This is a genomic window from Lederbergia citri, from assembly GCF_018343625.1.
Taxonomy (GTDB): Bacteria; Bacillota; Bacilli; order Bacillales; family Bacillaceae_C; genus Lederbergia; species Lederbergia citri.
Genome location: NZ_JAGYPG010000003.1, coordinates 117,703 through 175,373 on the forward strand (window position 1 = coordinate 117,703; position 57,671 = coordinate 175,373).

At 36.8% G+C, this 57,671-nt stretch carries 63 protein-coding genes, 1 pseudogene and 3 riboswitches (2 of these 67 only partly in view); of the genes and pseudogenes, 48 read left to right on the forward strand and 16 right to left on the reverse strand.

All coding sequences use genetic code 11. From position 1 onward, the window contains the following. Both KHA97_RS16710 and pssA read right to left on the reverse strand, forming a co-directional pair. Positions 1–909 carry the start of a bifunctional metallophosphatase/5'-nucleotidase gene (locus KHA97_RS16710; protein ID WP_213125917.1) on the reverse strand. 1,227 nt of this gene lie to the left of the window's left edge, so 909 of the gene's 2,136 nt are visible here — the first part of the coding sequence; it begins with the start codon at positions 907–909; its stop codon lies off the left edge, out of view. Positions 910–1,204: 295 nt separating this feature from the next. Next, the gene (pssA, locus tag KHA97_RS16715) at positions 1,205–1,696 is read right to left on the reverse strand and encodes a CDP-diacylglycerol--serine O-phosphatidyltransferase (protein WP_213125918.1); all 492 of its coding nucleotides are present in this window, start codon (positions 1,694–1,696) and stop codon (positions 1,205–1,207) included. Between the two features lie 597 nt (positions 1,697–2,293). Here pssA and KHA97_RS16720 point away from each other — a divergent pair. Together KHA97_RS16720 and wrbA are read left to right on the forward strand one after the other, a co-directional pair. Continuing rightward, complete coding sequence (locus KHA97_RS16720; RefSeq protein WP_213125919.1) at positions 2,294–2,779, forward strand: GNAT family N-acetyltransferase; 486 nt, start codon at positions 2,294–2,296, stop codon at positions 2,777–2,779. A 118-nt stretch (positions 2,780–2,897) separates the two neighbouring features. Next, entirely contained in the window at positions 2,898–3,509 is a 612-nt protein-coding gene (wrbA, locus tag KHA97_RS16725; RefSeq protein WP_213125920.1) for an NAD(P)H:quinone oxidoreductase type IV, read from the forward strand. A 374-nt stretch (positions 3,510–3,883) separates the two neighbouring features. On the opposite strand, the gene KHA97_RS16730 is transcribed toward wrbA, so the two are convergent. After that, positions 3,884–5,002, reverse strand: a complete 1,119-nt coding sequence (locus tag KHA97_RS16730; protein WP_213125921.1) for a sensor histidine kinase — start codon at positions 5,000–5,002, stop codon at positions 3,884–3,886. After that, positions 4,999–5,685, reverse strand: a complete 687-nt coding sequence (locus KHA97_RS16735) for a response regulator transcription factor (protein WP_213125922.1) — start codon at positions 5,683–5,685, stop codon at positions 4,999–5,001. The genes KHA97_RS16730 and KHA97_RS16735 overlap by 4 nt, the downstream gene beginning before the upstream one ends. A gap of 522 nt (positions 5,686–6,207) precedes the next feature. Between KHA97_RS16735 and KHA97_RS16740 the strand changes: the two genes are divergently transcribed. The 4 genes from KHA97_RS16740 (at position 6,208) to KHA97_RS16755 (ending at position 10,035) form a co-directional block, all read left to right on the forward strand. Next, the gene (locus tag KHA97_RS16740; protein ID WP_213125923.1) at positions 6,208–6,684 is read left to right on the forward strand and encodes a DUF6220 domain-containing protein; all 477 of its coding nucleotides are present in this window, start codon (positions 6,208–6,210) and stop codon (positions 6,682–6,684) included. Positions 6,685–7,143: 459 nt separating this feature from the next. Further along, positions 7,144–7,551 (forward strand): DUF6223 family protein, encoded by a 408-nt coding sequence (locus KHA97_RS16745; RefSeq protein WP_213125924.1) that lies wholly within the window; start codon positions 7,144–7,146, stop codon positions 7,549–7,551. 318 nt (positions 7,552–7,869) lie between these two features. Further along, positions 7,870–9,411 (forward strand): serine hydrolase domain-containing protein, encoded by a 1,542-nt coding sequence (locus tag KHA97_RS16750; RefSeq protein ID WP_213125925.1) that lies wholly within the window; start codon positions 7,870–7,872, stop codon positions 9,409–9,411. 258 nt (positions 9,412–9,669) lie between these two features. After that, positions 9,670–10,035: a VOC family protein gene (locus KHA97_RS16755; RefSeq protein ID WP_213125926.1), complete on the forward strand. Its 366-nt coding sequence runs from the start codon at positions 9,670–9,672 to the stop codon at positions 10,033–10,035. A 124-nt stretch (positions 10,036–10,159) separates the two neighbouring features. Here the strand turns inward: KHA97_RS16755 and KHA97_RS16760 are convergent, their stop codons facing one another. Then, the gene (locus tag KHA97_RS16760) at positions 10,160–10,627 is read right to left on the reverse strand and encodes a hypothetical protein (RefSeq protein ID WP_213125927.1); all 468 of its coding nucleotides are present in this window, start codon (positions 10,625–10,627) and stop codon (positions 10,160–10,162) included. A 154-nt stretch (positions 10,628–10,781) separates the two neighbouring features. On the opposite strand from KHA97_RS16760, the gene aac(2')-IIb reads away from it, so the two are divergent. From aac(2')-IIb to KHA97_RS16785, 6 genes are all read left to right on the forward strand, one after another. Beyond that, complete coding sequence (aac(2')-IIb, locus tag KHA97_RS16765; protein ID WP_325167486.1) at positions 10,782–11,501, forward strand: kasugamycin N-acetyltransferase AAC(2')-IIb; 720 nt, start codon at positions 10,782–10,784, stop codon at positions 11,499–11,501. A gap of 134 nt (positions 11,502–11,635) precedes the next feature. Beyond that, positions 11,636–12,085 carry a MarR family winged helix-turn-helix transcriptional regulator gene (locus KHA97_RS16770; protein ID WP_213125928.1) on the forward strand — a complete coding sequence of 150 codons (450 nt, stop codon included), beginning with the start codon at positions 11,636–11,638 and terminating at the stop codon, positions 12,083–12,085. Between the two features lie 58 nt (positions 12,086–12,143). Further along, on the forward strand, positions 12,144–12,623 hold the full coding sequence (locus KHA97_RS16775; RefSeq protein WP_213125929.1) for a VOC family protein: 480 nt from the start codon (positions 12,144–12,146) through the stop codon (positions 12,621–12,623). Positions 12,624–12,886: 263 nt separating this feature from the next. After that, positions 12,887–13,003, forward strand: a complete 117-nt coding sequence (locus KHA97_RS24515; RefSeq protein ID WP_325167487.1) for an RAxF-45 family protein — start codon at positions 12,887–12,889, stop codon at positions 13,001–13,003. 206 nt (positions 13,004–13,209) lie between these two features. Beyond that, positions 13,210–15,057 carry a ribosomal protection-like ABC-F family protein gene (abc-f, locus tag KHA97_RS16780; RefSeq protein ID WP_407658050.1) on the forward strand — a complete coding sequence of 616 codons (1,848 nt, stop codon included), beginning with the start codon at positions 13,210–13,212 and terminating at the stop codon, positions 15,055–15,057. A 335-nt stretch (positions 15,058–15,392) separates the two neighbouring features. Continuing rightward, entirely contained in the window at positions 15,393–15,680 is a 288-nt protein-coding gene (locus tag KHA97_RS16785) for a CD3324 family protein (protein ID WP_213125931.1), read from the forward strand. Positions 15,681–15,805: 125 nt separating this feature from the next. Here the strand turns inward: KHA97_RS16785 and KHA97_RS16790 are convergent, their stop codons facing one another. Further along, on the reverse strand, positions 15,806–16,783 hold the full coding sequence (locus KHA97_RS16790) for a ribose-phosphate diphosphokinase (protein WP_213125932.1): 978 nt from the start codon (positions 16,781–16,783) through the stop codon (positions 15,806–15,808). A gap of 195 nt (positions 16,784–16,978) precedes the next feature. After that, positions 16,979–17,845, reverse strand: coding sequence for an aminoglycoside 6-adenylyltransferase (ant(6), locus tag KHA97_RS16795; protein ID WP_213125933.1), 867 nt, complete (start codon positions 17,843–17,845; stop codon positions 16,979–16,981). A gap of 201 nt (positions 17,846–18,046) precedes the next feature. Between ant(6) and KHA97_RS16800 the strand changes: the two genes are divergently transcribed. From KHA97_RS16800 to KHA97_RS16825, 6 genes are all read left to right on the forward strand, one after another. Continuing rightward, positions 18,047–19,771, forward strand: coding sequence for a methyl-accepting chemotaxis protein (locus KHA97_RS16800; RefSeq protein WP_213125934.1), 1,725 nt, complete (start codon positions 18,047–18,049; stop codon positions 19,769–19,771). 172 nt (positions 19,772–19,943) lie between these two features. After that, positions 19,944–21,386, forward strand: a complete 1,443-nt coding sequence (locus tag KHA97_RS16805) for a sensor histidine kinase (RefSeq protein ID WP_213125935.1) — start codon at positions 19,944–19,946, stop codon at positions 21,384–21,386. Then, positions 21,379–22,068 (forward strand): response regulator transcription factor, encoded by a 690-nt coding sequence (locus tag KHA97_RS16810; RefSeq protein ID WP_407658044.1) that lies wholly within the window; start codon positions 21,379–21,381, stop codon positions 22,066–22,068. Before KHA97_RS16805 ends, KHA97_RS16810 begins: the two co-directional genes overlap by 8 nt. A gap of 125 nt (positions 22,069–22,193) precedes the next feature. Further along, positions 22,194–22,697, forward strand: coding sequence for a hypothetical protein (locus KHA97_RS16815; RefSeq protein ID WP_213125937.1), 504 nt, complete (start codon positions 22,194–22,196; stop codon positions 22,695–22,697). A 16-nt stretch (positions 22,698–22,713) separates the two neighbouring features. Next, a complete protein-coding gene (locus KHA97_RS16820; RefSeq protein WP_213125938.1) occupies positions 22,714–23,112 on the forward strand; it encodes a DUF6220 domain-containing protein in 399 nt (132 codons plus the stop codon). Between the two features lie 5 nt (positions 23,113–23,117). Then, the gene (locus KHA97_RS16825) at positions 23,118–23,321 is read left to right on the forward strand and encodes an SHOCT domain-containing protein (RefSeq protein WP_213125939.1); all 204 of its coding nucleotides are present in this window, start codon (positions 23,118–23,120) and stop codon (positions 23,319–23,321) included. A 306-nt stretch (positions 23,322–23,627) separates the two neighbouring features. Here the strand turns inward: KHA97_RS16825 and KHA97_RS16830 are convergent, their stop codons facing one another. Together KHA97_RS16830 and KHA97_RS16835 are read right to left on the reverse strand one after the other, a co-directional pair. Beyond that, entirely contained in the window at positions 23,628–23,906 is a 279-nt protein-coding gene (locus tag KHA97_RS16830; RefSeq protein ID WP_213125940.1) for a DUF2277 domain-containing protein, read from the reverse strand. Positions 23,907–24,392: 486 nt separating this feature from the next. Beyond that, positions 24,393–25,568, reverse strand: coding sequence for an MFS transporter (locus KHA97_RS16835; protein WP_213125941.1), 1,176 nt, complete (start codon positions 25,566–25,568; stop codon positions 24,393–24,395). Positions 25,569–25,645: 77 nt separating this feature from the next. Continuing rightward, positions 25,646–25,746: riboswitch (purine riboswitch) on the reverse strand. A gap of 364 nt (positions 25,747–26,110) precedes the next feature. On the opposite strand from KHA97_RS16835, the gene KHA97_RS16840 reads away from it, so the two are divergent. Continuing rightward, the gene (locus KHA97_RS16840) at positions 26,111–26,635 is read left to right on the forward strand and encodes a DinB family protein (protein WP_213125942.1); all 525 of its coding nucleotides are present in this window, start codon (positions 26,111–26,113) and stop codon (positions 26,633–26,635) included. A gap of 29 nt (positions 26,636–26,664) precedes the next feature. On the opposite strand, the gene KHA97_RS16845 is transcribed toward KHA97_RS16840, so the two are convergent. Continuing rightward, positions 26,665–27,507: an aldo/keto reductase gene (locus KHA97_RS16845; protein ID WP_213125943.1), complete on the reverse strand. Its 843-nt coding sequence runs from the start codon at positions 27,505–27,507 to the stop codon at positions 26,665–26,667. 148 nt (positions 27,508–27,655) lie between these two features. Here KHA97_RS16845 and KHA97_RS16850 point away from each other — a divergent pair, with 148 nt between their 5' ends. Both KHA97_RS16850 and KHA97_RS16855 read left to right on the forward strand, forming a co-directional pair. After that, positions 27,656–28,756 (forward strand): AbrB family transcriptional regulator, encoded by a 1,101-nt coding sequence (locus KHA97_RS16850; RefSeq protein WP_213125944.1) that lies wholly within the window; start codon positions 27,656–27,658, stop codon positions 28,754–28,756. Between the two features lie 64 nt (positions 28,757–28,820). Next, positions 28,821–29,357 (forward strand): GrpB family protein, encoded by a 537-nt coding sequence (locus KHA97_RS16855; protein ID WP_325167488.1) that lies wholly within the window; start codon positions 28,821–28,823, stop codon positions 29,355–29,357. Between the two features lie 104 nt (positions 29,358–29,461). On the opposite strand, the gene hflX is transcribed toward KHA97_RS16855, so the two are convergent. Then, a complete protein-coding gene (gene hflX / locus KHA97_RS16860) occupies positions 29,462–30,715 on the reverse strand; it encodes a GTPase HflX (protein ID WP_213125945.1) in 1,254 nt (417 codons plus the stop codon). A 531-nt stretch (positions 30,716–31,246) separates the two neighbouring features. Between hflX and KHA97_RS16865 the strand changes: the two genes are divergently transcribed. Continuing rightward, a complete protein-coding gene (locus tag KHA97_RS16865; RefSeq protein ID WP_213125946.1) occupies positions 31,247–31,402 on the forward strand; it encodes a hypothetical protein in 156 nt (51 codons plus the stop codon). 47 nt (positions 31,403–31,449) lie between these two features. Continuing rightward, a complete protein-coding gene (locus tag KHA97_RS16870; protein ID WP_213125947.1) occupies positions 31,450–31,707 on the forward strand; it encodes a hypothetical protein in 258 nt (85 codons plus the stop codon). A 22-nt stretch (positions 31,708–31,729) separates the two neighbouring features. Here the strand turns inward: KHA97_RS16870 and KHA97_RS16875 are convergent, their stop codons facing one another. After that, positions 31,730–32,920: an MFS transporter gene (locus tag KHA97_RS16875; protein ID WP_213125948.1), complete on the reverse strand. Its 1,191-nt coding sequence runs from the start codon at positions 32,918–32,920 to the stop codon at positions 31,730–31,732. After that, positions 32,917–33,339: a MarR family winged helix-turn-helix transcriptional regulator gene (locus KHA97_RS16880; protein ID WP_213125949.1), complete on the reverse strand. Its 423-nt coding sequence runs from the start codon at positions 33,337–33,339 to the stop codon at positions 32,917–32,919. The genes KHA97_RS16875 and KHA97_RS16880 overlap by 4 nt, the downstream gene beginning before the upstream one ends. 149 nt (positions 33,340–33,488) lie before the next feature. Between KHA97_RS16880 and KHA97_RS16885 the strand changes: the two genes are divergently transcribed. From KHA97_RS16885 to KHA97_RS16925, 9 genes are all read left to right on the forward strand, one after another. After that, positions 33,489–33,881: a VOC family protein gene (locus KHA97_RS16885; RefSeq protein ID WP_213125950.1), complete on the forward strand. Its 393-nt coding sequence runs from the start codon at positions 33,489–33,491 to the stop codon at positions 33,879–33,881. A gap of 95 nt (positions 33,882–33,976) precedes the next feature. After that, a complete protein-coding gene (locus KHA97_RS16890) occupies positions 33,977–34,504 on the forward strand; it encodes a GrpB family protein (protein WP_213125951.1) in 528 nt (175 codons plus the stop codon). A gap of 1 nt (position 34,505) precedes the next feature. Then, positions 34,506–35,570: a nucleotidyltransferase domain-containing protein gene (locus KHA97_RS16895; protein ID WP_213125952.1), complete on the forward strand. Its 1,065-nt coding sequence runs from the start codon at positions 34,506–34,508 to the stop codon at positions 35,568–35,570. Between the two features lie 53 nt (positions 35,571–35,623). Next, positions 35,624–36,058, forward strand: coding sequence for a hypothetical protein (locus KHA97_RS16900; protein ID WP_213125953.1), 435 nt, complete (start codon positions 35,624–35,626; stop codon positions 36,056–36,058). A gap of 211 nt (positions 36,059–36,269) precedes the next feature. Then, the gene (gene rpiA, locus KHA97_RS16905; protein WP_213125954.1) at positions 36,270–36,938 is read left to right on the forward strand and encodes a ribose-5-phosphate isomerase RpiA; all 669 of its coding nucleotides are present in this window, start codon (positions 36,270–36,272) and stop codon (positions 36,936–36,938) included. Between the two features lie 25 nt (positions 36,939–36,963). Then, positions 36,964–37,422, forward strand: a complete 459-nt coding sequence (locus KHA97_RS16910) for a GNAT family N-acetyltransferase (protein WP_213125955.1) — start codon at positions 36,964–36,966, stop codon at positions 37,420–37,422. A gap of 429 nt (positions 37,423–37,851) precedes the next feature. Next, positions 37,852–38,709: a 23S ribosomal RNA methyltransferase Erm gene (gene erm / locus KHA97_RS16915; RefSeq protein WP_213125956.1), complete on the forward strand. Its 858-nt coding sequence runs from the start codon at positions 37,852–37,854 to the stop codon at positions 38,707–38,709. Between the two features lie 148 nt (positions 38,710–38,857). Beyond that, entirely contained in the window at positions 38,858–40,159 is a 1,302-nt protein-coding gene (locus tag KHA97_RS16920) for a WD40/YVTN/BNR-like repeat-containing protein (protein WP_213125957.1), read from the forward strand. Positions 40,160–40,173: 14 nt separating this feature from the next. Continuing rightward, entirely contained in the window at positions 40,174–40,575 is a 402-nt protein-coding gene (locus KHA97_RS16925; RefSeq protein ID WP_213125958.1) for a DUF6157 family protein, read from the forward strand. A gap of 159 nt (positions 40,576–40,734) precedes the next feature. Here KHA97_RS16925 and KHA97_RS16930 read toward each other — a convergent pair whose 3' ends face one another. Beyond that, positions 40,735–41,103 carry a YybH family protein gene (locus KHA97_RS16930; protein ID WP_213126446.1) on the reverse strand — a complete coding sequence of 123 codons (369 nt, stop codon included), beginning with the start codon at positions 41,101–41,103 and terminating at the stop codon, positions 40,735–40,737. A 334-nt stretch (positions 41,104–41,437) separates the two neighbouring features. On the opposite strand from KHA97_RS16930, the gene KHA97_RS16935 reads away from it, so the two are divergent. From KHA97_RS16935 to KHA97_RS16995, 14 genes and pseudogenes are all read left to right on the forward strand, one after another. Next, positions 41,438–42,430: a phosphotransferase gene (locus KHA97_RS16935; protein WP_213125959.1), complete on the forward strand. Its 993-nt coding sequence runs from the start codon at positions 41,438–41,440 to the stop codon at positions 42,428–42,430. A gap of 83 nt (positions 42,431–42,513) precedes the next feature. Further along, positions 42,514–43,254, forward strand: coding sequence for a class I SAM-dependent methyltransferase (locus tag KHA97_RS16940; RefSeq protein ID WP_213125960.1), 741 nt, complete (start codon positions 42,514–42,516; stop codon positions 43,252–43,254). Between the two features lie 148 nt (positions 43,255–43,402). Then, a pseudogene (locus KHA97_RS16945) lies at positions 43,403–43,810 on the forward strand (AAA family ATPase); the annotation flags it as partial. 428 nt (positions 43,811–44,238) lie between these two features. Continuing rightward, the gene (mutM, locus tag KHA97_RS16950; protein WP_213125961.1) at positions 44,239–45,048 is read left to right on the forward strand and encodes a bifunctional DNA-formamidopyrimidine glycosylase/DNA-(apurinic or apyrimidinic site) lyase; all 810 of its coding nucleotides are present in this window, start codon (positions 44,239–44,241) and stop codon (positions 45,046–45,048) included. 12 nt (positions 45,049–45,060) lie between these two features. Beyond that, positions 45,061–45,903: a deoxyribonuclease IV gene (locus KHA97_RS16955; RefSeq protein ID WP_213125962.1), complete on the forward strand. Its 843-nt coding sequence runs from the start codon at positions 45,061–45,063 to the stop codon at positions 45,901–45,903. A 400-nt stretch (positions 45,904–46,303) separates the two neighbouring features. Next, positions 46,304–47,281 carry a Gfo/Idh/MocA family protein gene (locus KHA97_RS16960; protein WP_213125963.1) on the forward strand — a complete coding sequence of 326 codons (978 nt, stop codon included), beginning with the start codon at positions 46,304–46,306 and terminating at the stop codon, positions 47,279–47,281. Positions 47,282–47,375: 94 nt separating this feature from the next. Continuing rightward, positions 47,376–47,945, forward strand: a complete 570-nt coding sequence (locus tag KHA97_RS16965) for a nucleoside/nucleotide kinase family protein (RefSeq protein WP_407658045.1) — start codon at positions 47,376–47,378, stop codon at positions 47,943–47,945. A gap of 13 nt (positions 47,946–47,958) precedes the next feature. Beyond that, positions 47,959–48,282 carry a carbon-nitrogen hydrolase family protein gene (locus tag KHA97_RS24125; RefSeq protein WP_233713608.1) on the forward strand — a complete coding sequence of 108 codons (324 nt, stop codon included), beginning with the start codon at positions 47,959–47,961 and terminating at the stop codon, positions 48,280–48,282. Beyond that, the gene (locus tag KHA97_RS24130) at positions 48,255–48,599 is read left to right on the forward strand and encodes a hypothetical protein (protein WP_233713609.1); all 345 of its coding nucleotides are present in this window, start codon (positions 48,255–48,257) and stop codon (positions 48,597–48,599) included. Before KHA97_RS24125 ends, KHA97_RS24130 begins: the two co-directional genes overlap by 28 nt. Positions 48,600–48,689: 90 nt before the next feature. Beyond that, a riboswitch (FMN riboswitch) is annotated at positions 48,690–48,819 on the forward strand. Positions 48,820–48,963: 144 nt separating this feature from the next. Then, positions 48,964–49,094, forward strand: a riboswitch (FMN riboswitch). A 142-nt stretch (positions 49,095–49,236) separates the two neighbouring features. Next, on the forward strand, positions 49,237–50,319 hold the full coding sequence (gene ribD / locus KHA97_RS16975; protein ID WP_213125964.1) for a bifunctional diaminohydroxyphosphoribosylaminopyrimidine deaminase/5-amino-6-(5-phosphoribosylamino)uracil reductase RibD: 1,083 nt from the start codon (positions 49,237–49,239) through the stop codon (positions 50,317–50,319). 9 nt (positions 50,320–50,328) lie between these two features. Further along, positions 50,329–50,967 carry a riboflavin synthase gene (ribE, locus tag KHA97_RS16980; protein WP_213125965.1) on the forward strand — a complete coding sequence of 213 codons (639 nt, stop codon included), beginning with the start codon at positions 50,329–50,331 and terminating at the stop codon, positions 50,965–50,967. A 19-nt stretch (positions 50,968–50,986) separates the two neighbouring features. Continuing rightward, positions 50,987–52,177 (forward strand): bifunctional 3,4-dihydroxy-2-butanone-4-phosphate synthase/GTP cyclohydrolase II, encoded by a 1,191-nt coding sequence (locus KHA97_RS16985; RefSeq protein ID WP_213125966.1) that lies wholly within the window; start codon positions 50,987–50,989, stop codon positions 52,175–52,177. Between the two features lie 12 nt (positions 52,178–52,189). Further along, entirely contained in the window at positions 52,190–52,654 is a 465-nt protein-coding gene (ribH, locus tag KHA97_RS16990; RefSeq protein WP_213125967.1) for a 6,7-dimethyl-8-ribityllumazine synthase, read from the forward strand. A 126-nt stretch (positions 52,655–52,780) separates the two neighbouring features. Continuing rightward, a complete protein-coding gene (locus KHA97_RS16995; RefSeq protein ID WP_325167507.1) occupies positions 52,781–53,761 on the forward strand; it encodes a ketoacyl-ACP synthase III in 981 nt (326 codons plus the stop codon). Between the two features lie 46 nt (positions 53,762–53,807). On the opposite strand, the gene KHA97_RS17000 is transcribed toward KHA97_RS16995, so the two are convergent. Then, a complete protein-coding gene (locus tag KHA97_RS17000) occupies positions 53,808–54,716 on the reverse strand; it encodes an EamA family transporter (RefSeq protein ID WP_213126449.1) in 909 nt (302 codons plus the stop codon). A 181-nt stretch (positions 54,717–54,897) separates the two neighbouring features. On the opposite strand from KHA97_RS17000, the gene KHA97_RS17005 reads away from it, so the two are divergent. Continuing rightward, positions 54,898–55,881 carry a zinc-dependent alcohol dehydrogenase family protein gene (locus KHA97_RS17005; protein WP_213125969.1) on the forward strand — a complete coding sequence of 328 codons (984 nt, stop codon included), beginning with the start codon at positions 54,898–54,900 and terminating at the stop codon, positions 55,879–55,881. 449 nt (positions 55,882–56,330) lie between these two features. Beyond that, positions 56,331–56,879 carry an NADPH-dependent FMN reductase gene (locus KHA97_RS17010; RefSeq protein ID WP_213125970.1) on the forward strand — a complete coding sequence of 183 codons (549 nt, stop codon included), beginning with the start codon at positions 56,331–56,333 and terminating at the stop codon, positions 56,877–56,879. Between the two features lie 50 nt (positions 56,880–56,929). On the opposite strand, the gene KHA97_RS17015 is transcribed toward KHA97_RS17010, so the two are convergent. Further along, positions 56,930–57,671: the 3' portion of a DUF3784 domain-containing protein gene (locus KHA97_RS17015; protein ID WP_213125971.1), read on the reverse strand. Its footprint extends 5 nt past the window's final position; 742 of the gene's 747 nt are visible here — the last part of the coding sequence; the start codon falls outside the window, past its right edge; its stop codon occupies positions 56,930–56,932.

Below are 57,671 nucleotides of genomic sequence, written 5' to 3' on the forward strand. Positions count from 1 at the left end.
ATCACCTGTAGCAAGATCAATTTTCAAATCAATGTCTGCAAAGGCTTTTCCATATTCCCAAGCTTGTACAATAAGCTTGTTGTCTACGATTGCATTGAGTTTAACATGGTTATGTGCAGCAATTATGATATCTACTTCTTCATCTGTTTTCTTCGCTAAGTTTGCAATTTGACCAGTCGCTGTTTCACCGCTTTGATTTCCAGGAACGTGAGCTAGAACAACAATTGCTTTAATCCCTTGTGCTTTTAGCTCCTCTGTATATTTATTGACAGCTGTTGCTTCGTCCGTGAAACGGATATCCTGAATACCAGAAGCCATCACCATATTAGGCGTTTCAAGCGTGGCTACACCAATAAATCCAATTTTTACTCCATCCACTTCTTTAATGGTATACGGATCAAATACGAGCTTTCCAGTATCTTTGTACTCCACATTAGCAGCAACAACCGGGAAGTTCATGCCCTTGTATCCTTTTGTACCGTTTGGATGGTCTCCGCCATGTATCATCCGAAGGAGTTCTTGTGTACCCTCATCAAATTCGTGGTTCCCCACAGTACCTACATCGAATCCAATCGAATGCATGATTTCAACAGTTGGTTCATCTTGAAGCAAGGCTGAAACTGGAGAGCTTCCTCCAATCATATCTCCAGAATGGATGATCAGCGTGTTATTTGGATTGGTTGCTTTACGGGCTTTTAAGTATGTAGCCAAATAATCAGCACGCCCATAATTCACATTATTAACTGTTCCAGTTACATCAATCTTGCCATGTAAATCGTTCACAGAAAGTAACTTAACAGAGACGGTGTCATCTGCATGTGCACGAATGGAAAGACTCGAGAAGATTGGTACAACTAGAAGGGTAATTACTAGTAAATTTAATAACCTCTTAAAAAATATTTTTCTCATTACTTCGCTCCCCTTACTTTATTTTGACGCCCCAATTATAAGCAGAGGATTTATTAAGATGGTTAATTTAATGTAAATTTTCAATAAAACAAATGCTTATGCCCTAAAAATAATTACTTTTTCCTAAGTGTAATCATTCACAAATAGTTCTATAGTTTCATTTTATAATCATCCGACATAAAGAAAAATAATAAAAAACCAATCATGTTAGTCGTTCAGTTTTTTCTCATGTGTTGTTTAATCTAACAAGTTAGGTTCTAAGCTTATGCTTAATAGCTTTTATAATGGATTAGATTTAAAATTTTTTTACCCTAATGGGACTTACCATTAAAAAGGCGAGGATTAAAGTGATCCACGCATTGCTATATAAAAATAATCCCATAGCTGCCAATGGCAATCCAGCAGCAGGAATAGGCAATCCTTGAAAATACCCTATGGTTGGTTTAACGCTAAATTTAGCTAATCTTAATGCCCCCATTGTTGGGAAAAGGAAGAATGCCAAAGACGTTAAAAAGGATGGAGCTGCGATTGAATGAAATAAAAGTGCAGGAGCAACGCCGAAACTCACAATATCAGCTAAGGAATCTAGTTCTACGCCAAATTCACTGTTCACTTTTAGTTTTCTAGCGATCCTTCCATCAAGAAGATCTAAAGCGGCTGATAAAAAAATAAAAATAGAGGCTAATTGCACATAACCACTCATATTAAAGGTAATTGAAAGAACACCGCATAATAAATTTCCGATTGTAAATAAATTGGGTACAATTTTTACTATGTGATTGAACAAGGACTGTTCCTCCTGACGTAAAAACAATGCTCCTTAACTTGATAGGATTTTCTATTTAATCTTCGGCTATTCTTAAAAGTAATCTAAAATTTGAATTAGAAAATATCTAATATAAGAAAAGAATTTTATGGAGATGGCGAGAATTCTTTTGTAGAAGGAAATAGACTATTACCGAATCAAGCTGTTTCTCACTAAAAAACGATCATTAAATGTTATTGGTACACCTTTTCCATTTTTTTAGCGTGTATGTGTAAATGTGGTTCAGATGTATTTCCAGAGTTTCCTACCTTTCCAAGTCCGCAGTCACTAATAAGTCCAATACCCATTTAAGTTTACTTTTAAAAGTGGCTTTTAATAACAATATAATAAAAGCAGCAGGTAATACGATTAGCATGCCGATTGAATAAAATGTTGAAAACAAGATTTCTCAACTTCTTAGACACACACTCGATTGCGCAATATTCGGTTTTACTAGGAAGAAAACCTCTAAAATTTTTATAAAGTTAGTGAATTAGAAATAACTTATCTATCAGAATAACCTGGCGGGATTCCAAATGTTGTAAAACAGATAATAGTATAAGGAAGTTGATTGATAAAATGCAAAGCATAATGATTGAAAAGTTTCAAAAGAAGGATTTTGATGATTACTTTAAATTGGTATCTGATGAACGAGTCATGGCTCAAATCACTGAAAGGGCGATTGCGCTTGAAGAGGCTAAGGTTAACTTTTATAAGATTTTAGAGCGAAACGAAAAATATGATTTTTACGGTTCCTTTAAAATCTACGATCAGATTACTAATCAATTTATAGGTCTGGGGCATCTGACGTTAAACGAAATAAAGGAAGATGAAGCTGAAATTGGTTACATGATACGGCCTGAATTTTGGGGGAAGGGATACGGCAGCACCGTTGCGAAACGTTTATTCAATATGGCTAAACAGACAGAAATAAAATTATTAAAGGCCATCATTGATCCGAATAATATCGCTTCTCGAAAAATTTTAATCAATCTTGGTTTCATTTCAATGGAAATATGTGAAATAGATGGACTGCCTGGAGAAATATTAAGCAAGGAATTATAAAGAACATAAAACGGTAAGCAAATAAAAGTTCCTCCTCACCTAACCTTTTTATGAATAGAAATTCAGCATTAAGAAAAAATACAAATGCTATGAAATTTTTCTTGAAAAGGAGAAAAAAATGACTAACGTAAAATTAGCGATTGTATTTTACAGTATGGGTGGGACAAACTTTCAATTAGCGAAATGGGCTGAAGAAGGAGCGAAAGAAGCAGGTGCAGAAGCAAAAGTATTTAAAGTTCAAGAATTGGCTCCGGATTCTATCATTCAAAGAAATGAAGTATGGAAAGCAACAGTTGAAGCAACGAAAGACGTTCCAATAGCAACATCCGACGATTTAGAATGGGCGGACGCCATAATTTTCAGCACACCAACACGATTTGGCAATATTGCTTCTCAAATGAAACAATTCCTTGATATTCAAGGAGGACTTTGGGCAACTGGAAAAACCGTTAACAAAGTTGTAAGTGCCATGACCTCTGCCCAAAATCCGCATGGCGGGCAAGAAGCAACGGTTTTAGCTTTATATACTTCCATGATGCATTGGGGAGCGATTATTGTACCTCCAGGTTACACAGACCAAGTGCTGTTTGGTGCAGGTGGGAATCCATATGGTACAAGTGTGACGGTAGGGCAAGATGGTAAAATGATTGATGATGTACAAGCCGCTGTTAAGCATCAAGCGAAACGAACAGTTACGGTGGCAGAGTGGGTTAAAAAAGGAACTCAATAACTACCTATTCGTTCTCAAATATATAAATAAAATAATGTACGATAGAAATAACCTCTTAGGATAATTCCTGTTGAGGTTATTTTACTTTTTTGGGAAGTGGTGGATGCAATGCGTTAGAGTTTAATCGTAATCTCGATAGGCAATTGTTCTCTAGATTCAAGTTTTTACAGTTCGTCAAAGGAAATAGATTTTCTAGGAGAATAAACAAATCGACTTCACTTCCTCTGCATGTTTTCCGGTTCGGTCACTGAAAACTTCTACAAGTCGGGGTGAAGTCCCTTTTATACTCGAAAATCCTTGCTGCTAAAGGACTCAGAATGATGCAAAATGTTCATTTAAATACACATATTTGAAGCAACAATATTTTAGAAATATTATCTACTTAAAGGCAAATAAACAGTAAATGTCGTACCCTTATCAGGCTCACTCTCGACACGGATGAACCCCCCGTGGGTTCTGATCAAATGATGAGCTATTGATAATCCGAGCCCTGTTCCGCCTGTATGCCGCGAACGGGCTTTTTCTACACGATAAAAACGATCGAATAGGTGGGTAAGCTCTTCAGCTGGAATGCCGATTCCGGTGTCTTTCACTGAGACACATGTATAGATCGTATCTCGATCCAGGACCTTGTCTTCAATTACAACCGAAATCCTTCCTCTTTCTGGTGTGTAGCGGATTGCATTAGTCAACAAATTGATGAACACCTGCGTGATCCGTCTCGCGTCAGCCATCACAGTTACCGGCCTCGTCTTCGAATAGAAGCTCATTTCCAGTCCGTTCTCCTCAGCCTCCATTTTCACATCATCAACGATTTGTTCAAGTCTTGCCGACAGATCCAGCGGTTTCAAGTCCAATGCCAACCTGCCTGCCTCAGCCAACGACAAGACATGAAGATCTTCCACAAGCATGCTTAAGCGGATCACTTCGTCATGGAGTCTAAGCAACATTTCCGGAGGGACGTATTGACCGGCCTGTTGAGCATTTTCTAATTTTAGCTGCATGATAGACAGCGGAGTTCGAAGCTCATGAGCGACATCAGCTACCAACCTTCTGCGGGCATCCTCAGCTTCCCTCAGGCGAAGTGTCATATCGTTGAACGTCTGGATTACCTTACCATATTCGTCTTTTGATTGTACAGGAACGTTTACGTTTAGATCCCCTTGTGCAACACGTTCGATAGCGGCAACGAGCCTTCTAAGTGGGATCGTCAGCACCCCAGATATCCATAAACTGAACAACAGCCCAGTTGCTATGAAAAACACCCAATTTCCAAGCCAAAATTTCTTCATCTTACCTGAAACGTAAGTCTTCAAAATCTCAATTTGTTCTCCGGGCAGTGAGTTTAAATAAGATGCATCAATTTCTTCCTTACGAAATTGATCGAACAAAGACTCCATGTAAGCTTGTTTTGTTACTGCATGAGTGCCTCCGATAATAAGAACGAGTAGTCCCATGGAGACAAATATTTTTTGGCGCACCGTCAATGTCATGATTGTTCACCGAATCGGTAACCGAAACCGTATACAGTTTGAATATAACGAGGATTGGCTGGATCGTCTCCCAGCTTGCGGCGAAGGTTCCGAATATGGGAATCCATCGTTCTTTCATATCCCATATATTCGTCCGCAAGTGCAGTTTTTAATAATTGCAGGCGGCTGAAAACCATACCGGGACGTGCAGCCAACGTGTACAAGATTTTGAATTCCGTTGGTGTCAGTTGGATCTCCTGGCCGTCTTTGAATACCTGACATTTGGCCTCAGAAATGATTAGGTTATCTCTTTCCAAGAACATCGTCCTGTCTTCAGGACCGCGTAAGCGGCGTAGTAAAGCTCGGATGCGAGAAGTGAGCTCGCGCAAACTGAATGGCTTCGTCAAATAATCGTCCGCACCGATTTCCAGACCGACGATTTTATCTGATTCCTCCGATCGGGCCGTGACCATAATAATACCGCATTGAGAAGTTTGCCTTATTTCACGGCAAACGTCGATGCCGCTTTTCTCCGGGAGCATCCAATCAAGCACAACGATATCAGGCCGCTCAGACTGGGCAATCGTGAGCGCTTCCTTGCCAGTACAGGCGGTCAATACCCTAAACCCTTCACGTTGCAGATAGGTGTGCATTTCCTCAAGCATGTCTGGTTCGTCCTCCACAAGCAACAATTTCGTTTCCAATTTAATCACATCTTTCCAGTTTAGTCTGCGAGAATACACCACTTACCGAAAATTATACCTTGATTTTACATGTTCTTGAATAACTCCATACAAAAAGAGGAAGTTCTGCATAAGTTCTCGACATTTATTATTTAAACTGACTGTGAACAAGAGAAATAGCCATAAAGAACAAGAAAAGATAAGTGAGTGGGAGGATCGTTTTCATGGAAAACGTAATAAGTGGAAGAAATGAGCTGAATTGTGTGCGATGTCGATTGAGAGAGGGTGGTTGAACTCAGCACTGAACGGGTGGTGGATTTATCCAGCAATTCCGTAGAGTATGAAGGAAACATGATTAACAGATTGAGCCTGGACATGAGCAGGTTGTGCCACCTGAAAACGATGAGATCATTTCGTTAGCAAAACGGCTTTAAGGAGTTACAGAGCCTATTTAACGACAAGAATCCTAAAGTAGAGCAAACGATTGAACGATTTTACATGGAATATCCTACCGATCTTAATTTACGAAAGAGAGGATTTTAGATGAGCAATCTATCCGTAAACCGTAGTGAACCTGAAGTCGGGCATCAAGCTGAAGAAATAACCAATGTTTCACCGCTAGTAGTTAGAGCTCGTTTAGTTTTTAATGCAATGTTAAGGATATTTGCGATTTGTATTTTAATCCAGGTTTTTCTCGCCGGTCTCGCACTGTTTTGGGATCCAGCTCAATGGGCTAGCCATACAGGCTTTGCCAGAACACTGATCATTTTTTCAATCCTGATACTTGTGATTTCTTTTATCGCACGGCTGCCGCGTTCTCTACGACTCCGTAGTGCAGGTTTGTTAGGGATCATCATTTTGATAGCAGTCAGCGTCAAATTACCATCAGGGATTGGATATTTATCTGCTCTTCATCCGGTACTCGCTCTGATGTTGTTTTTTGGAACTGTGTCCCTCGCACGGAGGACCGATGCCCTTAAAAAAGAAAAAAAGCAAGAATCTGCGGAGCAAAGCAGATAAATTGAGTTTTGATTACAATTTTCAAAATGGATGGATAGAAGAGATGCCACCCTAATATATCCGAATATCTATTGGTCATTCTATTCCTTATCGTGTCTGGAGTATCGCAGTATCTAGTTGTGCATGATTATGGGAATAGAACTCATTGGTTTCGAAGCATTGTAATTGTTCTATATGGAATGTCCGGTATCCTTGTTCTCTTTATTATTTTTCCAAGACAATGACTAAAAACAGCAAATAACTATTGAATAAGTTGAGCTCCACACAGTTATTGCTTACGGATCAGTGTTCTGATCATTAGAACGTCTACGCCAGAAAAGCGAATTAAGGAGGAGAAAGAATGGGTCCTATTAGAGTAGGTTAAATTGTCCGTGTTTTTTCGACTTTTCCCAACAATATTTCCCAAGAAATAATGGTATGCGACTGATTGCAAAAACAACAAATAGGAGGAATTAACAAATGAAAATGAAGCTAGTTTCATTCGTATTACTTTGTGCATTTCTACTTGTGCCAACTCTGGCCTCTGCTGAAGTGACCAACGGTAATATTGGATACAAATTAACCACTGGGCGACTCTGGGTCACGATGGATGCGGTTGTGGGGTTGGTCAGTGTGATCCTCGCTGGGATGTATCTGGCCCGTTCTTCTGGTCGTTTCGGTACGGGCAGTGGGCGGCGTGGTGCCATCGTGTCTATGGTGGTGGGACTACTCGTTATAGCCTACGCCGGGGTGCATGTGATTATATTCCCTGGTGGGCCTGGCACCGGTGACGGGCGAGTCGGGGCTTACTTTGCAATAGTGTTTGGGTTGACCAGCATGGTCCTCGCTGGGCTAACTCTGCGCCGCTCCCGCCAAAGGGTTGGCTGACCAGATCATGGGTGGCTCCTGTCCTTGGGTGTGTCCGGTTGAGGACAAGGGCAGATTATGATTTTGAGAGTTAGGAAATGAAAGTGAAAAAACGAATTTTATCAAGCTTCAAGAGCGAAACTCTGGCTTAGGTACTGATAGATCATATAACGAAAAGCAGTTCGAGGCCGATTGGTTGATTTTTCAAAGGATATAAACATGACTAATGAATGAGTTTAACATAATTCATTCATGGGTTTATGTACTACATTTGATAAATCAATTGAAACAATCTTTGGATAATTTACAGAAAAAAACTGTGAATAGGGTGGAATGAAAATGAGTATGAGAATTATAGCAATCATCCTGTGCAGTCTGTTCATCTTCCACCTATTCAGTTCAGCACGAAGTAATGGAAGCATGCAAGAAGAGCAATTTGAGACTTCAGTCTTCTCCGAAGTGGATGCGTATATTGCTCGTGAAATGAAACGACAACGTCTCCCGGGGCTGGCTCTCGGGATTGTAAAGGGTGATCGCATTCTTTACCTTAAGGGATATGGTGAAGCCGACTCATCGGGTCGTCCTGTAACACCTGAAACACCTTTCGGATTAGGTTCAATCGGCAAGTCGATTACTGCTACTGCCGTTCTACAGCTTGCCGAAAAAGGAAAAATTGATTTAGACGCTCCTATACAGCGTTATTTCCCTACCAAGTATAGAGGTGCAGAGTTCATTACTGTACGTCAGTTACTAAACCAAACAAGCGGTTTCTCCCAAATCTCAACTTTTGACAACACGCTGACAAGTATCAACGATCAATATCAAGATGCTATAGAGAAAAACGCCTTGTCTTATGCGGAAAAGTTTTTAACTCGAACCCAGCAAACTGAACATACTTACAGGTATTCGAACGCAAACTATGTACTGCTAGGCTATATCGTGCAACAAGTGTCCGGCCAGTCCTATGGCGACTATGTGAAAGAGCATATTTTCAGCCCTCTATCTATGCATAACAGTTTCGTTACACTCGATGAAGCATCTGAACACGGTCTGGCTACACCTCACCGTCGGATCTTTGGATATAACGTTGCTTACGATGGCCCCTATGTTTATATTCCAGGGGATGCGCCAGCGGGCTACCACTACACCAATGTGAAGGACATGAGCCATTACTTGATTGCTCAAATGAACGGCGGCCGATTTGAAGATAATTCCGTGCTCTCTTCGGAAAGTATACGACTAATGCAGACCGAACCTGTTCCGGGAACGTACGGCATGGGTTGGTCGACAGATTCTATTAACGGTTTACGGGTTATCGGTTCGCCGGGTGGGTCGTTAGGCTTCCAAGCTCAAACTTTTATGGTTCTAGAACAACAACTGGGAGTTATCGTGTTCGCAAACGTACTTGACGCAATCGATGCCGAATGGCCCGATACACACATCATTACGACTACCCACATCGCCTCCGGGGTTATAAACTTACTGAATGAGAAACCGATTGGAGGATCTGGTCTAAGCATTTCGCAGAAATACTGGCTTGTAAATGGATTAATATTCACACTCAGCGCATGGTTAATTTATACTACAGTCCGAACTGCGAAACGCTGCCTTGGGCCATTGAGTCCTGACAATTCTGGACACACTGAAATATCTATTAAAGTTATATCAAGAATTGTTCTGTATTTTGCAGGTCTGTTTATTATCCTGCTGTTGAATATGACTCAAATTGTACCGTTATGGCATATAGCAACAATTTTTCAGCCGGACGTATACGTTTGGCTGATGATGATGGCTGTACTTATGGCACTGAAGGGAACCATGGAAATTATTCTGTTGGTTCGGTCAATTAGGCATGAAAAAACATCAAAGTTGAGCGGATAAGTAGGAAGAGGAGCTTTTCATGCTCTTCTTTTTTATGCCTATTATATTGCCTTTATGGATAATATTTTGTCCTAAGAGATTTTTCTTTTCCATCCATTCTAATACCATCCCCTCACTTAAACTAATATAAAATAAAATGTATTTCTTATATTCAAATTGTTTTATTATAAAACTATAATTACGTTGTTAAGGAGCTAGAAGTTTATCTAATGTTTTATATCAATAGCAAATAAATCCAGAAGGGGAATGAATTTCGTAATGGAAACTAAGCATAATGTTACTCCAATTGTGGGTTCAATATTTGTACATGTTATAGATATGAATCGTGCGGTTAATTGGTATGCAAAATTGTTAGGCATATCTGTATCGCCTGGACCATATGATAAGGTTTTTTCAATAGAATTAAGCAATCTTATACTTTTGCTTGACGCTCATCGTTCCGATCATTTCCAACCATCAGAACTCCCACTTTTTTCATTTGCAACAAAAGATATTGACGAGACATACGAGTTCTTAACTAGCAATAATGTAGAAATTTTAGGCGATATTGAGCGTTTTCCTGACATTACATTTTTAACAATAAAGGACTCAGAGGGAAATTTAATCATGTTTGTACAAGAATAATAGGATCATCTTCTTTCTCAAATCCAATAGTAAAGGAATTTAATTATGAGCATTAATAATATTTAGTAGTAATCTAAGACCACCTATTCAGAAATAGGTGGTCTTGGGGTAATGCTTATTTTTACTATTCCTTTTTTAATGGAAGTTCAGCAATTACATTTGTTCCATCCAAAATAATTAATTTTCCATCCAATGCATGTTTTTTTAATTTATCCAATTCTTTGAGGTCTTTAAAAAAATATTCAGTATGATATTCAGCAGTTGCATAGGGATTAATCATACCATTTCCACCAAACCCTGAATGTTGCATCTTTTTATATTTTGAATGGTCAATCATACTCATCAATTTTTCTAACTTTTTCCCTGGAACTACGACAACCTCTAATCCCCAATAATGATATCCTGGATAATCGAATTCGTTACCAATAACTTTATTGCTTGTATTTTTTATTTTAATATCATAGCGAATTGTTTTTTGAAATTGATTAATAGTTGTATGAACTTCTTTTATTTTTATATGTTTTTGGTGGGAGAATCCTGATAAAAGAAGAAATAATGATAATACCGAAATCAATAATAAGGATTTTTTCATAATTCTCACATCCTTTTTTATTGCTTTATCATTCCATATATTGCAGAATTTATGGTCATAGCACTTTGGTAAAATATAGAATCAGTTTTTCTCTTTTAACTGATTTGCTAGATAATGTACAAAAATTTATGTTAATGGATTGGAGGTATGAGGCGTGAGTGATTGGAAAAAAATCAAACCAACTTCTCGTGAGCTAATGGAGTCGCATGTCGAGGCATTGTTTTCGCATGACCGGAACAAGCGACTTCATTCAATAAACGAACCTTGGCCAGAAAAGAAAGCTGCTCCTAAGTTCTTTTTGGGACGAACTATTGAAGGAACTAATCTATGTCGGTTTCGATATGACGTCCCTGTTATGCTTATCGAACAGTTGGAAAGATTGTCCGTTAATGAATCAGTCGTGAGAGATTTCCATACGAAACCAAAGCATTTTCAGGAATATATAAAACTTCTCGAAGGGGAACGGTTCACGATGGGTCCTTGTTATCTAATTCCTGATGAAGTAACTCCAGAAATGAATGTGGTAAGAATCACCCCGGAAAATATTTCAAAATATTTGCTAGACGGTTTCGAATGGCTAACTTCCGAAATAGACTATGTGCAACCATGTATAGCGCTATTAGACGAAGGACGAGTTGTTTCTATCTGTCGTAGCGTTCGCATTACATCGAAGGCGCATGAAGCAGGTCTAGAAACGTTGACCGCGTTTCGTGGAAGAGGATATGCTGCTGCAGTTGTTGCCGGGTGGGCAGTAGCTGTTCGAGAGCTGGGAAAAATCCCGTTATACAGTACTTTCTGGGACAATCTCGCATCTCAAAGTGTGGCAAGAAAATTAGGCTTGTTATTCTATGGAGTAAATTTCACAGTTGATTAGCATATTGTTAAACTGAAGAGGGTAAATTGGCAAAATAGAGACATTAAAGCGGGATTTTACGATTTATTCTAGATTTCAAAACACAATTGTCATACCATATAGTTAGAATTCTAACTATGGTAAAGGGGATAAACATGCATCCAAACACATCAAACTGGGAGTGGGATCAAGGGCCAATCGGACGAATGGTTAAAGCAGCCAATATTACCTTAAGACGCGAAATTGAAGAACAACTAAAAGGAACTGGGCTTACACATACTCAGTGGAGCGCATTAGGTATTCTTCATTATTTTCCTGGTATTACTTCATCGGAGTTAGAGCTAATCCTCATGATTGAACGACCAAGTGTAACTAGTCTTATGAATGGTTTAGAAAAGAAAAAATTGATTATACGCAAAAGCCATCCAGAGGATGCGCGCTATAAGCAAATCTTTTTGACGGAAGAAGGCGAGAAGGTTGCAATAGAGACAAAGCAGATATCGTATATCGTTGAGAATCAGATATTAGAAGGGTTTTCGGCAGAAGAATTTGAAATATTCAAAAAGCTTCTCATCAAATTGGTTAACTTGTTTGAAAAGAGGTAAGCAAATTTTTTTGTGTCATTAGTTAGAATTCTAACTATATTCAAGGGAGAGGTCTTTCATGAATAACGGGAAATACTCACTGTGGAAAGGATTTCATCACATAGCTTTGGTTACTCGGAATTTGGATGAGACAATTCGCTTCTATAAAAATTTGCTAGGTATGCAAGTTGGTACTGTTTATCCAGCATTTAAACAGCGGGGTAGACATTGCTTTATTAGACCCGGTGACGTGGAAACATGGGGTATTCATTTCTTCGAGTATCCAGACGCTCAGATTTTTCAAAGCGATAAGGAATTGAAGCGTTTATCCGAAAATTCGACTGCATCAGATTTGTATAGCTTTTTGCCAGGTGCCCTTCAGCATATTGCATTTGCGGTACGATCCGAAGAGGAGGGGTTAAATTTAAGAGCAAAACTAACAAATGAAGGAATTGTCATGACGGACATTTACGATCAGGGTAAGATACGAAACTTTATATTCGTAGATAATAACGGAATTCAATTGGAGGTGGCATGGAAGAAATCAATTACGAATTGAGATGTTTAAAGGATGACTTTTACGTATCATCTAAATGAAAAATGAAACTAAAAACCTAGGTGAAAAATATGACACCTAGGTTTATTTTAATAACACTCATAGGATGTCTGCAAAGTTATTAAGCAGTGATTCCTCCTAGACTCATCAGAAGCGAGGAACAAAACGAGATTAGTCAACAGTGTCTTATTAATTGAAAGTGCTTGCAATATGTCGTTGTAATGAATAAAATAAAGTAAATATCATTGAGACGGAGGTGGGTAAGGATGTTGAATCAAGCTGTTTTAGTGCACGGATATTGGACGGAATTCTTATATTATTGCCGTGCAAAATTTGCTGTTTTAGTTGTTGACGGGATACGTATGCCCATTTTTAACAACTGAATAGTAAATCTAAAACAGTGAAAACATCTCTACACCCACAATTTATAAGGACGGTTGAAGAGGAGCTTTCCATGCTCTTCTTTTTTATGCCTAAAATTCATCATTTAAAAGCTATGGGGAAGTGTGTGGTTCCTATGGCTTTTTGCGTTTTTAACAAGAGGGAGGTAATATGCATGATTGCATGCAGTGTTAATCAAGTCTCAAAGATGTACGGCGGCAACACTATTTTTGAAAATATCACATTTGAAATTCAGGAAAAGGACCGCATAGGCTTAGTTGGGCGGAATGGGAGCGGGAAAACGACTTTATTAAAATTATTGGCTAGCTTGGAAATACCCGACTCTGGTCAAATCCATTGGAAAAAAGGGTCACAAATTGGTTATCTAGCACAAATTCCGAACTATCCTCATGAAATAACGAGTAAAGAAGTATTGATGACGGCTTTCGCGGAACTTTTAGCAACAGAAAATAGAATGAAGAAACTTGAAGTTATGATGAGTAATGAAACTAATAATTTGAAATTGGAAAAGTTAATTGCGGACTATGGTACTTTACAAGAAGAGTTTTCGATAAGAGGCGGTTATGAAATAGACGCCAATATTGAAAAAATCGTTAATGGATTAAATATTTCGGATTTAATGGATAAATCGTTTTCCTCCCTGAGTGGTGGTGAAAAAACGAAAGTGGGCTTAGCCCTTAGTCTCCTCAAAAATCCAGATTTCTTATTATTGGATGAACCGACCAATCATTTAGATTTACCGGCCGTTGAGTGGCTTGGAAGCTTCTTGGGAGATTATTTTGGAACGGTACTTGTCATCTCTCATGATCGATATTTCTTAGATGAGGTCGTAACTAAGATTTTGGATTTGGATAATGGCGAAATCGAGTGTTATCACACAAACTTTTCAGGTTTTATAAAGGAAAAAGAAGAACGTTTACTTAGGGAATTTCAAGCGTATCAAGAGCAGCAAAAGAAAATAAAGAAAATGAAAGAAGCGATTAAGCGTCTTCGCGAATGGGCCAATAGAGCTAATCCCCCTAATGAAGGTCTTCATAAAAGAGCGAGAAATATGGAGAGAGCAATAGAACGAATGGAAAAATTGGATCGGCCCATTTTAAATCGAAAAAAAATGAATCTTGAAATGGAGTCATCTGCTCGTAGTGGAAAAGATGTAATGATTTTGCGGAATATATCCAAGGGATTTGAGGAAAAGATTCTTTTCCAAAATGTAAATATGCATATTGCCTACAGGGAGAGAGTAGCAATTGTAGGTGAGAATGGGACGGGAAAATCAACTCTCATTAAAATGATGATTCAACAATTGGATCCTGATGTAGGGGAAGTTCGAATAGGAAGTAATGTGAAAATCGGTTACCTGTCGCAGCATATTTTTGCTGATGTAAAAGAAGAGACGATCATGGAAGTGTTTCGGAATGAAGTCAGTGTAACAGAAGGTGAAGCAAGGCACATTTTATCGAGATTTTTATTTTACGGTCATACTGTCTTTAGAAGAGTTTCTCAGCTGAGTGGAGGAGAAAGAATGAGACTCCGATTGGCGCAATTGATGCATCAAGATACAAATTTTCTAATCTTGGATGAACCAACTAACCATCTAGACATCGATTCGCTGGAAGTAATGGAGGAAGCGCTTGAACATTATAATGGGACCATTCTTGCTGTTTCTCATGATCGCTACTTTTTAAATAAGTTGTTTGAGAAGATGTACTGGATTGTGGATAAGGAATTACATTGCTTTGGGGGGAATTATCAATATGCCAGGGATAAAATGGCTGAAAAGGTGCAGTATAGGAATGAAGATATTGTAGGAAAGAAAAGGAATGCGCCTCCTCCTAGAAAAAAGGAAATTGAGACGATTGCTAAACACGATGTGGAGAAAGAGTTAGAAATGCTGGAGCATAAAATCAGGGAATTGGATTCTGAGCTAAGTGAGATACGTGATTTAGAACAACTTCAACAGTTATACAGGGAAAAAGAGGAACTTAATAGGCGGTGGGAAACACTTTTTGAGCAATTAGAAAAAGCACCAGGGTAAAGATTAATTATAATTGTTCTCTCACTTGTTCCTATACCGGCATGTATGAGTTAATAAAGGTGTCGGGCCGATAGTTTTTTTGAAAGGAGGCTGATTAATTTGATCAAGCATAACGAGGTGATTTCCGCTTAAAGCGGAAATCGCTAATGAGGGGTCGCACGTATTGCGGCCTCTTTTACTATTTCAATAAGCAGAAAATCCGTTATACTATTATTAACAGGCAAACAACTGCAATTTTGTAAGGGTTTTCCTAATTATGAAACGAAAGGGGTTATTAAATTGATGAAAACAAAACGTCTTCTATATGTACATCATAATAAGGAGGATGTAAATTTTTGCAATACAAAAATGGAAAAGAGGTGCTTCCCCCACATTTGCTGAAGGAGCTCCAGAAATATATTCAGGGAGAACTGATTTATATCCCAAAGAAAACGAATGAGCGAGCGGGATGGGGAGAAGTGAATGGTTCTCGTCGGTTAATTAAGCAAAGGAACGAAGAGATTTATCGGTTATATCAGGATGGCCGGTCTTTTGAGGAGTTGGAACGGATTTACAACTTGTCCTCAGACAGCATCCGAAAAATCGTCTATAAAACCCGTGAATTATATAATGAATCGAAGTAGCTTTCAAAAAATAACCAGAATCTTATTAATCAAAGAGAACACATTTTTATGACAAAATCTGTGTTCTCTTTATTTATTTTTAAGAAACTGTTGGGATCAAATGAATATACCCTCAAAAAAATATATCAATTAAGGGGTTTATTGATTATGGAATGAGGCACAGTGTCAAATAAAGAACTAACCGACTCTCTATTATGGATTCTTAGAACAGCTTCTGCAAATAAAGGGGCCACAGAAACAATCTTCGTTTTATTGGATATTACGGAATTGTTTCCGACGGTGTCAGTGCTAATAAGTAATTCGATAGGACTGTTTTCTATTTTTTCAGCTCCAGAACTACTGAGCATGAGATGGGAAACTAAAGCGAATATTCTTTGTGCTCCTCTTTCCTTCAAACCCATTGCTATATCTACTAATGTTCCACCGGAAATACTAAAATCATCAACTACAAGGGCATTTTTTCCTTTTACGTTCCCTATAATCTCTAGTACCTTGGCCTTTTCATCATGGGATTTTCTTGTTTTATCCCCAATTGCGACCGGCACTTGGAGAGTAGACGCAAAATTTCTAGCCTGTTTTGCAAATCCAACATCTGGAGAAACAACAACCAAATCATCTATATTCAAGCGTTTTACATAATCACATAGAATAGGGAGAGCAAATAAGTGATCTACAGGTTTTTTGAAAAAACCTTGGATTTGTGGGCTATGTAGGTCCATTGTTATGATCCTATCAGCACCTGCAAGTTCAATACACTCGGCACAAACTCTTGCCCTTATTGAAACCCTAGGCTCATCCTTTTTATCGCCTTTCGCATATCCAAAATAGGGAATAATAGCTGTAACCGAAGTAGCACTAGCTCGCTTAAACGCGTCCATCCAAAAAAGAAGCTCAGTAAATTCATCATTAGGATTTAACCCTATTGGCTGTACGAGATAAACATCTTTATCCCTTACAGTCTCGCAAATCTTCACAAAAATATTACCATCAGAGAATTTAAATACTTCCGATTTCCCCAAGTCAATTCCAATATAGTCACACATTTTTTGAGCAAAGGACTTTCCCGTACTACCACCAAAAATTTTAATTTCTTCTTTCGGCAAAAGAATGACCTCCTGGTTTGTTTTTTATACCAAGTGCAGATAGAGTAATGTAGCAAATAAAAATAGATTACAATAATTACTTCTCTAAACTACAAAAAAACCCTTTAAAACTTGGATGTTAAACAATCTAAGTACCTTTTGCCTTGAAAGACGGACGGTCATACGGGGCTATTATCAAATGATCCGACATGAAGTTCATTTCCCAGTGACAAAGTATTTTTGACGAATCCCCTCTATATAACTACTCACTTTCTCATCATAATCCGGATAAGAAAATCCTAATGTTTCCGCTATATGGAGAGAAGTCTCTCTAAATAATTCAAAACTTGTATAAAGGGCATCCCACATTTTTTCATAGGAACCCATATCGTAAGTTGACAGTAATGTATCCCATGTTGCATTGGAGACATACTTTTTCAAAAATTTATCAGACTTTCCAATGCTAAAGGAAAAATTTGTTTCGATTCCTACTTTCCAACGTAACATCGTAAGTAGATTGGGGCGGAAGGGGCCATTCATTATATCAATCGCAAAGAGAATTTCTTTTCTAGCAAGTCCTTTCACCACATATGTAGCAGTGAACCAAAATTCATTGCAGCAGTCATCGAAGGACTGATTGCTTGGTTTTTGAATATGATACTTTCGGTCTGAAGCAATAACCGGTTCTTTAATTAAGTTATCCTTGTCCAATAACACCTCGACAAGACCATCGCTATTTTTAAAATAATGCATGTATTCGTCGAGCGGAATGAGGGTAAGGTCCATTTTCGTACCATCTTCAAAAATCATAAGATACGAGAACCAGTTTCCTAATTCGTTAGGGAATAACTCCATTGCCTCCGGCTTTTGCATCATTATCCTCTTGCCAAAATAGTCTAGCCAATCATCACTTTGTTTGAAAAAATCCATGTCCGTTACGAAATAACTAATATCATAATCTTGAAATTCGTCTCTCGGGATGTTTCGGTTTGTGAGTGAACCTTCAAGCGTGTAAAGTCTTATTTTTTCATTTTGTAGAGCAAAATTCATTCCTAAATCCATCATTTCTTGCTTGCTTCTCAATACACTCACCTCGGAATAATTAATTTATTCCATTATAAATTATTATAAGGAATTTTTAAAAATCTTTAAAAAATACACAAAAAGTCCTATTTCAAATCCAAATTGCGTAGACAATGTTCTTATAAGTTAAGTATAATTTTTAGTATTGAATGGGCTTTAAGTCATATTATGGAAATAAACATCGAATATGGGAGAATCATAATGAAAAACAGTCTGAAGTTGAAAATGGTCATTGTTTTTTCTGTATTACTTTTAACGTCCTGCTTGTTAATTAGTGCTATTGTGTACAATTCTACTATGGATTTTGTAAAAGAATCAGTTGGTGAACAAGCCTCTAAAATTGTTGAAAAGGCAACTACTGTCATTGATATTGATCGATATAAGGAATTAAGTATCGATTCGCCGGAAACTAGTTATTATGGTGAACTACGAGAAGAATTAAATAAAATTAGAGAATTAAATCAGCTGGAGTATTTGTATACGATGACTCGTGTACAAAACGGATCTAATTATGATTATTATTATTTGGTTGACGGCCAGCCGATAGGATCTGAAGATGCTTCAGTATTAGGTGAAAAAGAAGAAGGTGCTTCTTCATTCCCGGCTCTTAGGCGTGCTTTTGAAACAGGAAATGTGGAATACGAAATATCGAAAGATCCAGAGTATGGTCCATTAATATCTGTGTATGTCCCGATTAAGACTGAAACGGGGGATATTTTAGGAATAATGGGAGCGGATTTGGATGCTGCCCAAGTGTATGATGGTATGGCTTCCAATCAAATAAAGCTCATGATTATTACCTTCATTATATTGGCATTAGGATTATTGATCGCTTACTTTTTTGCCGATTATTTAACAAAACCGATCAAAAGATTAACAGAACAGGTGGAACATGTAGGTAAAGGTGATTTGTCTGTCGATATCGAAACAAATCGTAAAGACGAAATTGGCATGTTAACAAAAGCATTTCAAGAAATGGTAGCCGATTTAAAAGGAGTTATTAATGGGATTAATACCAATTCGATTCAATTGATTAATACGTCCAACCAATTATTAACCAACAGTGAAAAAGTAAGTGAAGCGAGTCATCAAATTTCAACATCTATACAAGAGGTTTCTGAAAGTGTGTACACGCAATATAAATCCTCAGAAGAAAGCTCAACAACATTGGAACAGATGTCAAATGGAATTCAAAAAATTGCTTCCGCCTCAGCCAATGTTTTCGATCTGTCATCGACAAGTCTAGATCATGCAAATGGTGGAAAAAGTAAAATTCATGATGTAATCAATCAAATGAACATTATTAATCAATCTGTATCAGATTCATCTATTGCGATTAAAATGTTGGAAGGACAGTCCGAAGACATTTCATCTATCATTAAAATGATTCGCGATATATCTGCCCAAACCAATTTGTTAGCATTGAATGCAGCGATTGAAGCTGCTAGAGCAGGAGAATCTGGAAAAGGGTTTGCAGTAGTTGCTGACGAAGTGAGAAAACTTGCAGAACAGTCAGAGCAATCGACAAACAGCATAGCTGCTTTAATTGAGAAAATGAATGAAAATACGAGCCGAACGGTCGAAGCGATGACCATCGTCACACGTAATGTAGAAGCGGGTATTCAGATTGTTGAAGAGACTGGTAATTCCTTCGAAAACATAGTTGAATCCATTCACAGAGTGTCTTCACAAATAAAAGAAGTATCAGAGACCTCTACGGAGATGTCTGCTTTTTCGGAGGAAGTGGCTGCAGCAGTTGAAGAAACTACGATGTCTGCAAGTCAAGCTGCAGATAACACGAAAACTGTTGTTGACCGCACGGTAGAGCAAGAAAGCCATATAAATGATATAACAGCAGCGATTACAAACTTAACGAAAATGGCTAAGGATTTGGATGAATTAGTTAAAAAGTTCGTGTTAAAATGATCTATACACGCTGTAAATTCAAAACCTGTAGGGGGATTTCCACTACAGGTTTTTGTGTATTAGTTTGTTCTACTCGTCAAGTTTATAAAATTTTTATACTTTATACAGGGATTGTTAACTTTTTCGAAGTATGATTTAGTATAAAGAAATCATCATTCTAAAGGGGAATTTCATGTCTATTCGCAAGCGCCTTTTTATCTCAAATGCTGCCATGATTGTGATGCCTATCATTATTATTATGTTCATTATATTTTTACTAAGCGTAGTTTATACTGATGGTGCTTTCATTGGAAAGCATTTTAGACAACAGTGGCAAAACACGGATGAACGGACAGCAGAACTTTTTAAAGGGCTTCAGAAAACAGCATCACTAGAGCAAGAAAAGTTTCTTAATAAGGATTTCCTGGATTCCTTATCGGAACAATTAAAAAGTGAAAATGTTGATGTTGTCATTCGAAAAGATAATGATTTATTGTTTACATCTAATCCTCAAATATCAAAAGACGACTTACCTTCTTTCGGTAATGAAGGGTATAACCCAGCTGGAGCAACAGTTGGGGATGGACATTATTCGATTAGGCAACATGATTTTTATTTTAAAGATGGGTCTGAAGGTTCGATAATCCTTTTAGACGATTCAGCGTCTTTTGTGAAGTTTGCGAGAACCTTTTTTCCGATTCTTTTTGGCAGTTTAATTCTTTCATTCGTACTTACGAATGTATTTTTGTCATATATCGTATCACGAAGTATTTTGCGACCAGTTCGCCAACTGTCTAATGCATCGGAAAAAATAAGTAGAGGAGATCTGAATTTTTCAATCAAGTCGAAAAACAATGATGAATTAGGACAGCTAATTCGTACGTTTGATTCAATGAGAGAGCAACTAAAGGAATCCTTAGAACTACGCGATAAATACGAAAATAATCGCAAAGAAATCATTGCAAACATTTCACATGATTTAAAAACACCTATTACATCTATTCTAGGATATGTGGAGGGTCTTCAAGACGGGGTAGCGAATTCAGACGCTAAGCGAGAACAGTATCTTGATACGATTCGCTCTAAAGCCACATACATGGATCGGTTAATTGAGGAACTAGCCCTGTATTCCAAATTAGATGTGAATAAATTGCCCTTCCTTTTTGAGTCTGTGGATATTCAAGCTTTTATAAAAGATTACTTAGAGGAAATCAGTGAAGAAGTAATGGATAAGGATATCCAAATATCTTTTGATGCAATAAAAGGTCATGTTAATGTATTAATGGATAGAGACAAGATGATCCGAGTGATGGAAAACATTATTTTTAACAGTGTAAAGTTTATAAATAAAAAATCTGGGAAAATCACGATTTCAATAACAGAACAAGAAAAGATGATTAAAGTAAGTGTTAGTGATAATGGTCCAGGCGTTTCCCAAGATGAACTCATGTCTATTTTCAAGCGTTTTTATCGAACGGATCCAGCGCGCAGCACTGGTGGAAGCGGACTTGGTCTGGCGATTGCCTCACAAATCATTGAAGCACACGGCGGCGAAATATGGGCGGAAAATATGCCAAAGGAAGGCCTCCGCGTAAACTTCACACTTAAAAAATCAGAGGATGGAAACGATGACTAAAAAGATTTTGATTATTGAAGATGATCAAAGTATTGCCGAATTAGAACGAGATTATCTTGAAATTGAGGGCTTTCAAGTTGAGATTGCCACGGAAGGAAAAAGTGGTTTGGATGCTGCCTTACATCGTCATTTTGATTTAATTATTCTGGATTTAATGATTCCAAATATCAATGGCTTTGATATTTGTAAACGAGTGAGAGAAGTATCTAATATTCCAATCATTATGGTGACAGCCAAATTTGAAGACATCGACAAAGTACGCGGATTAGGTCTCGGTGCAGATGATTATGTTGTAAAGCCTTTTAGCCCACGGGAATTAGTCGCACGGGTAAAAGCCCACATTTCAAGGTACGAGCGCTTGATACAGATGGACACACCAAAAGATGAAATCCATATACGGGGGCTTCAAATCAATACGGCCTCAAGACAAGTATTTCTAGATGGAAAAGAAGTGTTGTTCACGACGAAGGAATTTGATTTGCTATCCTTTTTTGCTATACACCCTAACCAAGTCTTTTCAAAAGAAGAATTATTTGAAAAAATTTGGGGACTTGATTCAATGGGGGATAATGCGACCGTCACGGTCCATGTGAAAAAAATTCGGAAGAAAATTGAAAAGGATACATCTAAACCAGAATACATTCAAACAATGTGGGGATCTGGATATCGATTTAATGGATAAAACACTCATTTCTAAATGGGTGTTTTTTTGATCTGTATATAATTGTTTATACATTTTTTATATATGCTTCAGAGGGAGTTTAGATTTGCTTGTTATAGTGATAGCAATGGAACGGAGGTGAGAGATTGCAATTATCGATAACCGGGAAAAGATGGCTGCTTACGATACACCTAATCTTTTCAGCAATTATGCTTGGGAATATGGTGACTTTTCTTATTCTAAGCATTACGGCAGCTGGAACTGAGAATGAACAATTAGTTGGAAGCTGTTATCAAATCATGCATGTTTTATCGAAAACTTCCGTAAGAGCATCTACCATTGGAACATTTGTGACTGGAATTCTTCTATCCATTTGGACTAAATGGGGACTATTCAAATTCTATTGGATTATTGTAAAAGAAATTCTCACAGCACTCCTTCTAATTTTAAATCTTTGGGGTATGTATGCTTGGACAATGAAGGCCTTGGCTGGATTTGAAGCAAATATGAATCAATTGGATATGTATATGTTCCACATTGATCTATGGATTGGCATCGTTATTCAAATTCTTTCACTCCTCTTCATATTTGCAATATCGGTCTTCAAGCCATGGGGAAAGCGAAAAACAACATTAAAAAATTCATTGTAGAGGAGGCATTTTTGCTGTGGAAACAAAAAAAGGTAGGGTAATTCGGGGAATTTTTACTGCCCTTTCCGTGCTGTTCTTTATTGCAATCGTCTGTCAAGTCTTTATAGCGGGCGTTGCATTGTTTGCTGATTCTAGTCAGTGGGCTGTTCATAAATCGTTTGTTGTCTATTTTGAATTCATCCCAATCGTGATGTTGGTCCTTGCATTCTTTGGGGGAATTCCCAAAAAATTGCGTTGGCATAGTTTAGCTCTTTATTTGATGGTAGCACTGCAATATATGACTGTTGGATTGACGGGCAAATTTCCTTATATTTCAGCACTGCATCCTGTCATTGCCATGTTACTATTCTGGCTTTCTATCGTCGTGTTACGTTCAAGCTTAGCTTTAATGAAAACAAATAAAAGTAGGAGTTGATTTATATGCACCATTGGGGATATTTTCACCCATTTGCTTTTGTATTCTTTTTCATCCTAGTTGGGCTATTCATCATGGTATGGAGGGGAAGAGGGAGAAGATGTTATCACCATCAGAATGATGCTTTATCTATACTAGAAGCTCGTTTAGCAAAAGGGGAAATCAGTGCGGAAGAATTTAAGGAAATTAAAGAGACATTGAAAAGTTAATGCGGGAATAAAAACTATTATATGAAACAACAGCTCGTCCTTAGCTAAAATGGGACTGTCTCTTTACTTAAATAGAGACTGAAAGAGGGTAACTTGCATCCGAATTCTTGATCCAGTAAAATCTAGAAGAAATAACACTCCAATGCTCAGTCAAAGCTGTGGGAGGGTTATTTCTTTTAGTATAACTACACACATTCGGATACGATTGCAAACATGATCATCACATTGGTGCATCGTATAGAGTACCAATAGTGTGAGTCAATAAGCTTTTTTTAGGAAATGTTCTAGTAACAACATTTACTCAGCTTACATCTCTTTGTTTCCAAATCTTTTTGCATTTCTAGCCCGAGCCCGTTCAGCCTCAACCTCTCGATCACGTGAAGGGGCTGTCGTTTCAAGTGAGTTTAGTAAATTTTGTGTTATGATTGCTATTTCCTCAATAGCACGATTAAAAGCGTCCTTGTTTGCTTTCGATGGCTGATTAAAACCTGAAATCTTTCGTACATATTGAAGAGAGGCTGCATAAACTTCATCCTCGGTAGCTGGAGGGTCAAAATTAAATAGTGTTTTAATGTTGCGGCACATATGATTCTCCTCTTTCTCTTTGAAATTTTGTAAATTGTATCGTCTTTATACATAGAGTGGGTTCTTATAAAATCTATTGTAGCACTGCAACACAAATCTAATAATACGTTCCATAAAAAAAGTGACGGTATTCTTCAGCTGAAAAGTTTTAGCATAGAAACGACAAATAAATGCCTAATTAAACGTTTGGTTAAGAAAAAGATCCTCCTAATATTTGGCGCATACTACTAACCAAACGTTTGATTAAATACAGCTTGATCTAATCAAACGTTTGATTAAAACAAAGCAGGTGCCATAGCGCCTAATTTTTACCAAATCCACATTCTTATCAACTAATTAAACGTTTGATTAACCGAATAAGGAACAAATACCGATTTGGGAATAATAAAAGGAACAGCCCTTCACAAAGTACGGACTGTTCCTAATTTTATTTAAAAATTTCCTTTAGCTTATATATTCGAATAGGAATGTTATTAACTGAATTTTTCAAAATAAAGGTTCTGATTTTTCATTTCTAACAATAGATGGTCTCGTTAATGAAAAGAACGCACAAAATAGTGAGATAATGACAACGACACAACCTACCCACGCTGTACTTGTAACTGAACCTGTATGATTTAATACAACACCGCCAATTGCAGAGCCTAATGAAATGCCGATCTGCAATGCAGAGTTATTGAAGCTTTGCTGAATATCGGATGTGGCTGGATCCGTTTGAATCAAATAGCTTTGTTGCGGTGGGGATAGACTCCAACTTAATGCCCCCCAAACCATCATGATCGGAATGAATATGAAAAGTGAAAAAGTCGTGAAAGGCAATATGCCTAGTACGATAGCAAATGCACCAATTACAATGAGTATACTCTTAGGAGCTCCAATCCGATCCGAAAGAATTCCGCCGAAAGCTCCACCACTTATGGCAGCAATACCAAATACAAAATAGCAAATACTAATCCAATAAGAATTTAAATGAAGATTTGTTTCTAAAAATGGTGTGAAATAGGCATACAATGTATAATGACCTGCTAGCATAAACAATGTTGCAAGATGGGCACTACTGATTTTTGCGCTACCCACAGCTTTTAATTGTTGTGAAAGTGGAATCGTTTTTTCACCCGGGATACGCTCTAAGAATATTGAAATAAGCACCATTGATATGAGTGCAAACAAAGCGATTCCAAGGAATATTACACGCCATCCAAATGCGTTAGAAATTAAGATTCCTAATGGAACACCTAATACAAGCGCTGAACTAATTCCCATATAAATAAGTCCTACTGCTTTTGCTTGATGAGAAGGGGCTGCAATTTTAGCTGCGATCGTTAAGGATAGCACAACGATCAGTGCCGTACTCATTGCAGTTAGGATTCTTGCGCTCATCATAAAAGTAAAACTCTGACTGAAGTATGTCATGATATTACCAAGAATGAAAACTAAAAGTGAAGCAAGGTATAATTTCTTGCGTTCAATTTTGCTTGTTAGAATGAGTAAAACAGGTCCAGCAATGGCATAAATAAGGGCGAACACCGTAATAAGTTGACCGGCAGTTCCTAATGATATGTTAAAATCGTCGGCGATTGTAGGTAATATTCCACCTATGATCAATTCAACCAATCCAGCCGCGATTGTAGATAATGCTAGTATAAAAACCTTCAAATTCATGATGTATATCTCATCCTTTCTATAAAAAAAGAATAGGCCTTAAGCATCTTTAGAAAATAAAAAATCCTGACTACAAAAAATGAATGATCACTTTCTGTAGTCAGGATTTTTAAGGTTCCTGGTAGATACCCTCGAGCCATATTCTAGAGGTTATACAGGTAATATATATAGTTTTAGTGCGTTCTAAAAGAAAGTTAAAAATAATTAACTATTACATACTATTATTTTTTACTCTATTATTCAAGTGGAGACATTTGGAAAAATACTAGATATGGGTAAAAAAGTAAAGAGTGCTCTCCTAGATTTTAGAGGAGATTTTTGTATACAAGAAGAATGATATTAGGAAATAAATTGGTTGAGGTGGTTTTTATTGTGGATTTAATTTTATTAGTTCTAGTTTTAATGATCGCAATAACTTGTTTTTCGCTCGAATTAAAAATGAAAAAAGCAAATGAACAAAGAAAAGAAAGTCATTGAGTTATTAAAGCAGTTGAATCAGAGGAATTGAAAATTTGACCATAAAACTGAAGAGGTGTATCAATATGAATTTTAATATCGATGAAGCGGTCGAAGTTTTAGAACGCACACCCAAAACATTGGAATATTTTTTATCAGGTTTATCCGATGGATGGCTACATTGCAACGAAGGTGAAGGAACGTGGAACGCAACAGAAATCATTGAACATCTCATTGAAGGAGAGAAAAATAATTGGATTCCAAGGCTGAAGTTGATGCTTCAGGAAGGTGAAAGTAAGCCATTTCCACCTTTTGATCGTTTTTCACATTTACAGGCTATCGGGGAACAATCGATTGAGGAAAAATTGCATGAGTTTAAAACGATAAGGGAACAAAATATAGAAACATTAAAAGCTCTTATTGAACCGGAATTACATTTAGAAATAACGGGCTTACACCCTGAATTTGGAGTTGTAAAGGTAAGAGAATTAATCTCAACTTGGGCTGCTCATGACTTGACGCATATTGCCCAAATTGTAAGAGTAATGGCGAAGAGATACAAAGAAGATGTTGGACCTTGGGCAGAGTATTTAAGTATTTTGAAAAAGTAAAGAGCGCATAATACGCGCTCTTTTAATAATTAGAATTCTTCATAAGTAGCTGGATCTTGGCTATTCAATCTTCCATCAGGACGAGATAACTCTGCCATCATATTCATTTCATTCTCATCCAACGAAAAATCAAAGATTGATAGATTTTCCAGCTGGCGAGAAGGAGATGCTGATTTAGGGATAGATACTGCACCAAGTTGATAATGCCAGCGCAAAATAACCTGAGAAACTGATTTGTTGTGACGTTCAGCTATTTTTTTGATCGTTTCATTATCCTGAATGGCATTTGCCCGCGCTAATGGACTCCATGATTCTGTTACTATATTATTCTCTTCGTGCCATTTTCTTTGTTGTTCTTGGTTGAAAAATGGGTGTAGTTCAATCTGGTTCACACTTGGCATAACGCCGGTTTCCTTTTCCAAACGCTCAAGATGTTCGGGTAAGAAATTAGAAACGCCGATTGAGCGAATAAGACCCCATTTTTGAGCATCTATTAAGGCTTGCCAAGCTTCTACATACAAATCTTTTTTTGGATTTGGCCAGTGAATGAGATATAAATCATAATAATCTAGGTTTGCCCGATATAACGATTCTTGGATAGCTAAAACAGCTTTTTCATAAGAATGATAGCGTCCAGGCAGCTTGGAAGTAATGATTAATTGATCCCTTGGAGTGGAGCTTCTTCGAATCGCTTGACCGACAGTTCCTTCGTTTTCATAGTTGTAAGCAGAATCAATCAAGCGGTACCCAATATCAATTGCATGTTTAATTGAATTTACTCCAGCATTTCCTCTTAGACTATATGTACCTAAACCTACTACTGGTAAAGAAAAGCCATCATTAAGAGTAATCTCAGGAATGGAAATACTCATCTCAATCGCTCCTTTCTATATTAAATATAAGGTTACCATATTTAGGAATGCACTTCATTTTCTACGATTTATCAAAAACTCAATTCTTTGACAATGTTTTCAGTAAGCGCCTACAATGAGAGCAAAAAGAATTCGTAGGTTGTATTTTATGAAAAATAAGTCCAAACAAATAATTATTACCCTTATCGCCGCAATAATTGGCGGTGTACTATTTAGTATCCTCCATATACCAGTCCCATGGCTACTTGGCCCAATGATTACAGTATTAATCGGTACGAATGTAATGAAACTCCACTTTGCTTGGCCAAGATCGATTCGAAATACTGGAATGATCATTGTAGGGTATACGATTGGATTATCGATGACACCCTCGGCCTTGCATGAAATGGTATTGCAATTGCCATACATGTTTATGATGACTGTATTTTTATTATTATTTTGTGCTGGAATTGCATTTGTTGTGTCTAAGTTATCAGATAGTGATTACAGGACGTTGTTATTGGCCAGTATTCCGGGAGGACTTTCACAAATCATTATGTTGGCTGAAGAAACGAAAGGTATAAACCTAGCCATTGTTACAATTACTCAAGTTACCCGCTTAATTATCATTATTATCGTTATGCCGTTACTTGTTTTGATTCCAATGTTTGCGGATTCCGGTCATGCTGCAACTAATTCTGTCATTCCGGCTTTATCCACTGCAAGCTGGAATCATTTGTTTCCTAATATCTTTCTTTTTGCAGTAATATGTATCCTTTTTGCTCTTTTAGGTGCGAAAATTAGATTTCCGACTGCTTATTTAATTGGCCCAGCTATTGGAACAGCGATTTTACAGGCGTATGTTTTAAACGGACCGCAATTGCCGCCTACCGTAATTAATGCAGCCCAACTAATGCTAGGTACATATGTTGGTTTAATGCTTAAGCCCAATCAGATTTCAAATAAAATAAAGACATTTAGCCTCGCAATTGGAAGTGGATTTATGCTCGTTTTCGGGGCAATTGGCTTGAGCATGTTGCTTACAAAACTACAATCCATCTCAAATGCAACAGCATTATTAAGCTTGGCACCTGGAGGAATGGATCAGATGGGAATAATCGCACATGCCATTAATGCAGATTTATCCTTTGTATCCGGTTACCAGCTATTTCGCACCTTCTTTATTTTTTTCGCCATTCCGCCATTAATTAGGTTAATATTTAATTTAGCGGATAAACGATCGATTAGACGAAAAAGTGAGTTGCAATGAACGAAATCCCTATGGATGTTCGCTAGCGAATTACTGATAAGAAGGCTATTTGAGGTGATGAAAATTGGTAAATCGTGCAATGAATATAATTGTTGTCGACTATGATGAAAATTGGCCCAAATTATTTAAAAAAGAAGCAGGCAAGATTCGCGAAGTTCTAAAATACGAACTAGTAGACATTTATCATATTGGGAGTACAGCTGTTCCTAATTTAATGGCAAAGCCTATTATTGATATGATGCCAATTGTTAAAAATATAGAAGTTGTGGATCAATTTAATAGTAAAATGCGGGAGATTGGATATGAGCCGCTTGGTGAATTTGGAATGAAAGGAAGAAGATATTTTCGAAAAGGAGGAGAAAATAGAACACATCAAGTACATATTTTTCAATGGAACAACACATTAGAAGTTAAACGTCATTTAGCAGTACGGGATTATTTAAGATCACATATTCATGAAGCTACAGCCTATGGAAAATTAAAGGAGCAACTGGCTAAAGAGTTTCCAAAGGATATAGAAGGATACAGTATTGGTAAAGAGGAATTCGTTAGAGGTCTTGAACAAAGAGCTCTGGAGTGGTTAGAAGAAAAAGGGCTATAAAGGTTCATTAATATGATATTAATCAGTTTTCGATCTCAGATTAAATAAAATAGCTGCCGATTTTGATCGACAGCTTAAGTTTGTTATTCATATAAATAGTTAATTTAGAGAACCTTTTGTACAAATTGATGATATTTTTCCGCATCGGCTTTTTTACATTCCACAACCAGCTTTGTTCCGTCTTCTTCATAATCGGTTGATATTATCTGACTATGTTCATTAAAGTAAGAAATCACTGTACCGTCTGTGTAAGGGATGAGCAATTCGCATGAAACATAGTCATTAAAAATGTGATGACCAATTAGATGTAAACATTCTTCAACACCTTTGCCAGTTTTTGCTGACATGTAAACGCTATTGTCATGTGCTGGGAAAGGCCCCTCCACAAGGTCTGATTTATTATAGGCGTATATCGTAGGAATATTTTCAACACCTATTTCCTTCAATACTTTATTTGTTAGCTGTTTTTGTTCTTCGTGATGAGGATTTGAGTAATCAACGACATGAACAAGTAAATCAGCTTCCGTTACCTCTTCAAGCGTTGAGCGGAAAGCTTTTACGAGATGGTGCGGTAGTTTTTTAATAAAACCAACGGTATCTGATAATAGAAATTCCTTGTTATTTGCCAAAGTAATGTTTCTAACTGACGTTTCCAATGTCGCAAATAACATATTCTTTTCAAAAACGTATTTTTCCAAACCGATATGATTTAGCATGGCATTCATGAGTGTTGATTTGCCTGCGTTCGTATAACCAACTAAAGAAACGACTGGCATTTCATTTTTACTGCGCTGTTTTCTTTGAATTTTTCTTCTAGCTACTAATTGTTCTAGTTCTTTTGATAAGGCAGCAATCTTGATTTCAATTTTCCGACGATCGAGTTCCAGCTTCGTTTCTCCGGAACCTCTATTTTTTAACCCAGAACCTCCACCTTGTCGCCCTAATGACTCACGGCTTCCTATTAGTCTTGGAAGCATATAGTTCAATCTGGCGATTTCGACTTGGAGCTGGGCCTCCTTCGTTCTAGCTCTATTTGCAAAAATTTCTAATATGAGCATCGTACGATCGATGACTTCACACTCCAACTTAGCTTCCAAATTGCGAATCTGAGAAGGGGAGAGCTCATCATCAAAAATAACGATATTTGCTTCTTTTTCCGCAATCAGTGCAAGCAATTCTTCGACTTTTCCACTTCCTATATAATACGTTTTATCAAAGTGATGTAGATTTTGAGTAATTTCACCAAGCACAAGAACATCACAAGCTTCTGCTAAATTGCATAATTCCTCCATAGAATGTGCAAAACTTTCAGGCGTGCTATTTCGATTGACACCAACACCAATTGCTTTTCTTTCCATATGGAATCCCTCCGATTTTTTAAAATAAAAAAACACAGGTGCTCAGCCTGTGCATGGATGAAGGGATATGGAGGCGACAAAAAACCATCTTGAAATGGAAAATGAATGGGCTACTTTACAATCCCCAATATTATCGGACGCAAAAAAGGGGAGAATTGTCCCTCCCCTGCATCTTTTATTTGCATTATAAAAATGAGGTTCCCTAAGTAGGCAGACCAATCCCGTTACCCTGCACAGACAGCAGAGCTTTGAACATATTTAATTATCTGTTCAAATTTTGGAATCGAAGTCTGATAGTTGCCACTTGGAAACCCTCCGTTCATTAAAAGTTGAGTTCATCTTAACATGCGAGTAGAGAAAGAGCAATGTGAAAAAGTAAAATAATTACATTTTCCTATTAGACTGACGTTAGTTGAAAGTTTCGTAAAAATAAAAAGATAAAACAAAAATACCCTTTGAAATTTCGAAAAATTAAAAAAGAGAGTAAGTTAATATGATAATATTAATGATATAAAAGGGGGATGGAATATTATGGTAGACAAATATTTAGCATTATATATATCCATTGGTGGAATTGCAGGTCTTTTTTTCGGAGGGATGTGGGAAGGAATCGGTGCAATGGTATTAATATATATTGCTCAGAGATTAGAGTACATTACACGAATCTTTGAAGAAAGAAATAATTGAGAAAAGAATTTTCATAGTATCAAATATGTGAAAAGGGAGGTAGGAAAGTGGACAGAAAAATAAGTCTTATTCTTGGATCGATATTCATTTTAACTAGCGGGCTACTTTATTCAATTGAACGCATAATTTCGATTATTCATTGGACCGCGCTAACACAGACAGGAGAGTATCCAACTACACCACCGTCCCCAAATCTAGTAGATAACCTTTTTGTACTGTTTTTTCTAGTTGTTGGAATCATCTTTTTTATCATGGCATTTAAAAAAGAAATATGGAGAATATTAACGTCAGAAAAAAATATTTGAGGACTGCCCCTTACGAACAGTCCTAATTATTATATTGCAAATTCCGTGTCTTTTTCCCATAAGCAAAATAATACATCGGATAACAAAGCAGAATAACGATCACCATCGAAAAGAAAATGGCACGGTAACCTGAATAAGGTTCGATAAACCCTAAAATATAGGGTCCTAAACCTAGACCTAGATCATACAAAATAAAATAAGTGGATGTGGCTAAGCCGAAACGATGTGGCTCGGTAACCTTAATGGCGATTGCTTGTGCGATCGAGTTAAAATTACCATACCCTAAACCAATGAATGCACTCGCCAACAAAAGCATCCAGCCTGCCGAAGCTTCGCTAAACAGGAACATTCCAACAGCGAAGATTGCGAAACATGGGTAAACAATAATATTAGCTCCACGTGTATCCATTAATTTGCCGGTTATCGGACGGGTGAAAATGATGACAACCGCATAGACTAAGAAGAAATAACTTGCTGCTGTTACTAAATGAATTTCTTCTGCATAAAAAGATAAGAATGACATGACACCGGAATAGCTAAAGCCGATAACAAGCGCAACTAATGAAATGGGTGCCGCTTTTGGTTCGATAAAACGTGTAAGAATAGGTCCCTTTTCCACAATCCTTTTTTCCTTTGACGTCTCTGCAATCTTAATTTTCACTAGTGCTAAAAAGATCATGCTCCCAATTGAAAAGATGACGTTAATCAAATACATAATCATAAAACCGTTATCCAATTTCATAAGTAAAATTCCGAAAAACGGACCGATCGCGGTGGCTAAAATTGTACTTAGACTATAATAACCAATCCCTTCACCCCTACGTTCTGATGGTAAAACTTGAGCGATAATGGTACCAGCCGCTGTTCCCATGAGACCAAAGGCAATACCGTGGAATAAGCGGTTAAGGAGTAATGTTGTCGTATTGAAAATGCCAAAATAAAAAATCGAGGCGACTGTCAGCAAAATTAAACCAGTCCAAAATACCTTTTTTGTCCCGATTTCACTAATATAGCGACCTGCACCAAGTCGTCCGAGAAGCGAACCAATAATAAAAATACTGGATACAAGACCAGCTGTACTCGTCGATACATGAAACTCATTTTTAGCGTAAGTCGCGATCGTCACCATTAACAGGTAGAACATTAATGTGGCTAAAAAGTTGATCGTTGAAACAGCAATAAATTCCTTTGTCCATAATTTTTCTGAATTCAAATTAATCCTCTTTTCTTTACGTTGCTCGTTAATTGTTCTAAAACTTCGTTCACAACTTTAATCTGTTGTTCAGATACTCCTTCCAATAATTTCGATTGATACAAATCAACCGAGGCTTTACATTCTCTATATTTCAATTGTCCAGATTCCGTAATATGCATCACTTTTTGCCGTTTATCTTTTCCAGGACGAACCTCAATAAGGTCCAGTTCAATAAGCTTTTGAGCGACAGGAGTAACAGAAGGTTTTTCTACCTGCCAATACTCGGCAATTTCAGAAAATGTAGTAGGTCCATCTTCTTGTAAATAACGAAGCAAGCCCCATTGCAATTCGGTTAGCTCGTGCGGCTCAAGTACTTTCAGTATCTGTTGCGTATAAGGTTTATACAATAATTTGATTTTGGAAAAAACAGAGTACAAGGAAATCCTCCTTAAATAATAGTTAGTTAACCTAACTAATTTTAATATATGCTACTTTATTTGTAAATGGAATATTTTAAAAGGAATTGAGCGACATTTGTAGAATTTACATTTTGTACTAGAAAAATGTTGATAAGGGTGTGTAACAATTGAGTCTAGGGAAAATTAAAGGTTCATCCATTGTATTTTTAGTAAAGAATTTAAAAAAGTCCTCTCAATTTTATAGAGATTTGGGATTTTATTATGAGGAAATCGGAATAGGTGACATCAAACATATCCATGTAACAAGAGATCAACTTACTTTCATTTTACACGAGGCAAGCAGCCCAGAAGACGTTCGTCCTTTTTCGTCACTTGAAGGTGGACCACAATGGGATGCCTTTGCTTATTCGGATGAAGTAGATGTATTGTTTGAAGAATTTAAAACAAAAGGCGCAGAAATTGCATACGGTTTAAATCAAGATCCTATATGGAATGAATTTGCGATAAGAGATATAGATGGATATGTTGTTGCATTTGGCGGGGGATTGAGTAAGCAATAAAATAACGAGCTTTGAAATGGTGTTTCTGAAATATTCGGAAATGCCTTTTTGCTTTGCTGGCAATTTTTAAGTAAATGTTGGGGGATTTGATTTTAATGAGAAAAACTTTGATACTTCCCTGGACTGAGGATTGGGCAAGTTTATATATAAGTGAGGAAAGAATATTAAAAGAAATATTTAATGATAAAATTGTTGGTATATTTCATATCGGCAGCACGTCAATATCAGCAATTGGTTTTGCCAAACCAATTATAGACATTTTAATCGTTGTTAAAGATATTGAAATAGTGGATTCATTCAATGCAAAATTACGGGAAATAGGTTATGAGCCTAGAGGGGAAAATGGTATAAAAGGAAGGAAATACTTTCCAAAAGGGAGAGAAAAAAGAACTCATCATGTACATATCTATCAAGTTGGTCATGTAAATATAAAAAAACATTTAGATTTTAAAGCTTACTTAATGGCACACCCAGAGGAAGCAGCAAGCTATGGGGATTTAAAAAGACGACTAGCAAAGAAGTTTCCTGACGATCATTACAAGTATCAGGAGGAAAAACAAGTATTTGTTGATGAATTGGTCAAAAAAGCTAGTGAATGGTCTTTAAAGAGTAAGGAGGGTTAGCATGGAAAAACACCATAATGAACTACTTGAGTCAATCATTGATGTAATTAAAACTAAATATCCCAATGATATTAGCATACTGTTTATCTATGGATCAGTTGTTAATGGTACTGCAAATGAAAATTCCGATTTAGATATGATCTTTGTTCCAAAAACTGAGCGGGGCTGGAATCTTGCAACAACATTCATTCTCAATGGCAGTGGTAATGATCTTTGGGGTGTAAATTGGGATCGACTTGAAAGTTTTGCAAACTTCGATGATATGAGAGTGTCAATACTCGCAAATTCACGCCTAGTTTACTATGCATCAGAAGAAGACCGAGAGCGTTATGAAAAACTAAAAAGACAAATCGCAATGATTCAAAAGGGATCTCTCACACCCGAACTTATTGAAAAAGCTAATCAACACCTTTCAAGGGCTAAGCAATATTATGCTGAGCTATGTTTTGATAAGAATCTTTCGGCGGCTGGGGATATCATTCTTGAAATTAGTGATACACTGTGTCTTTTGAACAATACCTTTCTACACTTTGGTGAAAAACATTTGAGTAGAGAACTTTCTATGCTAAATCGATTACCTGAAGGATTCAATGAAATCTTACACGAAGTAACTGCTGCAAAGAATCACGAACAAATTCAAAAAGCTTGCTCCTATCTAATAAATTGCGTGGACGCTATTTTCAAAACAATAAAAAGTGAGCATTTACCAACTATATCAATGTCACATTTTAGAGGGCTTTACGAGGAGATATCTTCTCTTTGGAATAAAATTCGCTATTCTTGTGAAAAAGGAGATGCTTTTAGTGCTTTTTTAGCGGCAACTAATCTTCAATCTGAACTTGATTATGTCCAAGAACAAACTAGAATTCATAACCCTGATTTGAATTTTATCCAACATTACGATCCAGATAATCTTTCTAGTTTCGTACTGGCAGCGAACAAAGCTGAAGAAACATTTGTAAGGTTATTGAAAGAAAGCAATGTTCCAATTGACAGCTTTAATAATGTTGGAGATTTTAAGAATATGCTGATGAATCTAGGGACTGCGTGTAGCTCATCTGGATAGGATCTGAGTTATGTAAATATCATTTATTGTATTGTTATACGAGGAGGAGCATCTTGAAAGCAGTATTTTTTTCAATAGCAATTATATTATGCCCGTTATTATTAGTGGGGTGTTCTACGGAAACAATGGTTCTTTTAGACGAAGAAATATCAAAAGTGAATATTTCAAAATCTAAAGGATTTGGAGAAATGAATGAGGATATCATTTTAACTTTTAACGATACTAAGTCCTTAGAGACTTTTGAAAAAGCAATTACAACTGCAGTTAAGCAGTCAGGGAAGGTAAACGTGTCGGATCCTGAGTACGATATTATGGTGGCATATAAGTCAGAAAAAGGAGCGTTGCCGACTCATGCCCTGCATTTATGGTTAGGAATGGAAAACGAAAAGAGTATTTTTACGTATATGATGGATGAAACGGCATATTATACTTCCCCAGAAATGACAAATAAATTAAGAAAATTGATTCTCTCTGATGAAAATAGTTAAAGTTAACTAACAAAGAACGGCTCAATAGGATTGGAAATAATGGTTTCCGATTTCGATTATCCCACTTGGAATTTATATCTGGACGATGAGGTTAGGTTAAATAAAGAAGTGTTTAATGATTGGCTGATGCCTGTCTTGTCAAAACTTAACGAAAATACTTATAACCTTAAATAAATGGGTTAATGATGAAAGTATTGTGCGAGGTGTTAACATGAATGCGAAAAAACTTGCTGGTGAAAAGGCAGTTGAATTTATCAAAGATGGCATGATCGTAGGATTAGGAACTGGTTCTACTGTTCATTGGTCTATTTTAAAGCTAGGTGAACTTGTGAAACAGAGTCTCACTATTAAAGGAGTTCCTACTTCCAAACAAACCGAACAGCTTGCCAAAGAATTAGGAATCCCATTAGTGAATATGTCTTCAATCGAGCAAATAGATATTACAATAGATGGAGCAGATGAAGCCAATCCGGAATTTGAGCTCATAAAAGGTGGCGGAGGGGCACTGCTCCGTGAAAAAATGGTGGCATCCATTTCAAAACGAATGATTGTTGTGATGGACGAGACGAAATATGTAGCGCATTTAGGGAAATTTCCGTTACCTGTTGAGATCACACAATTTGGCTGGGAAATGACAAGCAAGCAGGTTAGTACATTAGGTTGCGAACCAAAATTGCGAGTTGAAAATAATCTCTCTTTTATTACAGATAATGGGAATTATATTTTGGATTGCCATTTTGGTGAAATTCTTGATGCCAAGAGACTAAATGAAGAATTAAACATGATTCCAGGTGTGGTGGAGAATGGACTTTTTGTTAATATAGCCGATACGATGGTCATTGGAAACAGTGACGGACATGTTGAAATTATACATAAATAGGTTGTCCACTGCTAGGAGGTATGGGATGAAGGAGTATGAAGTTAGAAGGATAAATAATTTAATGGATGAAAATATATACCCGTTAGTCGAAGAAAGCCGTAAATCCGGTTTTCGGTTCCTCCAAAAATTAGTGAATGATTATAAAGAGGGGTCCAATACTTTCAACAAACCTGGTGAAGCTTTAAATGGTGTATATGGTCTGGATGGCGCACTGGTCGCTGTTGGGGGAATTAACATTAATCCTTTTTCCGACGATGTACGTATTGGTCGAGTAAGAAGATTTTATGTGGCCAATGATTATCGAAGACATGGGATAGGGACGCTCTTATTAGAAACGTTAATTTCAGAAGCCAAGAACCAATTTCAAATACTGGTGTTAAACAGCACACCACAAGCTGATGTGTTTTACACTTCATTTGGCTTTATAAAAAGCGATAAATACCCTAATTCAACTCATTACCTCACACTTAAAACATACTCATAAAGGGAATTTTTGTAATTAAAAGGAAAAAACCTTTGAAAGGGCATCCTATCTATGTTAGATTAAAAGTACTTTGATGAACGGAGGGTTGTTGAAAAATGGGTATTGTATGGATAAGATTGCGTTTTTCAACTTTATGCGGCTAATTGAATAGTGCATAAAGTCTCTGCCTGTAAGCAGAGTAAACGGGATCCGTCTGCCCTTTTTTAATAATCTTCATTAAAAAATATATTAATATACGTAGCTGTGAAGAAAGGTGGATTGTTCTGCCTTTCTTTTTATTGTGGAAATTTTTACCTATCCATTAATTGGAGTGGATTATTTGGGATATGGTTCTAGGCTTCAACTTTTTTTATAAAAGGCGAGGCTTCTTTCCTTTACTCTAAATCGCAGGCAGAAGACTGCGATTTTTTATATTGGAGGGAAAATCATATGGCGAAAAGAACACATAAGTACAGTAACAAAAAATTAAGTCGAGGAGAGCCTCCCAATTTTTCTGGGCAGCACTTAATGCACAATAAAAAGCTACTTCATGAAATCGTGGATCGAGCGAACTTAAGCAAAAAAGATACAGTTCTAGAATTAGGAGCGGGAAACGGTGCTTTGACGACAGTCCTAAACGAACGAGCAGGAAAGGTATTGGCGGTGGAATATGATTCCAAGTTCGTCGAAATTCTAAAGAGGAAAGCAGGACAATATCAAAATACGAAAATCATTCAACAAGACATCATGAAAATCCATTTGCCTAGAGAAAAATTTATTGTCGTATCAAATATTCCTTATTCTATCACGACACCTATAATGAAGATGCTTTTAAATAATCCATCGAATGGTTTGCAAAGAGGGGTCATTGTGATGGAAAAAGGGGCAGCTAGACGATTTACGTCAAAGTTCGTGAAGAATCCTTATGTTTTAGTGTGGAGAATGTGGTTTGATCTTCTCTATGTTAAAGAAATTTCTAGAGAATATTTTTCTCCTCCACCAAGGGTCGATTCTGCCATACTTGTAATTAAGAGAAAGGTAAAGCCGATTGTTTCTTACAAATATTACGCAACCTTCCATGGACTTGCAGAATATGCCCTAAAAAAGCCAAATACACCAATCGATAACGCGTTAAAAGGTATATTTACCTCACCTCAAATGAAGAAATTAAAAAGAAGCTTGTCCATTAAGAATGAAACACCCATTGGTTGTCTTACTGAATCTCAATGGGGAATTATTTTTGATACAATGACCAAGTATGTGCAACAACATCTTTGGCCAAGACTAAAAAAGAAAAAACAACAATAATACTTGTGATAAGAGCATGTTCTAACCATGCTCTTATCTTCTTATAGGTTTTATAATTGGGTGTTTAAAATTATGAAAAAAGAAATTGCGTAAGAAAAAGATATCGGATAATGTTAGAGATGATATAAGTCAAAGAGGTTGAAATTATATGAAACTCAAGCAGAATCGATTAGGGATTATCATTATCCTTTTCTTAATAGTAGTTGTTAGTTTTATGCTTTTTTATCCCAAAAGTGATAAAGATCCTATCGGTAATAAACCCATAAATGAATTCAACGAGAAGGAAGTTAATCAGAAATTACCGCTAACTTTAACAGTAAATGAAGATGACATAAAGCCCGAAACTATTGCTTATCGTTTGTGGTTTGAATTAATGCAATCATTTAAAGATGACGGGTTGATTAAGAATGCATATTTTAAAAGATTTCATTTGTTAGAGGGAGACGAAGGTGAGTTCGTCGTGGCGGTTGTCTATCAAGTTGAGTTAGGAGAAGGTACGAAAGCTAGTTTTGGTGAAATAATGGAAGATGGATTAGTCGACAACATCGTCTGGAAATTGAGGATACGGAAGGATGAGGAGTTAACATACACGTTAGAAAGCTTTGAGAATTCAAATGACAGTATGATTGGTCTCCCACCTGTACAAGATGAGGAAAGTTATCAAAAGGAAGCTGGAATAGTATCAAATGACGACTTTCGGTACGAAATCTCGAATGAGATTTTAAAAATAACATACGATAACGGAAAAAATTGGGCAGTAGTACCAGTTTCGACAGATGAATTATTTGGTGGAGATTATAGCGGCTCAAAAAATGATCTAATAGAGGGTAGTTATATCATTAATCCCACCAAAACCGCGTTTGTTCTATTTTCAAATCAAAAACTATATTTGTTAATGACAACAGATCAAGGAAAAACTTGGGATAAAGTATTAATAAAAGATCAATTGCCGCATGTCCGCCAAAGATTTATAGGGTTTACATCAGAGAAGGATGGGTATCTCATTTTTACTTGTGACCGGACAATGTCCAGTGAGTCAAACTTCGTTTTGAAAACATATGATGGGGGCAAAACATGGAAATCTTCTGGATCAGTGGAGGAGATAACTTCATTAGTGACAAGTGGCAGCTTTATTAATGACAAGCTCGGCTTTATCTCTTTTGGTTCCTATAACACAATGGATAACCCACCTAGACCTTGGCTTTTCCGCACAGATGATGGAGGAAGTAATTGGAATGAAGTGGCTATTCCAATCCCAGATGAGTATAAAGGAATATTTATAGTAGCAGAAGCTCCTGTTTTTAAAGATGGTCAGGGAATCTTATTAGTAAATCAAGGACCTAATGGAGATTATATTGGTGGTAAAGTTTTAGCGAAGTTTATATCTGAAGATGAAGGAAAGACGTGGGTTTTCTCTAGTTTGGTCGATCCGGATAATGTGTTAGATTGAGGAGGGAATTATTTATGAGTTACAAAAACACGCTCATTACGATTTCAGAAGATTCAAAGGTTACATCTGCAAAGGTACCTGTCGCTAAAAACGATAAACCTACGATTGCTTCATTAGAGTATGATTTAATTATGAATAATCCCTACACATATACACAAGACGACGTACAGTTTAAAACGTACTTGATTAAGAATCAAATTGAGGCAGTAAATGTAGATGAGCTACGTGAGCAATTTTTCTCAAAACCAAAGGCGTGCTTCAGAGCTTCTCCTTTAGTAAAAAATTATGGTTGGGGAATCCATTATGATAATGAAGGGAAAGTGGCCATATATGATGCTGAAAGTGAAATCTATCAACAATTGCTTGATCGCGATGATTTAACGAAGGTAAAAGGAATGCGTTCGAAGAGAAAATAAACGATGAAAGATCCCCTAGTTAATGATGATTAGGGGATCTTTATTTTATAGACAAATTCAGCATTCTTATCCTGGTAAATCCACCGCCACTATTTTTCCTATCCAAAATTATAATCAAATAAGGAGGACGAGTGATTGTCATAATTGCTCGCCTTATTTTTATTCAACTGGACTGCTTAAATGTTCATGAATCAGTTCCCATTTATGACCTACAAAAGTAAACACATTCGTCGCTCTTCCACTGCCCGATACAAATTTTCCTTCGTAGTACCCCTCGTAATGGTATGTATAAATACAGGCAGCAGATGTGTCACTCTCTGAAATCCACTGCACATCCTTTGCGGAGTATACTTCATTTTTAATCGTGTCCCACGCATTGTTAAAGTAACATTCTATTTCTTCCAATGATGTACACGACCTATCCGTAAACCAATAAACAGCATTTGGATGCAATAAATCTTTTACATTATTAAAATCGTGTGAATTTGTTGCATCAATATATGCTTGCAAAGCCTCTTTATAATTAATTTTCAACACCTCCAGTAAGTACCTGACGATATCATATCAAAAGCAGGGGATATCAAGAAATATACAATGGTTCTTGTTATTTAAAAATTCATAGCATAAAATACATCGTAATATATACTGAGCGATGAAGAAGAGTAATCTATATAAACGCTGTAGAGAACCGACCATTTTTAAAAGAAATAAAGAATAGGGTAGGATTGTATTAAAATTATTATGATTCTTCGTTATGAAGGATCATTTTTTTCTATTTGGAGCAAAAAAAGTTACAGCAGGTTTTTTTATTGAAATGCAGAATATGTGAAGATACAACCCGCTGAGTTTGGAGTGATATAGTATGGCTGTGATTGAATCAGAAGAAACAATGATACTAAACGATATCCTTACAACATGTAAAAAATTATTTGGTTTTCAAGTATTTGAAGTTGTATCAATAAAAAGGGGATGGCTTAATTTAAAGTGGAAAATAAAGACGTCAGAAGGTGTTTTTTTAGTAAAACAATATAATAAAGATAGATTTAAGCATTATAATCTCGAAGAATTATTACTAGCATTCTCACAGCAAGAAAGACTACATAAGCAAGGCTTTCCATGTCCAGGGCTGCTTTCTTATCAAGGTAATGTCATGTTAGAAACAGATCACGGTGAACTTTTTATCGTCATGGAGTTTTGTCATGGTCAAGTGATTCTTCCAGGAAAGCTGAATACCAATCAAATGTATGATTTAGGTCGATTCACGGGCCTGATGCATCGAGTATTAAACGACGGCACGCTTCCAAAAAAGAAAGTAACTAAATTCATCCCTCCGAGTCGAGATGAGCGAATGGAATATTGGAATTTAGTTTTGAAAATGGTTGACCATCCTTCTCTGGAACATTTAATACCTATAATAGAAAGGCAATATCAACTAACAAAAGAACTTTCTATCTATGAATTTGATTCAATTGAAGAAGGCTGGGCTCATAGAGATTTATGGGTAGATAATCTACTATTTGAAAAAAATCATTTAAGTGCAGTACTAGATTTTGACAGATTAAATTATGATCACCCCCTTCTAGATATTGCAAGAGCAATAGTATCTTGTGCCATTGACGAGAATTCCCTAAAGGTTGAGTTAGTTTCAAAGTTTACAGATGGTTATCGAGAACATAATGCAGTAGATTCCCATTCACTTATAAGCTCATTAAAGTTTTTGTGGTATTTGGAAAGTACTTGGTGGCTTAAAAGCGATATGGAACAACTTACTGGCCCGCCTATCCGTTTTAAACAGGAAATGCTTTGGCTTTCTAAAAATTATAATGAGTTGGATTCATTGCTAGGAGGACTTTAAGGTTCAGTAGTTTATGACGCATAACATCAATTAATGCTAAAGGTGAATTATTATTAAAAAAATCAAGATTGGAGAAGTAAATTATGAACGCTCTATCTACTAATAAACAAAGCTGGGATGAAGCAGCAGAACGCTTTTTTGGCAGGAATCCACTTCCTGAATATGGACCAATGGCACCAAGTGAAGATGACCTACATTTATTTGGAGATGTTACGAATTTAAAAGTTTTAGATATTGGTTGTGGCAGTGGACATTCGTTGCAATATATGAGGGAAAGAAAAGCAGCGGAATTATGTGGATTGGATTTATCAAGTAAACAAATAGAACAAGCGACTACATTACTTGAAGATAGTGCGCAACCCGTTAGATTGTTTGAGTCGCCAATGGAGGTTAATCCTGGCGTTCCACTTGATTATTTCGATATTGTATATTCCATTTATGCAATAGGTTGGACAACGAATCTTCCAAAAACATTGGAGAATATTAATAGCTATTTAAAACAAGGTGGAATTTTCGTGTTCAGTTGGGAACATCCTTTATATAACAGAGTAGGAAATAAAGAAGGAGTACTAACATTGGATCACTCCTATCATGATGAAGGTACCTATGATCATGTAGCATGGAGCAGCACTGCAATTATGCAACAATTTAAGGTTAGTACATATATAAATGCATTAGTTGATCACGGATTTCAAATTGAGAAAGTGATTGAGGATGCTTGCTGGTCAGAGAAAGATGTTCAAAGGCATGCAAATAGATGGTACACATATGAAAAGGCAAAGGCTATTCCTACTACGCTGATTATTAAATGTCGGAAATTATAACTTTGATATTATAAGGTAATTTTTATAAAGCGCGTTCGCTTTCGTTTTTAAGTAATTTAGCTGGCCTTCATATAAAAGAGCAACATAAGATTAAAATTAGTATAGAACAAGGTGATAATGTGGGAACAATCATAATGTTTGTGGGAAAGTTTGTAGTGGAAAAAGCACTTATACGAAAAAAATAAAAGAAAAGTACAATGCGGTAGTATTATCGTGCGATGATTTGATGCTAACTTTGTATGATGAACAACTAGGAAGTAATCACAATGCTATTTTAAAAAAATGTAAAGAATATTTATATGGATTAGCCAAGCAAATTGTAGAAACAGGGACAAATGTTATTCTCGACTTTGGTTTTTGGTATAAATCTGAGCGAGATGAAATTAGAAAGTATTTTAACGAAAAACAAATTAAAACCGAGATGCATTTTATCCGTATTGACGACGAAACCTGGAAGCGAAATATCGAAAAAAGAAATCAAGATGTAAAAGGGAATAATGTTAAAAGTTATTATATTGATGGAAATATGTTATCTCGATTTGAAAAAGGAGTTTGAAACCCCGGATAATAGTGAAGTCGATTATATTGTGGATCATAGCATGTAATAATTATGTCAAATGACAAAATTAAGGCATTAAAATAGATAAAAAAGGCGATTGATGAATCCCTCAGTCATGATCTAAATTATTTTACAGGAAGCTGGAGATTATTAGCTTGCTGTATTTGTTGTGAAATAGCGGCGCTCTAGCTGCCTAATTGTTAAACAAACGTTTGGTTAAAGGTGTTAATAGTGAAAATTTAGTCTTAATCAAACGTTTGTTAAAAAGATCAACCTCTTATATGGACTCCCCATTAATTTAATAATTCCCAAGAATCCTATCTACATCACAACTTTTTGAATTATTCAAGCCATTTTAAATCGTAATGTTTTTATCCAATTGAGGAATAATGTGATTATAGTTCCTGAATATTGGAGGAAAGTCCATGCCTGAACTGCCGGAAATGGAAACGTATAAATTATTGCTCCAACAAAAGATTGTTGGCCAATCGATTACGGATGTCGTTATTAATCGCGAAAAGTCGATAAATATGCCTACCGATGATTTTTCACGGAGTGTCGTGAATCAGAAAATTGAAGCAATTGATAGAAGGGCAAAATATTTGATTTTTAAGCTACAAAATGGCTCCTGTTTGTTATTGCATCTTATGCTAGGTGGTTGGATGTTTTACGGTAAAGATGAAGATAAACCGGATAGGACTGTGCAAGTTCAGTTAACTTTTGGGGATCACCACCTTTATTTCATCGGGCTGCGATTGGGCTATTTACATCTTTTGTCTCTGGAAATGCTTGATAAAGAGCTTCAGAATATGGGACCAGAACCGCTTGATCCGAACTTTTCATTAGACACTTTTAAATCAGCTATGAAGGGTAGAAGAAGCGGATTAAAAACAACGTTAATCAATCAAGAATGCATTGCGGGGATCGGTAATCGTTACTCAGATGAAATTCTATGGCATGCACAACTTTTACCCGAAAGTAAAATTCATCAACTAGATCATGATCAAATCGTCCGTTTGTATGATTCAATCAGATTTATACTGCAGCTAGCGATACAAAATGGCGGCTATATGAGCGAATCTTTATTTCAGGGGGATAAAAAAACAGGTGGTTATATCAATGTAATGTATGTTCATGGTCGTGAAGGAAAACCATGTAAACGATGTGATTCCTCCATTGTAAAAGTTGAGATTTCCTCTAGAAAAACCTATCTCTGTAAAAACTGTCAGCATTAAAGGAGAATCTATATGATATTTGGGTGTCACCTTTCCATTAAAGATGGTTATGCAGGAGCCGCAAAAAAGGCTCATTCAATGAATGCTGGCGCTTTTCAATATTTCCCTAAAAACCCTCGTAGTTTATCAGTAAAAGACTTTGACCGACATGATGCAGTTTTATGTAAGGCATTTTGTAAGGAAAATGCGATTTTGTCTGTCAGTCACTCTCCTTATCCTACTAGTTTGACGCCTAATAATAAACAAAAGCGAGAGCAAGTAATCCACTCCTTATTAAATGACCTAGAAATATCCGAAGCATGTGGTTCGATAGGGGTAGTTGTTCATTTTGGCAAAGAGACTAATCAACTGACTCTCCTAGAAAGCTATCAATTAATAATTGAAATGCTAAATGAAATTCTCAGTGAATGGGAAGGGAATGCCAAAATATTATTAGAAAATAATCCGGGATTACCTGGAGCTTTCGGAACAACTTTAGAGGAACTTGTGCAGATTCGTAAATTATGCAATTATCCCGAAAAAATAGGATTTTGTTTTGATACATGTCACTCTTTTTCTTGTGGTTTATGGGATGGTGAAAACATGGATGAATTATTGGAAAAAGGAACAGAGTTAGGATATTTGGATGAATTAAAGGTTGTTCACTTTAATAATTCAAAATATGACACTCGCCTAGGAAGAGATAGGCATGCTCCTATTTTTGGACCAGGCTACATAAAAGAAACGCAATTTGATCAATTAGTACAGACACCTCATTTCGCTAACATTCCATTTATTTTGGAGACCCCCAAAGAAGAAATGCCACATGAAAAGGAAATACAGCTTTTACAGAAAAAGTGGGGAGATCATTTTTAGCAACCGACTCCTCATTAATTTATTTAGCTAATCAAACGATTGATTAAAATGAGATGGACTAATCGACGTTTCAAACAAACGATTGATTAAAAGTAATAGGCCGAGAAGATGGCTTAAACAACTCGATTTAATAAAATGATGAGTATTTTATACAAATGATTGATTGAAATGGATCGATGGATAATTATTTTAAACAAACGATTGATTAAATTAAAGAAGAACAGACAGAAATTTAAACAAACGTTTGATTAGATCTTTAAAAGCTCTGCCAGCATAATCTTAAGTGACATAGCGGCCGCTCTGACAATTGTTCGAAAAGTCCTCAAGGTAAAATAACGCATTTAGAGAAAAATTGAGTTATAATTTAGAAAATACATATTATCGGAAAGGGGTAACAGTCATGTCAGGTCGTAAAATCAAATGGGGAATTATGGGCCCTGGTAATATATCTCGTAAGTTTGCTTCTGATTTAATCCAATCAGAAAATGCAGAGCTTGTTGCAGTTGCTTCCAGAACAGAAGGAAAAGCGGCCGCCTTTGCAAGCGAATTCAATGCAGCGCGCTCCTATAATAGTTACGATGACTTTGTACAAGATCCAGATGTAGAGATTGTATACATAGGAACTCTTCATCCGCAGCATAAGGAATGTGTACTGCAATGCTTAAATGCTGGGAAGGCTGTATTATGCGAAAAACCATTTACGATGAATGCAGAAGAAGCCGAAGAGTTAATTAAAGTAGCGAGAGAAAATAATACATTTTTAATGGAAGCAATGTGGACACGCTATTTACCTGCAGTTGTTAAGGCGATGGATTGGATTAAGGAAGGTAAAATTGGTGAAGTAAATATGTTGACTGCCAATTTTGGCTTTAATGTTGGCTGGGCACCTGATAGCCGCTTACTTGATAAGAAATTAGGCGGTGGGGCTATGCTTGATGCGGGCATTTACCCTATTTCATTTGCTTCATTGATTTTTGGAACACAACCTACTAACATCAAAAGCAGTGCACAAATTGGAGAAACTGGCGTGGACGAGTGGTTTTCCGCATTGTTTGAATACGGAAATGGAAAAACGGCCATGTTGAACTCCGGCGTTCGATTAAGTTTATCGAATGATGCCTTTATTTATGGTTCAGAAGGCTATATTCACTTGCCGAACTTCTTGTTTGGAGAAGCGGCTTACTTGCATCGTCCAGGTTCAGATGTGGAAGCATTCAAAGATGACCGCGAACTTCACGGCTATATTTATGAGGCAGAAGAAGCAATGAAATGCTTGCGTGAAGGTAAAATTGAAAGTTCCGTCATGCCATTAGATGAAACACACGACATTATGAAAACAATGGATACACTTCGCAAACAGTGGGGCTTGGAGTACTAAGCTTTACGATACTATTGAATAAAATATACTTTCATCAGAAGCGAGATTCTCATAACATAGAGTCTCGCTTTTTTGTAAGGGAAGGGGCGTAAAGGTGAGTAGAAAACCTATGATAATATCTATTGCTGCTATTTCAGGTGGCGGTAAGACGACCATTACGAACGAGTTACAGAAAAGATTGGATAACTCCAAAGCTCTCTATTTCGATGATTATGAATTTGAGGAAAGTCCGGCTGATATTTGCAAATGGGTGGAAGATGGAGCTGATTATAATGAATGGAATCTAGAACCATTAGTCACCGACATCCAATTGGTTTTGGATGATAATACTATGGAATATATTTTTCTAGACTATCCATTTGCATACTTAAACAGTGGTTTGGCTGAATTTATCGATTTTGCCATATACATCGATACTCCATTGGATATTGCCATGGCAAGGAGAATAATTCGAGACTTTTCAGGTGGTTCAAGCGAGGATATACAACGTGATTTATCCTATTATTTACTCCGTGGAAGGCTGGCCTATTTAGAGATGGAAAAGTCCGTAAAGCCTAATTCGGATATCATACTTGATGGATCATTATCAACGGAAATAATTGTAGAGCAAATAATAAAAGAGTTGCGGGAGAAAGAGAAGAATCCTAATAGCATAAAAGTTTAGTAAGGGAGCCAAAATGAATATATTAATCATTCAACCGAAACTAGAAAAAAAGATTAAACAGCTCAAAGCAGAATTGGAAAAGAATCCTTCCGTAGATATAGTTATATTCCCTGAAGGATATGTAAATGAAAATGTTCAGGAAACATGTGAATTGGCGAGAAAATATAATACCATTTTGATTGGCGGCTATCGAAGATTAAAGGAAAATCCGAAAGATAGAGCTATCATCATAAATCGACAGGGGCAAATTATTCTAGATCGCGTTAAATATAGCTCCACAGCTTTCATTATAGAAGAAGGGTTAAAAAAATGGGGCATATTCTATGCGACGAACTAATTGTCCAAGGTATAAAGGTTGAAAAGGAAAGCATAGATAGGGAAATTGACTTGATTATTCATCCGATTGGCGTTGGAATGTTTAGTAAAGGCCAATTTGAAGAGTGGATAACAGAAGCGAAAAAAATTGCAATTGAACACAATACGATGATTATTGGTACAAGCCACGCGGATGGTTCGTATCGGAATTCAAACATATCGATTCCTATTGCCTATTGTTTTAACCAAGACGGATCAACTGTTTTCATAGCCGAAGATGATGTTCGAACGCGAATGTTGAATGTAAATACTAAAGAAGTAAATTTATCTATTTCATAAACGAACACTGACTTTTAGTTTTGGATTTTTTTGTTAAATATAATAAAGATGAATTTTAATCTACATAGTGTTACAATGAATTTCAAATGAATAGTCCTTCGGGGTCGGGTGAAATTCCCAATCGACGGTGATGAAGAAATTCTAAGCCCGTGAGCCGTAAAAGGCAGGATTTGGTGAGAATCCAAAGCCGACAGTATAGTCTGGATGGGAGAAGGATGTGTAAGCATAGCTATTTCCTTGGAAGAAAAGTGCGCTTCTAAAGGCTTATTTGTCGATGCTTAAAATACAAAAACTCCTTATCACCCCGTAGAGCTAATCTATGGGGTTTTCTATTTTTGAAAGCCCACCAAAACTTAATAGTTGCATAATCCTTCGGGGTCGGGTGAAATTCCCAATCGACGGTGATGAAGAAAATTCTAAGCCCGTGAGCCGTAAAAGGCAGGATTTGGTGAGAATCCAAAGCCGACAGTATAGTCTGGATGGGAGAAGGATGTATGAGCATAGCGTTTCTTTGGAAGAAAAAATGTACTTCTAAAGGCTTATTTGAACATGCTCATAATACAAAAAACTCCTAACACCTCGTAGAGATCAATCTACGGGGTTTTCTTTTTCAATAAATTAGATTGGAGGTGAAAGAGTGAACGACGAGTTTTATATGGATTTCGCCTTAAAACTTGCACAAGTATCCGAAGGACAAACCTCTCCCAATCCTACTGTAGGTGCTGTCATTGTAAAGGACGGGGAAATTATCGGATTTGGTTCTCATCTAAAGCCGGGATTGCCACATGCGGAAGTCAATGCTTTGAAAATGGCCGGAGACAGGGCTGAAGGCAGTACGGTTTATGTAACACTCGAACCTTGTTGTCACTACGGGAAAACTCCTCCTTGTACAACGGCGCTAATAGAATCTCATGTGCAGCGTGTCGTAATTGCTTCAATGGACCCTAATCCACTAGTCGCAGGTAAAGGCATTGCACTTTTGAGAGGTGCTGGGATTGAAGTAGAAACAGGCGTTTTGAAAGAAAAAGCAGATGAGCTGAATAAAGCTTTCTTTCATTTTATTCAACATAAAAAACCTTTTGTAACATTGAAACAGGCGATTACATTAGATGGGAAAATTGCGGCAGAGGCTGGACTCAATCAAAAAATTACAGGTAAAGAAGTACAAGAAGATGTTCACTTTGATCGTGAAAGACAAGACGCCATTTTAGTCGGAATTGGAACTATTTTATCAGATAATCCATTGTTGACGAACCGGTATGGCAAAACAAAAAAACAACCGATACGAATCATTTTAGATACCCATTTAAAAATAACACCTGATAAGAAGGTAATTACGGACACCAACTCAAAAACATGGATTTTTACTGGTTCAAAGGTTGAAAAAGATAAAATTGATAGCTTTACACAGCCACATATAGAAATTATTCAACTTTCGAAACCAATAATCGAGATTGACGAATTGCTTACGGTCCTTGGAAAACGCCATCTGAGCAAACTTTATGTAGAAGGCGGCAGTAGTATTAATGCAAGCTTTTTGAAATCCGGAAACGTAAATCAACTGATTACGTATGTGGCGCCGAAAATAATCGGAGGAGATTCGGCAATTTCCATGTTCGGTGATTTGAACGTAAAAGAAATGAACGAAGCTTACAAATTAACATTTCAAAAAGTGGAAGTGATTGGGGAGGACTTGAAGATAACATCTACATTGAAATGAGGTTATTACATGTTCACAGGGATTGTAGAAGAGATAGGTATAGTGACAGCAATAAAAAATGGACTGAAAAGCATGCAGTTGACGTTAGAATCTAGAAAAATCTTAGAAGATATTCATCTTGGGGATAGCATTGCAGTAAACGGAATATGCTTGACCGTTGTTGAATATTCGACTACGACTTTTACGGTAGATGTTATGCCAGAAACGGTAAAATCGACAAATATCCAGTCTTTACAGATAGGGCACCGGGTGAATTTAGAACGGGCTATGCCATCAACCGGTCGATTTGGCGGCCACTTCGTCTCGGGGCACGTTGACGGAACAGGTGTGATTTTACAAAAAAGAAAAGTTGAAAATGCGGTCTATATCGATATTGGGATTAGTGAAGAAATGAGCCAATATTGTATGTTAAAGGGTTCAGTTGCTATTGATGGCATCAGTCTAACAATTTTTGATGTTCAACCTACAAAGTTGACTGTTTCCCTAATTCCCCACACCTTTAATGAAACCATTTTAGGAGATAAAAAAGAGCGTGAATTAGTCAATATAGAAACTGATTTGCTGTCTAAATATGTAGTGAATCATTTAAATCGAATTCAAAAAGGATCTTCAATTACAATGGATTTTTTAAAACTTAATGGATTTTAAGAAAGACGGTGTATAGATCATGTTTAACACTATAGAAGAAGCAATAGACGATTTGAAAAAAGGTAAAATCATCATTGTTGTAGATGATGAAAACCGAGAAAATGAGGGAGATTTTTTGGTGCTGGCGGATTACGCTACACCTGAAAATATTAATTTTATGGCTAAGTATGGGCGTGGATTAATCTGTACGCCTATTACAGAACAATTGGCAAAGCGACTTAAATTAAATCCAATGGTTGATGTAAATACGGACAACCATCAAACAGCCTTTACGATAAGTATTGATCATAAGAACACGAAAACTGGAATTAGTGCATTTGAGCGTTCTGAAACAATAGCTCAACTTTTAAATTCAGAATCAATAGGGAAAGACTTTCGTCGACCAGGTCATGTTTTTCCACTTGTTGCAAAAGAAAATGGTGTGCTTGAGAGGCAAGGCCATACAGAAGCTGCGGTAGATTTTTCAAAACTTTGCGGTGCTAGCCCTGTAGGTGTCATTTGTGAAATTATGAGTGATAACGGAGAAATGGCAAGAGTGCCAGAACTAATTAAAATGGCTAAAGAATTTAACATGAAGTTAGTGACCATTAAGGATTTAGTAACTTATCGTTACAAGCATGATCAGTTGGTTAATCGTGAAGCATCTGTTAAACTGCCAACTTCATTCGGAGAATTTCAGATGATAGGCTATTCCAATGAGATAGATGGTAAAGAACATGTTGCCATTGTAAAAGGAAGTGCTGCAAAAAGCGAAGCTCCTCTTGTACGTATTCATTCTGAGTGTTTGACAGGCGATATTTTCCATTCAAAACGTTGCGATTGTGGACCACAATTAGTTCAAGCATTGGCGATGATTGAAGAAGCTGGTCGAGGAGTTATTCTTTACATGAGTCAGGAAGGCAGAGGTATAGGACTAATTAACAAATTAAAAACGTATGAGCTGCAGGAGCAAGGCTATGATACCGTTGAGGCGAATGTAAAACTAGGATTTCCTCCAGAAATGCGTGAGTATGGACTATGTGCCCAAATGCTTCGTGATCTTGGGATCTCACGAGTGCGATTAATGACGAATAATCCTGAGAAGATTGAAAGTCTTACAAGATATGGTATTGAGGTTGTAGAACGGGTTCCGATAGAAATTCCTGCAGTTGAAGAAAATGAACAATATTTAATGACTAAGAAAGAAAAAATGAATCATATTTTAGCATAGGAGAGATGAAAAATGGGGCAAGTTTTTGAAGCACAATTAATTGGAACTGATTTGAAAATTGGGATAGTAGTAGGAAGGTTTAATGAGTTTCTTACAGGAAAATTATTGGGCGGTGCTTTGGACGGCCTGAAACGTCATGGAGTTTCTGAAGAAGATATTGATGTGGCTTGGGTGCCAGGGGCCTTTGAAATTCCATTGATAGCGAAAAAAATGGCGGGAACAAATAAATATGATGCCATTATCGGTTTGGGAACTGTAATACGTGGATCAACGACTCATTATGATTACGTATGTAATGAAGCAGCTAAAGGTATTGCTTCTGTAAGTTTAACAACCGGTGTGCCCGTGATTTTTGGAGTTGTCACAACAGAAAATATTGAACAGGCAATAGAACGCTCTGGAACAAAGTCAGGCAACAAAGGTTACGATGCCGCGGTATCAGCAATTGAAATGGCTAACTTGAACCGTCTATTTTAATCTTTATGGGAATTATTAATTCAATCAAGGCTGTATCCAAATGAATATAGTCTTTTTTGTTCAAAATTATTACTAGGTACTAACACTTGGTGGTATAATAAAAACAAAAAGGAATGATATCATATGATTCCATCTAAAGCTCGGATAACCGCCATTGGCACCTATGTTCCTGAAAAAAAATTGTTGAACGAAGATTTGGAAAAGATGGTGGATACGAATGATGAATGGATTGTTCAAAGAACGGGGATGAAGGAAAGAAGGATTGCAGGTGAAGCGGAATTTGCTTCTCATCTAGCTTATAAAGCAATAGAAAATTTGATTGAGAAATATAGTAAAGATGTAAAAGACGTTGATTGCATCATAGTTGCCACCACCACATCAGACTATGCGTTTCCTAGTGTTGCGTGTCAAATTCAGAACCACTTTAACATCCATTGTACAGGTGCATTTGACTTGAATGCGACATGTGCGGGTTTCACTTATGCTTTACATCTAGCGAATAATTTGATTACTGCAGGCGCTCATAAAAAAATATTGGTTGTGTCCACGGAAACTTTATCAAAAGTGACGGACTATAAGGATCGAACAACTTGCATTTTATTTGGTGACGGGGCTGGAGCTATGTTAGTTGAGTATGATTATGAAAACCCAAGTTTTTTGGCTGCTCATATGGGGACAAACGGCGAGGGAGGGATTCATGTTTATCGAACATCTTTTTCGACCTCGTTGGACGGAAAGCCTTTAAATGATTCGGGAAATATTGTTCAGAATGGCAGGGAAGTATATAAGTGGGCATCACGGACAGTCCCTGAAGGCATTCAAGCTTTATTGCGTAATGCCGAATTAAGTATAGACAATATTAATTGGTTCATCCCTCATAGTGCAAATTTAAGAATGATCGAATCGATATGTGAAAAATCAAATGTTTCTATCGAAAAAACATTAACGAGTGTAAAATATTTTGGAAATACTTCATCTGCTTCGATTCCTTTAGCTCTGTACCTTGGCATCGAAGAAGGGAAAGTCAAAAATGGGGATACATTATTGCTTTATGGTTTTGGAGGAGGACTTACACACTTAGGTCTCTTAGTAAAATGGAACATTTAACAATAAACAAAGAGGAAAGGAAGATTGATTTCCTTTCCTCTTTGTATTATTCTGCTAATTTATTTATAGTCACAGTATTTGAACTTGTCTTTGAACGTTCTACATTCCCAAATACAATCCCACCTAAAATTAAAACAACTCCTAACCATTGGGACAAGCCGACATGTTCGGCTAAAATGATTGAAGCCATCGTAACAGCTACTGGAAGCTCTGATGCAGATAAAATGGTTCCAAGACTTGGTCCGACATGCGGCATCCCGATTGAAAATAATAGCGGCGGCAAAGCTACTCCGAATAAGCCAAGCAATAATCCATATGGTGCAACGCCCATCACCACAGGTATATTAGCTAAAAATACAGGCGGGAATATGACACTCACTGTCAAAAAGGCACCAGTTGCAATAAGCGTGCTTCTTTGGACAGGTGGTAAGTTTTTTTCGACTGAACCACTTAGAAAAATTGAACTCGTAAAGGTTATTGCTGATAGCAAGCCCCAAACAGAACCTTGCCATGAAATATTAACTCCTTTTTCAACGACAATTCCTGCTGCTAATATAGAACCGATAACTAAGATAGCTATTGAAATCAATTTATTGATATCAGGTTTTTTCCTGAACAAAACCCATTCTAGAAATGTACCAATCCATACGAATTGAAATAAGAAGATGATTGCTAAAGATGCGTTCAATGATTGCAATGCTTGGTAGTAAAATACTCCTGTTAAACCGAAAGGAAGTCCTGATAACAAAAGCTTCCCTAATTGATTAAATTTCATTTTTTGTTTTTTTGTAAATAGGAAAATCATCCAAATAAGCAAAACACCAAAGAAGTATTGGCCACCGATTACTTCTGTCACTGAAAAGCCAGCGCCATAAGCTAACTTCACAAAGGTTGAAAGCACTCCATAAGAACATCCACCTAAAAACACTATTAAGGCATATTGCCAAGTTTTCATCATGTTCCATCCCTTTCTTAACATAGAAAAGCCACCCAACTGTTTTTAGACAGCTGTGTGGCGAAAATAGAGAATCTCTAGAAAAGTCCACAGATCATTTTTTAGTATTAAATTACATTAATAGTATAAAATTGGCTAAAGATCATGTCAATGGAAGATGTAAGGAAAAGGAGCATTTAGAGTGGAAACAAAATGTGTGAAATACTACGGTTTTGGGAATCCTCAGGCTGTATTAACAGTTGAAAATAGGCCAATTCATAATCCAAGTAATGGAGAAATTCTTGTGCGGATGATTACTCGTCCCATAAATCCTTCAGATTTAATCCCAATTTACGGATCCTACTCACATCGAATTTCTTTACCGGCGATTCCAGGCTACGAAGGTGTAGGGGTTGTTGAAGAAGTCGGTCCTTCTGTAAGTGGTGATCTAATTGGTAAACGTGTACTTCCGCTTCGGGGAGAAGGAACTTGGCAGGAATACGTCCGTGCTTCTGCAGAATTAGTGATTCCAATCCCAGATGCGATAGATGATTTTACAGCGGCGCAGTTATATATAAATCCTGTAACTGCTTGGATTATTTGTACGGAGATACTTCGGTTGCAAACAGGAGATATATTACTAGTTAACGCCTGCGGATCCACAATCGGTCGTATTTTTGCTCAGCTTTCAAATATTCTTGGCTTTGAGTTGATTGCGGTTGTAAGAAATGATAATCATACGAAAGAATTACTTGAACTCGGTGCTACAAACGTAATCAATACATCTAATATATCGCTGGTCAATGAGGTTCAAGAATTAACGAATGACAGAGGAGTTACCGCTGCAATCGATTCGATTGGCGGTTCAGAAGGCACTGAGCTGGCATTTTGTCTAAAGCAAAATGGCATTTATTTATCAATAGGACTTTTATCAGGAAAACCTGTCGATTGGAAAATAATATCGCAGAAAGCGGTCGTAAAAATATTTCATTTGCGTCATTGGAACCAGGAAGTTTCAGTTATAAAGTGGCATGAAACATTTGAACAATTGATTAATTATATTAGCGAGAAAAGATTGAAACTTATGACACCAGATACCCAATACGATTTAGAGAATGTAAAGGAAGCCGTCCTTGCAGTTCAATCTCCTGAAAACAAGAGAGGGAAAGTGTTTTTAAACAGCTAACTGCTATTATCTTCATAAAAATGAAATACCATCGTGCCCTTCAAGGTGGAAAAGTGATCACTAAGGTCGCGCTGAGACGTTCATTGTGACCGTAAAACCAGAAAAAAGTACATTGATGTCACGATGAGCCATTCATCGTGAACATAAACCAGAAATAATGAACCTTGTGGTTACAATGGTGTGCTCATCATGACCATAAAAGGATTCTTAGGTTACTATGAAGCAATCATTGTGAATAGAAACAAGGGAATCATGAAAAACGATGCAATTACGATTTTTAATAGTATTATTAAAAGTTACTAAAATACTGACCTCCTCCTACTATCTTGACATTCTTAGATTATATAAATATAATAACTTACATAAAGTAACTAACTAATAATAATCAAGTGAATTGTTGTATACGTTAGTACTTTATCATCGATGATTCAACTTAGGAGGAAAAATACATGGCACAAGATAAACTAAACATCGGGATTATTTTAGGAAGCACTCGTCAAGGACGCGTTAGCCCACAAGTTGGAGAATGGGTTAAAGGGATTGCAGACAAGCGTGGAGATGCTAACTACGAGATCGTAGATATAACAGAGTACAAATTGCCATTTTTAGGAGAAGGCACTGGTGATGAACCAGGATTACAAGCTTGGAATCAAAAACTTGCTAGTTTAGATGGGTTTGTATTCATCGTTCAAGAATATAATCATAGTATTACAGGAGCATTAAAAAACGCATTAGATTCTGCTCGCGATGTATGGTATAACAAAGCTGCGGGAATCGTAAGCTACGGTTCAACAGGTGGAGCTCGTGCAGCTGAACATTTACGTGGAATCTGCGGAGAATTAAAAATAGCTGATGTTCGTACACATCCAACACTATCTTTATTTACTGACTTCGTTAATTTCAGTGAATTCAAACCTGCTGAATTGCATCTACAAAATGTAAACACAATGCTTGAGGAAGTAGTAACTTGGAGCGGCGCGTTAAAGACAGTAAGATAATATAAAAAAATCTAAAGGAAGGCTCTTTTTTAGTAGCCTTCCTTTCTAAATTAATTTTTACTCTCCCATACTTTAAGCAAAGACTCGTAAATAGTTCTAGTATCCTCAATATTTTTCCTATTTAAAATTAAAAAGTCTTTGTTAGTTTCTACATACAAATAAGGTGGATTTTTCTTATTTACAAATAATAAGCCACTGCCATAGGGTTCTTCTAATTGAAAATGACCTTTTAATTGACCAGAAGATGCATATCCATTTGTCTTTGTTATGACTTCCGGAAGTGTATCTAATAGTTCTACAGATTTTATTTCCTCGATAGGCCATTCAACCCCATACATCCCAGAAATTTTAAAAGCTTCATGACTAACAGTAACCTCATTGTCGACCAAGCCTGCTATTGTAAGCCCGCCAACTAAGGCTACCGTTACAGCCATAATCGAACTTGTAATCCAGTACATTTTCTTACGTTTTTGAGGAATTTCGTATTTTTGCAGCCATATGAGCCCGCCAAGTAAAACAATTAAAAATAGAACAATCCCAATTTCAAAACCATATGGGATAGGGAGCAAACCAACTAGGAACGTTGTTGCAAATAAATAGAAACTTACTTTGAGAATCTTCCCAACTGCCTCTATATACCCATTTTGTATTAAATATTCCTGCTCTTCCTTTGGGCGGTTTAAAAATCCCGATATAAGGCTGTATTCCTTTTTCTTTACGATTAAATAAGTTAGCCCACCGTGAACAATTAATGCCCACCCCATAGCGATTATAAAAATAATGGTCCCAGTA

Excerpts from the sequence above, each read along its gene's own strand:
- KHA97_RS16800 (WP_213125934.1), top strand. The coding sequence starts at position 18,047 with ATGAAAAACAGTCTGAAGTTGAAAATGGTCATTGTTTTTTCTGTATTA.
- KHA97_RS16730 (WP_213125921.1), bottom strand. The coding sequence starts at position 5,002 with ATGACATTGACGGTGCGCCAAAAAATATTTGTCTCCATGGGACTACTC.
- KHA97_RS16805 (WP_213125935.1), top strand. The coding sequence starts at position 19,944 with ATGTCTATTCGCAAGCGCCTTTTTATCTCAAATGCTGCCATGATTGTG.
- KHA97_RS16845 (WP_213125943.1), bottom strand. The coding sequence starts at position 27,507 with ATGAGTATTTCCATTCCTGAGATTACTCTTAATGATGGCTTTTCTTTA.
- KHA97_RS16925 (WP_213125958.1), top strand. The coding sequence starts at position 40,174 with ATGAGTTACAAAAACACGCTCATTACGATTTCAGAAGATTCAAAGGTT.
- KHA97_RS16935 (WP_213125959.1), top strand. The coding sequence starts at position 41,438 with ATGGCTGTGATTGAATCAGAAGAAACAATGATACTAAACGATATCCTT.
- erm (WP_213125956.1), top strand. The coding sequence starts at position 37,852 with ATGGCGAAAAGAACACATAAGTACAGTAACAAAAAATTAAGTCGAGGA.
- KHA97_RS16740 (WP_213125923.1), top strand. The coding sequence starts at position 6,208 with ATGAGCAATCTATCCGTAAACCGTAGTGAACCTGAAGTCGGGCATCAA.
- KHA97_RS16760 (WP_213125927.1), bottom strand. The coding sequence starts at position 10,627 with ATGAAAAAATCCTTATTATTGATTTCGGTATTATCATTATTTCTTCTT.
- KHA97_RS16720 (WP_213125919.1), top strand. The coding sequence starts at position 2,294 with ATGCAAAGCATAATGATTGAAAAGTTTCAAAAGAAGGATTTTGATGAT.
- KHA97_RS16895 (WP_213125952.1), top strand. The coding sequence starts at position 34,506 with ATGGAAAAACACCATAATGAACTACTTGAGTCAATCATTGATGTAATT.
- KHA97_RS17000 (WP_213126449.1), bottom strand. The coding sequence starts at position 54,716 with ATGAAAACTTGGCAATATGCCTTAATAGTGTTTTTAGGTGGATGTTCT.
- KHA97_RS24125 (WP_233713608.1), top strand. The coding sequence starts at position 47,959 with ATGAATATATTAATCATTCAACCGAAACTAGAAAAAAAGATTAAACAG.
- KHA97_RS16750 (WP_213125925.1), top strand. The coding sequence starts at position 7,870 with ATGAGTATGAGAATTATAGCAATCATCCTGTGCAGTCTGTTCATCTTC.
- KHA97_RS16985 (WP_213125966.1), top strand. The coding sequence starts at position 50,987 with ATGTTTAACACTATAGAAGAAGCAATAGACGATTTGAAAAAAGGTAAA.
- KHA97_RS16920 (WP_213125957.1), top strand. The coding sequence starts at position 38,858 with ATGAAACTCAAGCAGAATCGATTAGGGATTATCATTATCCTTTTCTTA.
- KHA97_RS16830 (WP_213125940.1), bottom strand. The coding sequence starts at position 23,906 with ATGTGCCGCAACATTAAAACACTATTTAATTTTGACCCTCCAGCTACC.
- KHA97_RS16770 (WP_213125928.1), top strand. The coding sequence starts at position 11,636 with ATGCATCCAAACACATCAAACTGGGAGTGGGATCAAGGGCCAATCGGA.
- KHA97_RS24515 (WP_325167487.1), top strand. The coding sequence starts at position 12,887 with ATGTTGAATCAAGCTGTTTTAGTGCACGGATATTGGACGGAATTCTTA.
- KHA97_RS16755 (WP_213125926.1), top strand. The coding sequence starts at position 9,670 with ATGGAAACTAAGCATAATGTTACTCCAATTGTGGGTTCAATATTTGTA.
- KHA97_RS16960 (WP_213125963.1), top strand. The coding sequence starts at position 46,304 with ATGTCAGGTCGTAAAATCAAATGGGGAATTATGGGCCCTGGTAATATA.
- ribH (WP_213125967.1), top strand. The coding sequence starts at position 52,190 with ATGGGGCAAGTTTTTGAAGCACAATTAATTGGAACTGATTTGAAAATT.
- hflX (WP_213125945.1), bottom strand. The coding sequence starts at position 30,715 with ATGGAAAGAAAAGCAATTGGTGTTGGTGTCAATCGAAATAGCACGCCT.
- KHA97_RS16840 (WP_213125942.1), top strand. The coding sequence starts at position 26,111 with ATGAATTTTAATATCGATGAAGCGGTCGAAGTTTTAGAACGCACACCC.
- KHA97_RS24130 (WP_233713609.1), top strand. The coding sequence starts at position 48,255 with ATGGGGCATATTCTATGCGACGAACTAATTGTCCAAGGTATAAAGGTT.
- KHA97_RS16835 (WP_213125941.1), bottom strand. The coding sequence starts at position 25,568 with ATGAATTTGAAGGTTTTTATACTAGCATTATCTACAATCGCGGCTGGA.
- KHA97_RS16745 (WP_213125924.1), top strand. The coding sequence starts at position 7,144 with ATGAAAATGAAGCTAGTTTCATTCGTATTACTTTGTGCATTTCTACTT.
- rpiA (WP_213125954.1), top strand. The coding sequence starts at position 36,270 with ATGAATGCGAAAAAACTTGCTGGTGAAAAGGCAGTTGAATTTATCAAA.
- KHA97_RS16825 (WP_213125939.1), top strand. The coding sequence starts at position 23,118 with ATGCACCATTGGGGATATTTTCACCCATTTGCTTTTGTATTCTTTTTC.
- KHA97_RS16955 (WP_213125962.1), top strand. The coding sequence starts at position 45,061 with ATGATATTTGGGTGTCACCTTTCCATTAAAGATGGTTATGCAGGAGCC.
- KHA97_RS16850 (WP_213125944.1), top strand. The coding sequence starts at position 27,656 with ATGAAAAATAAGTCCAAACAAATAATTATTACCCTTATCGCCGCAATA.
- KHA97_RS16940 (WP_213125960.1), top strand. The coding sequence starts at position 42,514 with ATGAACGCTCTATCTACTAATAAACAAAGCTGGGATGAAGCAGCAGAA.
- KHA97_RS16775 (WP_213125929.1), top strand. The coding sequence starts at position 12,144 with ATGAATAACGGGAAATACTCACTGTGGAAAGGATTTCATCACATAGCT.
- KHA97_RS16910 (WP_213125955.1), top strand. The coding sequence starts at position 36,964 with ATGAAGGAGTATGAAGTTAGAAGGATAAATAATTTAATGGATGAAAAT.
- ribE (WP_213125965.1), top strand. The coding sequence starts at position 50,329 with ATGTTCACAGGGATTGTAGAAGAGATAGGTATAGTGACAGCAATAAAA.
- wrbA (WP_213125920.1), top strand. The coding sequence starts at position 2,898 with ATGACTAACGTAAAATTAGCGATTGTATTTTACAGTATGGGTGGGACA.
- KHA97_RS16890 (WP_213125951.1), top strand. The coding sequence starts at position 33,977 with ATGAGAAAAACTTTGATACTTCCCTGGACTGAGGATTGGGCAAGTTTA.
- abc-f (WP_407658050.1), top strand. The coding sequence starts at position 13,210 with ATGTACGGCGGCAACACTATTTTTGAAAATATCACATTTGAAATTCAG.
- KHA97_RS17010 (WP_213125970.1), top strand. The coding sequence starts at position 56,331 with ATGGCACAAGATAAACTAAACATCGGGATTATTTTAGGAAGCACTCGT.
- mutM (WP_213125961.1), top strand. The coding sequence starts at position 44,239 with ATGCCTGAACTGCCGGAAATGGAAACGTATAAATTATTGCTCCAACAA.
- KHA97_RS16810 (WP_407658044.1), top strand. The coding sequence starts at position 21,379 with ATGACTAAAAAGATTTTGATTATTGAAGATGATCAAAGTATTGCCGAA.
- KHA97_RS16865 (WP_213125946.1), top strand. The coding sequence starts at position 31,247 with ATGGTAGACAAATATTTAGCATTATATATATCCATTGGTGGAATTGCA.